The sequence below is a fragment of the Rosistilla carotiformis genome (assembly GCF_007753095.1).
Taxonomy (GTDB): Bacteria; Planctomycetota; Planctomycetia; order Pirellulales; family Pirellulaceae; genus Rosistilla; species Rosistilla carotiformis.
Genome location: NZ_CP036348.1, coordinates 7,395,636 through 7,437,004, shown reverse-complemented (window position 1 = coordinate 7,437,004; position 41,369 = coordinate 7,395,636). Strand labels below are relative to the sequence as shown.

34 protein-coding genes (1 of these 34 only partly in view) are annotated in these 41,369 nt (G+C 57.4%); 22 read left to right on the top strand and 12 right to left on the bottom strand.

Annotated features, from left to right (window positions below):
• Nucleotides 1-109: 109 nt before the first annotated feature.
• The 3 genes from Poly24_RS26790 to Poly24_RS26780 form a co-directional block, all read right to left on the bottom strand.
• The gene (locus tag Poly24_RS26790; RefSeq protein WP_145102522.1) at nucleotides 110-1,255 is read right to left on the bottom strand and encodes a cysteine desulfurase family protein; all 1,146 of its coding nucleotides are present in this window, start codon (nucleotides 1,253-1,255) and stop codon (nucleotides 110-112) included.
• 22 nt (nucleotides 1,256-1,277) lie between these two features.
• Entirely contained in the window at nucleotides 1,278-1,997 is a 720-nt protein-coding gene (locus Poly24_RS26785) for a hypothetical protein (RefSeq protein WP_145102521.1), read from the bottom strand.
• Nucleotides 1,998-2,074: 77 nt separating this feature from the next.
• The gene (locus Poly24_RS26780) at nucleotides 2,075-2,797 is read right to left on the bottom strand and encodes a thioesterase II family protein (RefSeq protein ID WP_197452200.1); all 723 of its coding nucleotides are present in this window, start codon (nucleotides 2,795-2,797) and stop codon (nucleotides 2,075-2,077) included.
• A gap of 215 nt (nucleotides 2,798-3,012) precedes the next feature.
• Here Poly24_RS26780 and Poly24_RS26775 point away from each other — a divergent pair, with 215 nt between their 5' ends.
• Entirely contained in the window at nucleotides 3,013-5,121 is a 2,109-nt protein-coding gene (locus tag Poly24_RS26775; RefSeq protein ID WP_145102519.1) for an AMP-binding protein, read from the top strand.
• A 59-nt stretch (nucleotides 5,122-5,180) separates the two neighbouring features.
• Here the strand turns inward: Poly24_RS26775 and scpB are convergent, their stop codons facing one another.
• Nucleotides 5,181-6,338, bottom strand: coding sequence for an SMC-Scp complex subunit ScpB (gene scpB, locus Poly24_RS27250; RefSeq protein ID WP_197452199.1), 1,158 nt, complete (start codon nucleotides 6,336-6,338; stop codon nucleotides 5,181-5,183).
• Between the two features lie 522 nt (nucleotides 6,339-6,860).
• Here scpB and Poly24_RS26765 point away from each other — a divergent pair.
• Nucleotides 6,861-7,610 carry a hypothetical protein gene (locus Poly24_RS26765; RefSeq protein ID WP_145102518.1) on the top strand — a complete coding sequence of 250 codons (750 nt, stop codon included), beginning with the start codon at nucleotides 6,861-6,863 and terminating at the stop codon, nucleotides 7,608-7,610.
• On the opposite strand, the gene Poly24_RS26760 is transcribed toward Poly24_RS26765, so the two are convergent.
• Nucleotides 7,565-7,978, bottom strand: a complete 414-nt coding sequence (locus Poly24_RS26760) for a DNA polymerase ligase N-terminal domain-containing protein (protein WP_145102517.1) — start codon at nucleotides 7,976-7,978, stop codon at nucleotides 7,565-7,567. The two genes, Poly24_RS26765 and Poly24_RS26760, sit on opposite strands and share 46 nt — an antisense overlap.
• 203 nt (nucleotides 7,979-8,181) lie before the next feature.
• On the opposite strand from Poly24_RS26760, the gene Poly24_RS26755 reads away from it, so the two are divergent.
• From Poly24_RS26755 to Poly24_RS26740, 4 genes are all read left to right on the top strand, one after another.
• Complete coding sequence (locus Poly24_RS26755; RefSeq protein ID WP_145103594.1) at nucleotides 8,182-8,682, top strand: 3-hydroxyacyl-ACP dehydratase FabZ family protein; 501 nt, start codon at nucleotides 8,182-8,184, stop codon at nucleotides 8,680-8,682.
• A gap of 85 nt (nucleotides 8,683-8,767) precedes the next feature.
• On the top strand, nucleotides 8,768-9,154 hold the full coding sequence (locus Poly24_RS26750; protein WP_145102516.1) for an acyl carrier protein: 387 nt from the start codon (nucleotides 8,768-8,770) through the stop codon (nucleotides 9,152-9,154).
• A gap of 466 nt (nucleotides 9,155-9,620) precedes the next feature.
• Nucleotides 9,621-10,154, top strand: coding sequence for a 3-hydroxyacyl-ACP dehydratase FabZ family protein (locus Poly24_RS26745; RefSeq protein ID WP_145102515.1), 534 nt, complete (start codon nucleotides 9,621-9,623; stop codon nucleotides 10,152-10,154).
• 347 nt (nucleotides 10,155-10,501) lie between these two features.
• Nucleotides 10,502-11,785: a beta-ketoacyl-[acyl-carrier-protein] synthase family protein gene (locus tag Poly24_RS26740; RefSeq protein WP_145102514.1), complete on the top strand. Its 1,284-nt coding sequence runs from the start codon at nucleotides 10,502-10,504 to the stop codon at nucleotides 11,783-11,785.
• 60 nt (nucleotides 11,786-11,845) lie between these two features.
• Here Poly24_RS26740 and Poly24_RS26735 read toward each other — a convergent pair whose 3' ends face one another.
• Nucleotides 11,846-12,055, bottom strand: coding sequence for a hypothetical protein (locus Poly24_RS26735; RefSeq protein ID WP_145102513.1), 210 nt, complete (start codon nucleotides 12,053-12,055; stop codon nucleotides 11,846-11,848).
• A gap of 518 nt (nucleotides 12,056-12,573) precedes the next feature.
• On the opposite strand from Poly24_RS26735, the gene Poly24_RS26730 reads away from it, so the two are divergent.
• The 13 genes from Poly24_RS26730 to Poly24_RS26670 all read left to right on the top strand — a co-directional run bounded on the left by Poly24_RS26730 (nucleotide 12,574) and on the right by Poly24_RS26670 (nucleotide 25,624).
• Entirely contained in the window at nucleotides 12,574-13,383 is an 810-nt protein-coding gene (locus Poly24_RS26730; protein ID WP_145102512.1) for a hypothetical protein, read from the top strand.
• Between the two features lie 6 nt (nucleotides 13,384-13,389).
• A complete protein-coding gene (locus Poly24_RS26725) occupies nucleotides 13,390-14,130 on the top strand; it encodes an FHA domain-containing protein (RefSeq protein ID WP_145102511.1) in 741 nt (246 codons plus the stop codon).
• Nucleotides 14,131-14,270: 140 nt separating this feature from the next.
• Nucleotides 14,271-16,286: a serine/threonine-protein kinase gene (locus Poly24_RS26720; RefSeq protein ID WP_145102510.1), complete on the top strand. Its 2,016-nt coding sequence runs from the start codon at nucleotides 14,271-14,273 to the stop codon at nucleotides 16,284-16,286.
• 82 nt (nucleotides 16,287-16,368) lie between these two features.
• Nucleotides 16,369-17,109 carry a hypothetical protein gene (locus Poly24_RS26715; protein ID WP_145102509.1) on the top strand — a complete coding sequence of 247 codons (741 nt, stop codon included), beginning with the start codon at nucleotides 16,369-16,371 and terminating at the stop codon, nucleotides 17,107-17,109.
• 82 nt (nucleotides 17,110-17,191) lie between these two features.
• Nucleotides 17,192-17,830, top strand: coding sequence for an RNA polymerase sigma factor (locus tag Poly24_RS26710; RefSeq protein WP_197452197.1), 639 nt, complete (start codon nucleotides 17,192-17,194; stop codon nucleotides 17,828-17,830).
• 230 nt (nucleotides 17,831-18,060) lie between these two features.
• Entirely contained in the window at nucleotides 18,061-19,029 is a 969-nt protein-coding gene (locus tag Poly24_RS26705; RefSeq protein ID WP_145102508.1) for a metallophosphoesterase, read from the top strand.
• 369 nt (nucleotides 19,030-19,398) lie between these two features.
• Nucleotides 19,399-20,358, top strand: coding sequence for an AAA family ATPase (locus tag Poly24_RS26700; RefSeq protein WP_145102507.1), 960 nt, complete (start codon nucleotides 19,399-19,401; stop codon nucleotides 20,356-20,358).
• A gap of 20 nt (nucleotides 20,359-20,378) precedes the next feature.
• Entirely contained in the window at nucleotides 20,379-21,302 is a 924-nt protein-coding gene (locus Poly24_RS26695; protein ID WP_231753376.1) for a DUF58 domain-containing protein, read from the top strand.
• Nucleotides 21,303-21,304: 2 nt separating this feature from the next.
• Nucleotides 21,305-21,790, top strand: coding sequence for a DUF4381 domain-containing protein (locus Poly24_RS26690; protein WP_145102505.1), 486 nt, complete (start codon nucleotides 21,305-21,307; stop codon nucleotides 21,788-21,790).
• On the top strand, nucleotides 21,784-22,821 hold the full coding sequence (locus tag Poly24_RS26685; protein WP_145102504.1) for a VWA domain-containing protein: 1,038 nt from the start codon (nucleotides 21,784-21,786) through the stop codon (nucleotides 22,819-22,821). The genes Poly24_RS26690 and Poly24_RS26685 overlap by 7 nt, the downstream gene beginning before the upstream one ends.
• Complete coding sequence (locus Poly24_RS26680; protein ID WP_145102503.1) at nucleotides 22,818-23,750, top strand: vWA domain-containing protein; 933 nt, start codon at nucleotides 22,818-22,820, stop codon at nucleotides 23,748-23,750. The genes Poly24_RS26685 and Poly24_RS26680 overlap by 4 nt, the downstream gene beginning before the upstream one ends.
• Before the next feature lie 6 nt (nucleotides 23,751-23,756).
• Nucleotides 23,757-24,347 carry a tetratricopeptide repeat protein gene (locus tag Poly24_RS26675; RefSeq protein ID WP_145102502.1) on the top strand — a complete coding sequence of 197 codons (591 nt, stop codon included), beginning with the start codon at nucleotides 23,757-23,759 and terminating at the stop codon, nucleotides 24,345-24,347.
• Nucleotides 24,344-25,624: a BatD family protein gene (locus Poly24_RS26670; protein ID WP_145102501.1), complete on the top strand. Its 1,281-nt coding sequence runs from the start codon at nucleotides 24,344-24,346 to the stop codon at nucleotides 25,622-25,624. Before Poly24_RS26675 ends, Poly24_RS26670 begins: the two co-directional genes overlap by 4 nt.
• A 41-nt stretch (nucleotides 25,625-25,665) precedes the next feature.
• Here Poly24_RS26670 and Poly24_RS26665 read toward each other — a convergent pair whose 3' ends face one another.
• The 6 genes from Poly24_RS26665 to Poly24_RS26640 form a co-directional block, all read right to left on the bottom strand.
• Nucleotides 25,666-31,647, bottom strand: a complete 5,982-nt coding sequence (locus Poly24_RS26665) for an amino acid adenylation domain-containing protein (RefSeq protein WP_197452196.1) — start codon at nucleotides 31,645-31,647, stop codon at nucleotides 25,666-25,668.
• A gap of 51 nt (nucleotides 31,648-31,698) precedes the next feature.
• Nucleotides 31,699-33,237, bottom strand: a complete 1,539-nt coding sequence (locus Poly24_RS26660) for a GumC family protein (protein WP_145102499.1) — start codon at nucleotides 33,235-33,237, stop codon at nucleotides 31,699-31,701.
• Complete coding sequence (locus tag Poly24_RS26655; protein WP_145102498.1) at nucleotides 33,234-34,460, bottom strand: glycosyltransferase; 1,227 nt, start codon at nucleotides 34,458-34,460, stop codon at nucleotides 33,234-33,236. Before Poly24_RS26655 ends, Poly24_RS26660 begins: the two co-directional genes overlap by 4 nt.
• A 3-nt stretch (nucleotides 34,461-34,463) precedes the next feature.
• Nucleotides 34,464-35,525 (bottom strand): glycosyltransferase family 4 protein, encoded by a 1,062-nt coding sequence (locus tag Poly24_RS26650; protein WP_145102497.1) that lies wholly within the window; start codon nucleotides 35,523-35,525, stop codon nucleotides 34,464-34,466.
• Nucleotides 35,522-36,796 (bottom strand): hypothetical protein, encoded by a 1,275-nt coding sequence (locus Poly24_RS26645; RefSeq protein ID WP_231753375.1) that lies wholly within the window; start codon nucleotides 36,794-36,796, stop codon nucleotides 35,522-35,524. Before Poly24_RS26645 ends, Poly24_RS26650 begins: the two co-directional genes overlap by 4 nt.
• Nucleotides 36,797-36,952: 156 nt before the next feature.
• Nucleotides 36,953-38,512, bottom strand: coding sequence for a lipopolysaccharide biosynthesis protein (locus Poly24_RS26640; protein ID WP_231753374.1), 1,560 nt, complete (start codon nucleotides 38,510-38,512; stop codon nucleotides 36,953-36,955).
• A 723-nt stretch (nucleotides 38,513-39,235) separates the two neighbouring features.
• Between Poly24_RS26640 and Poly24_RS26635 the strand changes: the two genes are divergently transcribed.
• The 3 genes from Poly24_RS26635 to Poly24_RS26625 form a co-directional block, all read left to right on the top strand.
• The gene (locus Poly24_RS26635; protein ID WP_231753373.1) at nucleotides 39,236-39,745 is read left to right on the top strand and encodes a hypothetical protein; all 510 of its coding nucleotides are present in this window, start codon (nucleotides 39,236-39,238) and stop codon (nucleotides 39,743-39,745) included.
• A gap of 97 nt (nucleotides 39,746-39,842) precedes the next feature.
• Nucleotides 39,843-40,919: a glycoside hydrolase family 130 protein gene (locus Poly24_RS26630; protein ID WP_145102495.1), complete on the top strand. Its 1,077-nt coding sequence runs from the start codon at nucleotides 39,843-39,845 to the stop codon at nucleotides 40,917-40,919.
• Nucleotides 40,916-41,369 carry the beginning of a glycosyltransferase family 4 protein gene (locus tag Poly24_RS26625; RefSeq protein WP_145102494.1) on the top strand. Its footprint extends 1,793 nt past the window's final position, so 454 of the gene's 2,247 nt are visible here — the first part of the coding sequence; its start codon is at nucleotides 40,916-40,918; its stop codon lies off the right edge, out of view. The genes Poly24_RS26630 and Poly24_RS26625 overlap by 4 nt, the downstream gene beginning before the upstream one ends.

Below are 41,369 nucleotides of genomic sequence, written 5' to 3'. Positions count from 1 at the left end.
AATAGAACGCTCGCAAATTATGCGTGTCACTGGTCCGGAATTCCACAGGTTACGTAACCGCTGGAATCGGTTATATCAAGGAATCGAAAAGTTATCCACAAACAATACGTTATTTTTCCACATCTTGATGATTCCTTAACTTGTTGCAACAGCGGACGATACGCGAGATAGCTGTGTCGATCTCTGAATTGGTAGTAAAAATCGAGCCGCTCAGGCGAATCGAACTGCTGAGGAGCGACGAATCGACTCCCATCGCTTGCAAAACGTGGCTCGGTTCGCTGCTGCCACTGGCACACGCGCTGCCGGTGCTGCAGGCGATCGATTCGAAGTCAAACCGCATCAGAAGCGCTTGGCGGTCGATGTGGGGGATCGAAAAGCAGGTCGTCTGCGGCAGTCGATCGACCGCCGCGCTGTGGACCACCAGATCGGGAATCTGTTGCCGCAGCCCCGTTTCCAACGCGTCGCGGCGTTGTCGCATCGCGGTTTGCTTTGTGGATAAGTCGTTCAAACATTGTTGGATAGCGGTCATCATGCCGACGACTAGCGCGGTCGGTTCGGTGCCGGCGCGGTGTTCCAGTTGCTGCGCTCCGCCGACCAGCAGCGGCGAGATCGGCGCGTGGCGGCGGAGGATCAGCCCTCCGACCCCAACGGGTCCGTGGAATTTGTGGGCGGCGATGGTCGCGGCGGTGATCCCCATTTGATCGATGGCGACGGGCAGCTTGCCCAGCATTTGCGAAAGATCCGAATGGAAGGGGACTCCAGCATCATTGCAGCAGGCGGCCAGCGGCGCGATTGTTTGGATCACGCCGGTTTCGTTGTTGGCGGCCATGATCGAGACCAGCCGCGGCTTGGGGGTCTCGGCGAGCCAAGCTTGCAACAGTGGGAGATCGACGATTCCGTTGGCGTCGACTGGAAGATAGCGGACGGGGATGCCGCGAGCCTCGGCGGCGCGGGCGGCCGCGAGAATGCTGGGGTGTTCGATCTGGCTGACGACGATCGGGCCATTCCCCTGCCCCAGGTTGCCGATCACCCAGTTATTCGCTTCGGTTCCGCCGCTGGTCAGCAGAAAGCGATGGTCGCTGGCGGACAAGCAATCCAACATCCCGTCGCAGGCATCCTCCAAACGCAGCTTGGCCGAACGGCCGATGCGATGCTGCGCCGAGGGATTGGCGGGGCCCAGCAGCCAATCGGCTCGCATCGCGTCGAGCACTTCGGGGGTGATCGGCGTCGTGGCGTTGTTGTCGAGATAGATCATGGCTTGGTGAAAACGGGGGCGTTCAGTTTGGGGACTGCAGTTCGTCCAAGGCGGCTGAAAAGGAGGCCTGTTGGGGATAGCGACCGATCGCCGATTCGAGGGCCGCGATCGCTTCGGCCGATCGACCGGCGTGGGCGAGGTCGGCGGCAAAAGCAGGAAATTCTGCGACGAAGTAATCGTCGAGCGCTTGTTGCAGTTCGACCGGATTGGTCTGTTGGCGAGCCAGATCGAAAGCGTCCGGCAGCATGAGATAGAGTTGGTCGATCGCCAGTTGTTGCACAAACGGCCAAAAAACAGCGGCGGCGGCCGGATGATCCTTGCTCCATTTTTCCCAATCGACCCCGTGGCTTCCTTGTCCGGTCAGATAGGCGGTCAAAACGCTGGTATCGGCCTCCTGAGGCAGGCCGATGTTATGGTGGATTTCAACCAGATCCCAGCGTACCGGTGGTGTGGTAGGAACGCGGATCAATTTCTGAGCGATAAGGTATTGGCTGGTCGAATCGTTGCTGGAGGAATGTTGCAAGCCGCCGATTTGGAACCCGAGCCAAGGGATTTGTGCCACTTCAAAGTTGCGGGTATGGAAGTGGGATGGTGCGAATTCGCGACCCGAAACGCCACTGGAGATCCACACGAGACCGGCGGCGACAAGAAAGGAGATCAACAAGGCTACCGCTACAAGGATCCATGTGATCGTGTAGCGAGTCCTCGATGGTGGCGAAAGCGTTTCCGTCATAGCAGTCATTTTGTAAACGTCCCATCGTCCGACGCGGCCCACGTCGCGATCGGTTTGGTTCCGCGATTCGCCTTAACCGCCATACCCTATTGTAAACGTTCGATTGTCCGCTGGATGATCGGTTGGACATTCTCCGTGGGAAAGAAGTGACCGCCGGCGATGGTTTCCAAAGCAAACGAATCGCTCGTAAATCGCTGCCACTGTTGCATCTGTTCGGCATTGACGGCGCGGTCTCGGCTGCCCGCCAAGGCGAGCAGCGGGATTGGCAGCGGCTGGACGGGTTGGTGAACGTACGATTCGAGCAATCGCAAGTCGTAGCGAACGATTGGCAGGAACAGCGCGATCGCTTCGGGATTGGTTCGCAGCGACTTGGGGACACTGCCGAAGCGGTTGTCCAAATAGTCGAGGAATTCTTCGTCGCTAAGGTGGGCGGTGCGGGGGTTGAATTGAACGCGGTCGGGGGCGGCGAGGGTCATCACCGTGAGGGATACCGGTGGCGTTCCGGCAGCTGTCAATTTCTGAGCCAATAGATAACTCATCAGGCTGCCAAAACTGTGACCGATCAGAACAAAGGGGGCTCCGACTCGCGGTTGCAGGTCTTCGAAAAATTGATCGACCAGTTCGTCCAACGACATGGTAAGGCCATCGCGGAACCGATGTTCGCGGCCAGGTAGCGACGCCACGTTAAGAGTCACAGGAGCGGAAACGTGGCGAGCGGATCGGACCAGCGAAGCCGATCCAGCGCCGGCGTGGCAAAACCAGAAAACTTGGAGCTTGGAGTCGGCGGCCTCGTATATCGTGCGGAACATGAACTCTAAGATAGCTATGGGGCGGGCGAAACGATCCATCGGCAAGCAATTTCGTCAGGCCCGGCGTTTGGCTCGCACGCTCGGCCCGTTACAATCGCAACTTCCATGACGCGGCTCCATCGTAACAGGGCAGGCAAATTTCAACGAGTCGACGAGCGAAGGAGGCCGGGTTGTGGCTTTCTTCGATCGGGGATTTGATTTTTAAACGATAGAATATGTCGCTACACACTGAATCATCGCAGCGACAGATCGATTGGCGGTCGTTGACGGAACTGATGGTCGATCGTTCCCAACGTCATCCCAACCGGGCGGTGGCCACGTTTCTCCACGAGTCGGGGGAAACGCAGACGATCACCTACGGCGAACTGAATCGAAGGTCGCGGGCGGTCGCGGCTGGCTTGGTTCCATGCACATCGCCGGGGGACCGGGCGCTGTTGTTGTTCCCGCCGGGGTTGGAGTTTTTGGTAGGGTTTTTTGCTGCCAGCTATGCCGGTTTAGTCCCGGTCCCGACCTGTTATCCCAAGCCGGGGCGGGCGATGCCTCGATTGGACGCGGCCGCGGCGGATTGCCAACCGACGGTCTTGATCGCCGATCGGGAGACACTGGACGGTTTGGATTTCAAGCGGTTGCATGCCGCGGTGGCAAAGACGCATTTGATTGCCACCGATGACGCCACCGCCGACCAATTTGATCCAATGACCATCGATCATTCGGCAGAGGCATTAGGGCTTCTGCAATACACCAGCGGTTCGACCAGCGATCCCAAGGGAGTCATGGTTCGCAACACGAACCTGTTGAGTAATCTCGAATCGATCCGCAGCAGCTACGCCCTGGAGTTTGTCGCGGACAACGCCAGCGAGCATGTCCGGGGTGTCTTTTGGTTGCCCGCCTACCACGACATGGGTTTGATCGGCGGAATCTTGGAACCAATCTATGTCGGCGGCGAAGCGATTTTGATGTCGCCGAGAAGCTTTCTTCAGCGGCCGCTGCGGTGGTTGCAGGCGATCAGCTCGCATCGGGCTTCGATCAGCGGAGCGCCCAATTTCGCTTACCAGTTGTGTGTTGATCGGATCGATCCAGAACACACTCGCGGGTTGGATCTGAGTTGTTGGACGACGGCGTTTTGTGGGGCCGAACCGGTCCGGGCGGCCACGCTTGACGCGTTTATCCAACGGTTCGAACCGACAGGGTATCGCGGCAGCAGCTTCTGCCCCTGCTACGGTTTGGCCGAAGCGACGCTGTTGGCCGCCGGCGGTGGCGATCGCAACGAACCGAAATATCTGGAGGTCGATCGCGATTCGCTTGCGATGGGACAATATCAACCGGCAGCTCAAGGGGCGGCAGAGGCGACGGTTCGCCGATTGGTCAGCAACGGCCCCGCGGCCGATGGAATGCGGATGGTGATCGTCGACCCGGTAACTTGCCAACCACAGTCCGATGGGCAGGTCGGGGAGATCTGGTTGCAAGGCCCCAGCGTCGCTCAAGGTTATTGGAATAGCCCCGACGTCAATCGGGAGCAGTTCCAAGGGATCGTCGCTGGAGATGCCGGTGCGGGGCATTTTCTTCGAACCGGTGACCTCGGGTTCATGCACGCGGGTCGGTTATACGTGACCGGGCGAGTGAAAGATGTGATCATCTTGCGAGGCCGGAATGTTTATCCGCAAGATGTCGAAGCGACGGTCCAAGAGTGTCTCGGGAACGAGCGCGGCGGGCAGGCGGTCGCCTTTGCGACGCAAGGAGATGGGCAGGAGTCCTTAGTGGTGGTTGCCGAGGTGGCCCGGCACACGCCAACGGAATCTTTCGCTGGCTTGGTTCGCAAGCTGCGTCGTCGATTGATCGAACAACACGAAGTTGATGCCCGGTCGATCGCCTTGACGCGACGTGGCGGAGTGCCGCTGACGACCAGCGGCAAGGTGCAGCGACAAGCGTGTCGGAGTCAGTTTTTCAGCGGCGAGCTGAAAACCATGCATCGTTGGGATCGTTCGATCCTGTTGGGTGGAAATGTCGAAGTTCCCGAACTGCCCACGACCATCACCCGAGACGATCTACCAGCGGTCAGCGCCGCGATCGAAGGCTGGTTGTTAGAGTGGTTGGCCGCGCGAGGCAACCCCGAGAACGGGACGCCGGACCGGGACAAGCCGTTGGCCGATTATGGGCTCGATTCGCTGGCCACGATGGAATTGGCCGGGGACATCGAAGATTGGCTGGGGCTGGAACTGACCCCCACGCTCGCCTGGGACTACCCAACTCCCGCGGTCCTGGCACCTCACCTGGCTGAAAACTTGCTCGAAACGGGGCCGGATGAATCGGCCCGCGAGCATTAGAGTGGAACGGCCAACTCGATAGAAGGTTGACGCAGCGGCTTTAGAAACCGCGATGACGCTTAGAATTCTTCTTCGTCGTCATCGTCCCAGTCGTCGTCGTCTTCATCGTCGACCCATTCGTCGGCGTCGTCCTCGGCGTCGTCTAGGTCGTCGTCCTCGTCATCGACTTCTTCCCAGTCGTCGTCCTTTTTGACCTCGTCTGAATCGTCTTCATCTTCCTCTTCTTCCCAATCATCGTCGTCGTCGTCGCTCTCGTCGTCGTCTTCATCGGAGTCCGAGTCGTCGTCCCAGTCGTCGTCTTCATCTTCCCAGTCGTCGTCTTCATCGTCATCGTCGTTCCACTGATCCTCTTCTTCATCTTCGATGATGGCGTTGGGCGCAGCAGGAACATTCGACCCCGCGTTGGGAGCTAAGACGATCGCGTCGGTGTGCTCGGGTGAAGCATCAAGTTGGGGTAAAGCGATAGCGATACTCACGTCGGACTCCTTATCGGGACTGTCAAGAACTGGGGCTAGGTTATCGGGGGTGCCGGTTGTTGTGACGGAAACCGGTTGTTCTTTGAACCACTGGCTGCATGGTAAGGCATCGGTGTTACGAAGGCCAAAGACCTGCAAAAATCTCTTCGTTGTGGAATACAAATAGGGACGGCCCAGTTCGTCGCTGCGACCACTGATCCGCACTAAATCCTTTTCCATCAATTGCCGTAGCAATTCACCGCTTTGAACGCCGCGGACCGCTTCGATATCGGCTCGCAGTACCGGTTGGCGGTAAGCCACGATGGCCAATGTTTCGAGCATCGGGGAGGACAACCGAACCGCTTGCGGCAGGTGCCCCAAACGCCGCAGGTACGGTGCGAACTGTGGACGGGTTAACAACTGGTAACCGCCGGCAACCTCTTCGGCACGAAACGCGCGACCTTGTCGATCGTAAAGCTGGTTAAGTTGGCGGATCAGTGTACGCGCTTCGGTGGCATCCGCCAAGCCAGCCAAAGCGGCCAATTTTCGCGTCGTAAGTGATCCCCGTGACAGGACTAAGATCGCTTCGGTTCGCTGAAGTTTGTGCTTTGGATCGTCATCCTCCACTGCCGAACTTGAGTGCGTCTGCGAAGCTTCGTGATCGCGCACGGCCGCACAGCGTCGCCGCGTTGTCGATCCCTCCAGCGGTCGAAATGAATTTCGATCCTGCCAGCCGCCGCGGCGTGGTCCCCAAGGTCGCATTGATCGTCTCCGACGGATGTACGTAGCTTCGAATATTTCCAGCGTAAAATGCGGATCGGCGGTCCGCGAGCGGGTGACGGGCGGGTGCTTCCCCGTTTCCCTTGCCCCCAATCGTCCACAACCCCCAAAGCGGAAACCTCAGGATTGCGCAACCGTCCCAACTCGCTAGCACCTGGCCGCGCCGACGGCTCCTTTTAGGTTGCCGTGTCACAACGAATCGGCCGCCGAATTCGACACCCCGAAGGCAAACGTTGTGCCGTTTGACGTCGGTTTTATCGAACGCTGAATTCCATCAAAAGCGCAACGCCGAGTCAGACACTTGGATCATGGTAACGGATCACGACAAAACCGATAGCTCGAATTCGGGCCACTCGACTCGCAAAACCTAGTCGTCGAAGCGGGGGGAGATCCCCAGATTCGCCGCTGGAATCGTGGTATTTGGAAGTTGACCCGGCTTTGCTCGCTTCCGTAAGATGCTTTGGCGTGCTTCTTCTCGCATCCAGTGGCTTCAGGGACTTTGCCATGCGACGGCTATTGAAAACACTCGGTCTATCTCTTGTTCTGCTCGCAACCGGACTGGGTGGATTCACCTGGTGGGCGGCTCGGGCATCGCAGCAAGCTCCCGATTTTTACCAGACCGCTGTCGAATCGGCCCCGCTGGCGATTCAACACAAGGAAGAACTGCAGGCTCAGTTCAAACAGTTGTCTCAACAAGTCCGCGTCGTGGGCAATTGGCACGCGCACTTTACGACCGATCAAATCAATGCCTGGCTGGCATCGGAACTGGCCAGTCAATTTCCCAATGTGTTGCCCCGAGGGACCGAAGATCCACGGGTGTCGGTGCAAGACGGAAAAGTGATCGTGGCGGCCCGTTACAAACATGGACGGATCGATTCGGTAATCTCTTTTGAATTGCACGCCCGGCTGACCGACGAACCCAACGTGATCGCGCTGCAAGTGCATCGATTGCGGGCCGGTGCCCTGCCAATTCCTCTGCAACACTTCTCCGACAAGATCAGCATCGCCGCATCGCGGGGGGATCTCGAAGTTCGCTGGGAGAATGAAGAGGATGACTTGATAGCATTGGTGACCGTCCCCAGCGAACACGACCGCTACGTCGAAACCCCGGTCGTCATCGAGACGTTGGAATTGTTGGATGGCGAGATCGTGTTAGCCGGTCGGACCGGGGCCAAAGCACACACTGTTTGGATTCCTGATGGCCCGATCTACAAATTGGCCAAGGCATCGACTCGCGAGATCACCCACAACTGAGGGGATTTCGCACGCTGAAAGCGAAGGTTTTTGGTTGCTTCGAGGCCGTGCATCTCGACCGTAAACCAAGCTCGCGACGATTCGAGTGTTCTGTAGTCCCCCTGATCGATCCGTCGCACCGTTCCTCGGCCCCCCGAGATCTCACCCTCGAAGTCGAGATAGGCCAACCGATGTGGTGGCAATTCAATCCCCTCAACACATTCATCTCGATGGGGGATCTGTTCAATCGCCCAAGTTCTCAATTGCCCCTCGTGTTCCAACATCAGGTCAAAATGGGACGGGCGCTTGGAATTGGCTGGAACATCGTGCCAAAGCAGAACAAATCGACCAGCGATAGGGGAACAATTGAGGGGCACAGGGGCTTCCATCCAGCAATAGCAGCAAATCGGAACGCGGGGCCATCGAACGAGCCAACAGTGATTGCCCCGGAAACGTCGATAACTTGGCGGTATCTGGGGTGAATGTAACGATTCTACGCTTGAGGCGATAAAGCCTGGCTACTATTCTATTTGCGTTAAGGCACGCGAATCCCCTGCCCCAGCGATCGTGAAGGAATTTGACATTGTCCAAGATGCGTTACAGCCAGCTCGACGAAATCGTTGCGCTTCAACCCGGGATTCAACTTGTCGCCCGTCGCACACTGCACGCGTCGGAAGACTATCTTTCCGACCATTTCCCACGTTTTCCGGTGATGCCGGGGGTGATGATGCTCGAAGCATTGTACCAAGCGGCGATGTGGATGGTACGAACTGGCGAAGATTTCGCCTCGCCTCACGTTTTTTTGGTCGAAGCCAAATCGGTCAAGTTCGGTGATTTTTTAACGCCTGGGGAGACGTTGGAGATCAAAGCCGACAAGTTTAAGGAAGATGGACCGCTAGTGACGGTCAAGGCACAGGCGACAAAGGGCGATAAAGTAACGGTATCGGCCCGTTTGATTTTGCAGCGTTCCAGCAGCGATGCGAGCCCGCATAACAATGACGACGATACGCGACGGTTTGTTCGAGAGCAGTTCTTTAATATGTTTGGGGATCAGCCTGCTGTGATCCAGGCGATGACACAGTCGACATTGTAATTGCAATACAGCAAATCACTTTGATACACGTGCCGAAGAAACAGTCAAACGGCACATATTCGGAAAAACGAAAGGTTAAATAACGATGCCTACGCAAGACGAAGTCTACGAAAAGGTTCAAGCTGCTCTGGTCGACGCACTGGGTGTTGACGACGACGAAGTCACTCCCGAAGCGACGATGGTTGGCGATCTTGGTGCCGAATCGATCGACTTTCTGGACATCGTATTCAAGCTGGAAAAAGCTTTCGATATCCAAATCCCTCGCGAAGAATTGTTCCCTGAGGACATTTTGACCAACAGCGAATACGTCAAAGACGGCAAAGTCACCGACGAAGGCTTGGTCGAATTGAAAAAGCGGATGTCGTGGGCCGATCTGTCGAAGTTCGAACAAAACCCTCGCGTTCAAGACTTCGGCGATCTGTTGACCGTCAACGATCTGTGCAGCTACGTCAACTCGAAGGTCGGCGCCTAATTTAGGCCCGCCCCGGCGGGAGCCTCCGCTGGGAGTTGTTCGTTTGACCTGGTGAGCCGCCTGTGGGGCATGATGCTTTGTTTTGATAGCGTCATCGCCTCGCTCCGTCGCTCGTCCGGAAGCAGAGGGGCGAACGCAGTCGACCTCTGCAGCATCTCGCCAAACCGCGTCCCCCCTGGGGCGCGTTGGGACAGGAAATCGCGGGGCATTGCTGCCCCCGGTTGGAACAAAAATCGGTTTCTACCCGATTGCAAACGCTCGTTTTCTGCGACGCATCCTCGACGTGAGGTGCCAATCGATAGCGGTTGGGTCCCAGCGATTGGGTGTGTCGCCTGGACAGGCGAACGATGGGGCACCGCAGCGGCGGTGTTAGCGGGATTCGCCCGTCAAATGGCATCGAGGCCATTCGCGGAACAGCTGGCTGCCAGCGTGGAAGCTTTCATTTATTGACAAAGTGGCATAAGACATGCGTTGGTTTTGGATCGATCGCTTCACCTATTTCAAGAGCCGTGAGCGCGCCGAAGCGATCAAAAATATCTCGTTGACCGAGGAACCGGTCGACGAATATCTACCGGCGCACCCCGTCTTTCCCAACACGCTGATCATCGAAGGTCTCGCCCAGACCGGCGGGATCTTGGTTGCTGAATGCTTTGATTTTCAGCAGCGGATCGTGCTGGCCAAAGTCGGGCAAGCCAAGTTCCACAAACCGGCTCGCCCCGGCGATACGCTGCACTACACCGCCACGATCGACGATCTGCAAAACGATGGGGCGATGATCACCGGAACCAGTCACTGCGAAGGTGAACTGCAGGCGGAGGTGCAGATGTTGTTTGCCTTCCTGGACGAGGAACGCTTTGGCACCGGCCAGCTGTTCAATCCGGCCAATCTGCTGACGATGTTGCGGCTGATGCGATTGTGGGAAGTCGCTCAGGATGCCGACGGAAATCCGCTGCCCGTCTCCAAGAACCTCCTGGACGACGAATCGACTCCGGCGACCTAAAGCCGCCAGCGAATCTAACCCGGCTGGCGGAAGAGGTCCGATCACTGGTAGTCCCTGCGGCCACGCGGAGCCCCGAAACGATCGGGCTCCAGCGGGCGAGATCGCTCGAATCCGAGGGGAAACCCGAATACCAATCGACGGCAAGTTCGGCTACGCTTAAGTTTCGCACTTCGGTCTCGCGATTTTCCCAACCGGTAAACTCACGTTTTCAGCTTTGGATCAAAAGCTTCCAGAACAGCCGTCACGACGATCCCCGTCGCTTCGACCTATCGAAGATCGGCACGCTGTCTGAATCGCAAATCAAAAATCCAATCCGTCCAAATATTTGCATCTTCAAAGGTAACACCATGCGTCCACGCGTTGTCGTCACTGGCATCGGTATGATCAACCCCATGGGACATGATCCAACCACCGTATGGAAGGGCTTGCAGGAGGGTCAAAGCGGCGTCGGGTACACGACGTTGTTTAACGCCAAAGGTTTTCCGACCCAAATCTCGGCGGAGGTGAAGGGTTGGGATATCACCGAGACCGGCGAGGATCCCGAATTGTGGAAGCACCGCGGCCGGCACACCAAGTTTGCCGCCGGTGCCGCCAAGCAAGCGATCAGCGAAAGCGGAATCATGGATGCCGGCGTCGCGCCTCACCGCTTCGGTGTCTATTTGGGCAGCGGCGAAGGAAATCAAGACTTTGTCACCTTCACCGACATGATGTCGGTCGCGATGGAGGGGGGCGAATACGATATCGCCAAGTTCCTACAGAAGGGGTTGGAAGTCCTCAATCCGCTGGTCGAACTGGAACAGGAACCGAACATGCCGGCGGCCCATCTGGCGGCGATGTTCAACGCGCAAGGCCCCAACTACAACTGCCTGACAGCTTGTGCAGCCAGCAGCCAAGCGATCGGCGAAGCGACCGAAATCATCCGTCGCGGCGATGCCGACGTGATGCTTTCGGGTGGCACGCACAGCATGATCCATCCCTTTGGCGTCACCGGTTTTAACCTGCTGACGGCACTCAGCGAAAACAACGCCAACCCAACCGCAGCCAGCCGTCCGTTTGACGCCCGTCGCGATGGGTTTGTGCTAGGCGAAGGGGCGGGAATGGTAGTGCTCGAAGAACTCGAACACGCCCGTCGCCGTGGAGCCCCGATCTACGGTGAGATCCTCGGTTACGGAACGACCGCCGATGCGTTCCGGATCACCGACATTCCACCCGATGGCCACGGTGGAATTGCCAGCATGCGGATGGCGATCAGCGATGCGGGGTTGAATCCCGAGGAGATCGATTACGTCAATGCTCACGGAACGAGCACGACCGTCAACGACAAGGTCGAAACGCTAGCATGCAAGCAGGTCTTTGGCGACAACGCCTACAAGACGCCGGTCAGCAGTACCAAGAGCATGATGGGGCACTTGATTGCCGCAGCGGGCGTGACCGAGATGATCGTCTGTTTGCTAGCGATTCGCGACAGCGTGCTGCCACCGACGATCAATTATGAAAATCCCGATCCGCTTTGCGATCTGGATTATGTGCCCAACGAAGCGCGGCAGGCCAAAGTGAAATATGCGTTGAACAACAGCTTCGGTTTCGGCGGTCAGAACGTGACCCTCTGCTTGGGCAAGTTCGAAGCTTAAGCCCAAAGAACGATCGATCGCGGTGGGCGGTGTCGCCCGCCGCAAGTGCTTCAATCGTCGTTAGCGGCCGCTGCGCAAGGACTTCTTCAGCGTGTTGGGCGTAATGAAATCGCTCAACTGATTTTCGATACGCTCGAGATCTGCCTCGATCCATTGAGCCAAAGCGCTGGTATCGGCTTTGTCTGTCCGCTCGGAAAGCTCCGCCCAAGTCGCTTCGATGGGGAGCGAGGTGGCGGTTCCGTTTTTCGGATTGGAATAGATTGGCGACATAATTCGTCTCCCGGTTCGACAGTCCCTAGTATCGTTTATCGGCATAGCCGCGGTTGCGGTCGATGCCAATTAAGACCGATTCTTCTGAATAAAGGTTCGGAGCAATCAACGTGCCACGGCGACATGGCCATTCTTGCTGAGAACGCTTAACTCCTTTTGCTCTGCCAAGTTAAGTCAACTTGCCTATTTTCTGACGCGTTTCGCCGCGCTGCTTTTTTAGGACGCAAACGTCTCAAAAAGGCAGCATTGTCTCTTTAATACGGCTTCCGGCGTGCCAGGGTTCCCTCTCCTTTCCCGAACTTAATCGAGTTCGCTCAGCAAACCAAAAGAACTCTGCGTCAAATCAGGCTTTTCCCTTGGAAGGACGGGCAATTGTTCCGACCTGGAAAAATTTTCGGTTCCCTTCACCAAGATCCCCGCCGCGGCGGCGAACTACTGGATGAATGGAACATGGATCCTTGGTGGGGTCGCAAGAATTCAGGGAATGCAAAGTCAAATTTAGATAGAGAGTAAGTGTGATGATTAAGAAAACCCTAGTTGGCGGTAGCCTGGCCCTGTTGCTTTCTGGGCTCGTTTTTGGGACCGGAATGTCGAGCTATATTAAGACCGGGTTCGGTTACGCTCGCGATGCGGTCAAAGATGTCGTCCCGGTAAACGTGGAAATCGATCGTGCCCGTCAGATGATCGACGACCTGCAGCCGGAGATCGCCAAGAACATGAAGTTGATCGCGTCGGAAAAAATCCACGTCGCAAAACTTCAAAAGCAGATCGATTCGAAGGCCGACATGTTGGCTTCGGCCGAACGCGACATCATGCGTTTGACCGCCGACCTGCAAAGTGGCGACACGCGGTTCGTTTACGCCAAGCGAACTTATAGTGCCGACCAAGTGAAAGACGATCTGGCCGGTCGCTTCAACCGATTCAAGACTCAGAAGGCAACCGTGGACAAGCTGCAACAGATGCTCACCGCCCGTGAGAAGACGCTGCAAGCGGCCAAGGACCGGATGGATGAGATGTTGTCGGCCAAGCGTCAGTTGGAAGTCGAAGTCGAAAACTTGCAGGCTCAATACGCAGCCAACCAAGTTGCACACGCTGCCAGCTCGCTGAACCTGGACGATAGCCATCTGTCGCGAACCCGCGATCTGATCGATAGCATCCGCACGCGGATCGAAGTCGACGAAGAGCTGTTGGCTGTCGACAATCAGTATTACGGTACGATCGAGTTGACCGAGGAATCGGACGAAGACATCTTGAATCAGGTCTCGACCTACTTCAACGGCGACCAACCGACCGCGGAAGACTCGGTTGCGATGATTCAGATCGACTGATCGACGGTGGGTGAAAGTCAATCGATGACCTGTGGCCCGGTTGTTAATCCAACCGGGCTGCCGTCGTGGAACAACGAATATTTAGCTGGTTCGACAATCGAGGTGAACAGCGTGGTGGAAGATCGACCGCACGACCGATCGCAAAGCGACCGCGGCAGCGATAGCAAGAACGCGCGGATGCTGTGGATCGATGGTGTGGGTGGCTTCTTGATCGTCGCCGGCGACGAGTGGTTGATCGGTGGTCCGGGAGCGGGTTCGTCGGTCGAGATCAATGTCCAAGGCGACCTCTCGCGGCGGGCAGCGGCCGTTCGCCGACAGGGGAGCGATTACGTGTTGCAACCGCTGGCCTCAACGCGTCTGCAAGGCGAACCGCTTGACCGCCCTACCCTGCTGCGAACCGGCGATCGGTTTCAACTGGGGAGCGTCGTCCAGTTCGAGTTTCAAAAAACGCATCCGCTGAGTTCTTCGGCGCGATTGAATTTGGTCAGCCGTCATCGCACGCAGCCCCGTGCCGACGGAGTGATTCTGCTGGCCGACACTTGCGTGATCGGGCCCTCTCAAGGGGCTCATATCCAATGTTCGCATTGGACCAGCGACGTGATCCTGTTTGTCTCGGGAGACGATTGGCGGATCCGCAGCGAGGAACCGCTGGTCGTCGATGGGACGCAGATCGGGCAGACGGCGGTATTGAGTCCGGACTGTCGGATCGTTGGAGAAACGTTGGCGATGTCGATGGAGCGGTTATGAAAAGCACGAAAAACGAGACGATTTGAATGTTTTGGCGCCCTAAACGCGAATCGATCCGGCCTGTTAACTCGGACCCAACTTCCGATGGCTCGGCGCACATCGGTGCTGCAACGACGCTGTCCGATAAGGAACTTAACGCGATGCCCGCATTAGCAGATAAAATAGAATCGACGCGATATGCTCCCAATCCGCTGGCCGACGAGGATTTGCGGAAAACAGGTTCAACGATGAAATTCACCTACGCCACCGGCGACCAACCCTTAAAGGGATACACGATCAAGCGTGGGATCGGTGTAGGCGGATTTGGTGAGGTCTATTTCGCTGTCAGCGGTGCGGGCAAAGAAGTCGCTTTGAAGAGGGTCCAACGCAACCTCGATATCGAGCTGCGTGGCGTCGGTCACTGCATGAATCTGAAGCATCCCAATCTGGTCGCGCTGTACGACGTGAAGTACGACGACAACGATCAGGCTTGGATCTTGATGGAGTACGTCGCCGGTGCGACCCTTCGCGACGAACTCGATCGCCACCGCCAAGGGCTCCCTCGCGAACAAGCCCTGCGTTGGTTCGGCGATCTCGCCGCCGGCGTCGCTTACCTGCACGACCATGGGATCGTGCACCGCGATCTGAAACCGGGGAACATCTTCGACGACGAAGGGATTTTCAAGATCGGCGACTATGGACTCAGCAAGTTCATCTCCTGTTCGCGCCGCGGTGGCAACACCGAAAGCGTCGGCACGTTCCACTACATGGCACCGGAGATCGGCCGCGGAGAGTATGGCAAAGAGATCGACATCTACGCCCTTGGGATCATCTTGTTCGAACTGTTGACCGGAGACGTTCCCTTCAATGGCGAATCGTCTCACGAGATCATCATGAAGCACCTGACCAGCGATCCCGATCTGTCGCAGGTCGAACCGCCCTTCCGCGGCGTGATCGCCAAAGCGTTGCAAAAGAATCCCGATGCGCGGCAGAAGAGCGTCGCCGAGCTGTTGGAACCGCTGGGGATGTTGCTCGATAAACATGGGCTCGCCCAACTCGATCCCGATGCCCACGCGCGGCCGATCCTCGCCGAATTGGTTTCCGATCCGGCGACGCCTCACTACGCACAACAAAACAATCCATGGAACCACGCTGCCGGACCGGCGATGAACTCTGGGCCGGTCCATAACGCGAAGAAGGCGCCGAGTGAACCGCTTGCCTTTGCCGTGCACAAGAGTGCTCACGATCTGAATCATTGGTGGCACGATCGCAGTGCCAACCCGTTGGGACGCTTGATCGTTGTCGTCGTTGCGGTGGTGATCCTGTTGATGAACTCCGCCTGGTTGCTGCCAATGCTGTCGCTGTTGGCGATGCTCTACATTCCGTATTACGTGATTCGCACGATGGTCTTAACTAATCAACGACAGCCCAGTTATGCCGCGGCGCATGCGGCAGCTGTCAACGCCCAGCGGCGACAGCAGATGACGCCGACGCGGCAGCAGTGGCGGATGATGGCCCGCCGCGAATTGGCTGACAAATCACTTCGCACCCGCGCCGCGGAACTGACCGAATCCTGGGCAACCGCCTTGATCGTGCTGGGTGTTTTGGGCTGGGTGGCGACGATGTTTGGCATCGCCGAAGGAGATGGCGGAGCCCGTGCGATCGCTCCTTTTGCTTGGGGTTCCGCGACGGCGCTTGCCGGCGCTTGGTTGATGCTGGGCTTGGGCAAAGCCTGGGAGAGCGACGAAGCCGAAGGGCTGCCGCGACGCATCGTTCAATTGGGCGTGGGAGCTGTGGTTGGCGCGATCGCGTATGGCTTGGGACGCGGGTTGATGATCCCGATGGATTCGGGATTCGATCTGGATCGCGTCGCGCTGGATCTGCCTCGTCACATGTATTCCGGGTCGGGTGAGATCCTGTTGCCAGCGATGATGGCTCACTTCGCAGCGATCTTTTTCCTGGCTCGCTGGTGGCGAGCGGCCGATCCGCTGCGAGTTCGCCGGATGAGTATCTGGTCGATCGCGGTCGTTGTCGTTGTCGCCTGGTTGGTCAACCAAGTGATCCCTGTGCCACAACCTTGGGGCATGCTGACCGCCGCCGCGATGGTGATCGCCATCCAGATGGCAGCGGTTTGGAAAAACCCCGCCCACCGAATCGCGCGGGTTCACGGTGCGTGATGGCAACCGCTTCACGTCCCTTCGTGAATCGTCGTCTTCGATCGGTGTTGTGATTGAAAAAACGTCAGGAGCTCAAAGAGCCATGTGGATATCAAAAACGAAATCGCCCTACCTCGCCCTGCTGTTGGCAACGATGTTTGGCTTTGTCATGGGCGTCGCGTCGAGCGGCATCGCCGACGAAGTGGACGAGCCGAAGGAGCTGTCGAAAGTCGAAGTGGCGGCCGATGAGAAATCGGATTCAAAGCAAGAGGCAAAGTCAGAATCGAAGCCGGAGCCGAGCGAAGACGATTCGCAGCCTCACGAACTCTCCACCGCTCCGCTCGATTACCCGATCTATCCCGAAGACCGACCGATGTGGGTCGATCAACCCGATAAGATCGGCGACGACTGGGCTGAACTGGTCGTCCAATCGGTTCCTAGTTTGTCGGCCGATTCGAGTCGCGAGAGCCTGCTGCAACAGCAGAAGATCGCGTTGATCGCTTACATCGATCAAGCCCTCGGTTTTCCCGGAGCGGGCGAAAAGATCGCCGTGCCGGCCGAACAGATCGCGTCGGGGCTGGTCGATCCCGATCGGACCTACAACGGCAAACTGACGACCAGCACCGGCGAGATGTTCCAACACGCGAGCGTCCTGGTTTTGGACGACGACTTCCATTCCGAGATCACGCAACAATGGCAGGCTTTGGAAGTTGGCCAACGTTTGAAAGGGCTCGGCGTGTTGGCTGCCTTGGCTTTGGTGGGGCTGTCGGGACTGACGGTGCTGCTAAAATCGATCTCGCCGCGGTCCAAAGTAGGACACGACGACAAAACCGCGTTGGCATAAAACCGTCGCCGCACGGCATCGCGATTGTCGAACGATTCGCCGCAACGCCCTACTCTTCCTTCGATCCTAAAACCTAAGTTTGATGATGTCCGAAACCCAAGCCAATTCGCTGCTCGTGAGTCGCATTCGCGAGGGAGACCAGCGGGCGTGGGAGGATCTGATCGATCGCTACGAAGGCCGGTTGTTGGCGTTTGCGGAGAGTCGGATCCGGAACCGGGCGGCCAGCGAAGACATCGTGCAGGAAGCCTTTATCGGCTTCCTGACCAGCCTGCCGAACTACGACGGGGCGCGGCCGTTGGAGAGTTATCTGTTTTCGATCTGCGCCTACAAATTGACCGACCACTTGCGTCGCGAGGGGCGTCGACCGGCGATCTCCTTCTCCGCCACCGGATCGCAGGGATCGTGGGATCTCGCCGGGACCGCTCGCCCGGCCAGCTCGATCGCCCGCAGCGGCGAGCGGCGGAATCTGGAGGAGACAGCGGTTCGGGAGGCTCTCGAATCGCAAATCAAACATTGGAAACAACGCGGCGATTGGAAGAAGCTGCGATGTCTGGAACTACTGTTTGTCCGCGGCGTCGGCAACAAACAAGTCGCCGAGGAATTGAATCTCAACGAACAACAAGTCGCTAATTACAAGAGCGACTTTCTGGTGCGGGTTCGTACTCTGGTCAAACGCATGAACCTCGACGAAGAGGTTTTTCCAGAGCTGGTTGGGGATTGATCGGTCGGGTATGGAAGAGGATCCGGGAACGGTTTGCCCATGTGGGAACGTTGCCGTAGAATCGGCAACCCGTTGGCGTAAAACGCCAGCCGGCAAAGCGTTGCGGGTGCGGTCGCAAGCCACTTCACTTGGCTAGGTCGCCGAATTTGGGTTGGGCGTTTGTAGCTCGGCGGCGAATGGACGCGACGCTTGGCCTGCTTCCGAGCCTCCCATTCACCCGATGAAATGCAATGCAATCCAAGTTTCCTATCTTGATCCTGTGGCTAGTTTCATCGTTGACGAGTCTCTGCTCGGCACAGGAACCAGCCGGTGTCCCCAATGCCCGCTTCCAACAGGCGGCCGATCGAACGTTTAAGGCCTTCGACCGCCAGCACGAACAGACGTGGCAGCGGCCCTTCTTCTTCATGCAAATGGCCGATACGCAGTACGGCTTCTTCAGTGGCAACAAGGGGTTCGATCAAGAAGTCGATCTGGTGCGCCGGGCGGTCGAGCATATCAACCGCCTGCGGCCGCGGTTTGTGATCGTCTGTGGCGATCTGACAAATGCGACGCCAGAGCATCCGCGTTATCGCGAACAAGTCGCGCAGTACCATCGCGACTTTTCCGAAGTCGATGCGGAGATCCCGTTGGTCTGTGTGTGTGGGAATCACGACGTCGGCAACCGACCTACTGCTGAATCGATCGCCCGTTACAAGGAAAACTTTGGTGACGACTATTTTTCGTTTTGGGTCGGCGGCGTCTGCAACATCGTCCTCAACTCCAGCGTCCTCAAAGATCCCGAAGGGGCCCCCGAGGTCTTGGCCGCTCAGCAAACGTGGCTCCAGCAACAACTGCAAGAAGCGAACGCGGCAGAGGCGAAACACATCCTGATGTTTCAACATCATCCGCTGTTTCTGGCGGAAGAGGATGAGCCCGATCAATACTTCAACATTCCGCTGCAGCGGCGAACGCCTTTGCTGGCCCAGCTGAAGCAGGCCGATGTCCGCGCGGTCTTTGCCGGACACTACCACCGCAACGCCTACGGCACCGCCGGATCGATGGAAATGATCACCACCGGTCCCGTCGGCCGTCCGCTAGGGAAGGACCCGTCGGGCTTTCGCATCGTGACGGTGCATGAGACCGGAATCGAGCATCGATACTGGGGAATGGACGATGTTCCGGAGAAGATTGAACTCGAGACATCCGGCAACGCGCGATAGGTAGGCCACACTACGTGGTCGATCCCACATGGAACACGACTCGTCATCGATGGAAAATCCATATCGATAAATTGTTCTGTCGTTGTAGCCACCAGGCGGTGGGGCGTTAAACTCAATACGGTTCAACGAAGGATCCTCGGACCGTCGAAAGAACTAGCGACGGGATGTAGTGGACGAGGTTACGAGTCCTTTTGCATCCGACCAAATCGCTGGGACTCGTAACCTCGTCCACTACGCTTCGTTGAACGTTGGGGCGTTAAACTGACAACCTCGAAGACCCAAAAATCGAGGCGCAAACACGCCGCTCCAATGAAGTACGTCTCTTCGGGGCGCTGGCGGTGAATTCTCTGGAAAAGCATGGAGTGAGTGATGGAGCCGCGCGAGGCAATCTTGAAAATTTCCGCCGCCATGAATGCGGCGGTGATCGGCCAGCAAGAGGTGGTGGAGCGGATCCTGATCGCGCTGTTGGCCGACGGGCATGTGCTGATGGAAGGTTTTCCCGGCACGGCAAAGACGCGGTCGGTCAAGACGTTGTCGAAGCTTGTCGAAAGCGATTTCGGCCGCGTCCAATTCACTCCCGACCTGCTGCCGTCGGACGTCACCGGATCGGAGATCTACCGCGAGCAGGATGGATCGTTTGAGTTCCAACCTGGGCCGATCTTCGGCAATCTGATCCTCGCCGATGAGATCAACCGGGCTCCGGCAAAGGTTCAATCGGCGCTGCTCGAAGCGATGGAAGAACGCCAGGTGACGGTCGCTGCCAAGACGCACGCGTTGCCCGAGTTGTTCCTCGTCCTGGCGACGCAAAACCCGATCGAGCAAGAGGGAACGTACCCGTTGCCCGAAGCTCAGATGGACCGCTTCCTGTTATACGTTCGCGTCGATTACCCGGTCGGCGAAAACGAAACCGCGATTCTGCGGCTGGTCCGTGGCGAGAAGTCGGGTGCAGCGGCTGAGCCGATCGCACCGCTGTCGCAAGAGGTGATCTTCGCCGCCAGAAAAGAGGTCTATGCGGTGCACGTCGCCGAGCCGGCGGAGAAGTATATCGTCGACCTGATCCTCGCCACGCGGAATCCGAAACAGTACGGCGATCAACTGGCGCGATGGATTCGATTGGGAGCGAGCCCGCGGGGAACGTTGGCACTGGACGCCGCAGCGCGAGCCCACGCTTGGTTGCAGGGGCAGGATTTCGTCTCGCCCGACAACATCCGCGCCGTCGCCGCCGCCTGCTTGGCGCATCGCATCCACTTGACCTACGAAGCCGAAGCGGCGGGGGTCACGCGGGGCGAAGTGATCGAAGAACTGTTGAAGAACGTCGTCCCTGTGTGAGCCAGCCGATGAAAGCCCAGGTGACGATTACGCTCGAAGACTTGATGATGCTCAAAGCCGATGCGCGCGGCTTTTCGCTGACGCCTCGCCAGCCAGTCGGTTCGCTGCTGGCCGGTCGGCACGCTTCGCGGCTGCGCGGACGGGGGCTGATGTTCGAAGAACTGCGTCATTATCACCAAGGGGACGACATCCGGTTGATGGACTGGAAAGCGACAGCACGGCTGCGATCGCCCCACGTCCGCGTCTATTCCGAAGAACGCGAGCGCCCCGTTTTGATGGTCGTCGATCAACGGTCGCCGATGTTTTTTGGCAGCCGCCGGGCGATGAAGTCGGTCGCGGCTGCAGAGGTCGCGGCGCTGGGATCTTGGCGGGCCTTGGACAGTGGCGATCGCGTCGGCGGTCTGGTATTCAACGACCACGAGATCGCCGAGGTGCGTCCGCATCGCAGCCAAAATCGCGTGCTGCAATTGTTCCACCAAGTCGTCCGATTGAACGGTCAGCTCGCCGATCCGAGCGCCAAGCAAAACGAAACCGCTGCGGTCGATCAATCGATCCAACTGAACGCCGTTCTGGAACATGCGCTGCAGGTTGTGAAGCACGATCATTTGGTCGTCGTGATCAGCGATCTGGACGGTGCCGACGACCAGACGCAACAACTGACCAGCCGGTTGGCGGCACACAACGATGTCTTAATCGTGGCGGTCTACGATCCGCTGGGGATCTCGATCAACGGGGCTCCAGGAATGCTGGCCCATGATCGCGGTCGAGTTTGGGAAATATCGAAAAGCCCCGGTTTTCGGGACGAGTTCCAAGCCACGTTTCAACGGCTGCTGGATCATTGGAAAGAGATCTTTCACGGCTTGCGAGTCCCGGTGTTGCCGATCTCCACCGCCTTGCCCGTCGCTCCGCAAATTAGGTCCCTCTTTGGCAATCAATCACGGTAACGATGGACGACGCAACTAGCCTAGACCGTTTGCACGATATCGTCGTTCCGCCAGAGGTCCCTTGGTGGCCGCCGGCTCCGGGCTGGTACGCCGTGATGATCCTGGTCGCCGCAGGCGTGTTGGCGATCGCTTATCGTTCGTGGCGTCATTGGCAAGCGAATCGCTATCGGCGGGCGGCATTGCAGGAGTTGCAGTCGGCCGATTCGGCGGCTGCCGTATCGGAGGTCTTGCGACGAACCGCGCTGGCGATCCAACCGCGTGGCGAGATCGCCGATCTCGTCGGTGATCGTTGGGCGACTTGGTTATCCGAAGCCGCTCCACTGCCGATGCCGCCCCAGGTCCGCGAGCAATTGGCATCGGCGATCTATCGCAAATCGGAAACGACCGACGAACTGAATTCGCTGCGGGAATACGCCAGCGGCTGGATTCAAACGCATGAGATTCCGGCCGCCACGAACTCATTGCCGGAGGACCGCCACGGATGCTGACCTTCGACTACCTCTGGGTTTTCCTGCTGTTTCCCCTGCCGTGGTTGTTGCGCGCGTTGCTGCCGCCACGCCAGTCACAACAGGTATCGGTACGTGTTCCCTTTGGCAATCGCCTTGCCGAAGCGATAGGCCGCAGTCCCGTTGCCGTGATCGCTGCTGCAGCGCCGACGCGTTGGATTCTGCCAGCGATTCTCTGGACGCTGGTCCTCGCCGCCGCGGCGCGGCCGCAGTGGATCGAGCCGCCGATCACCAAGGAACTGCCAACGCGCGATCTACTGCTGTTAGTCGATCTGTCGGGATCGATGGACCAAAAAGATTTTACGAATAAGAGCGGTCAGAAAGTCGATCGGCTGGCGGCGGTCAAAGAGGTGCTGGGAGAGTTTCTCGACCGGCGTCAGGGAGATCGCGTCGGGTTAGTCGTCTTCGGCGACGCGGCTTATTTGCAAGCTCCGTTTTCGACCGACCTCGAGTTATCGCGTCGCTTGTTGGACGAATGCCAAGTCGGCATGGCGGGGCCGCGGACTGCGTTGGGAGACGCCATCGGCTTGGGAGTTGGTTTGTTTGACGAGAGCGATGCGCAGGCGAAGACGATCATCGCGCTGACCGATGGAAACGACACCAAGCGCAAGATTCCGCCGATCGAAGCGGCACGCGTCGCGGCGCAACGCGACATCCACATCCATACCGTCGCGATCGGCGATCCGACGACGGTCGGCGAGGATGTACTGGACGAACAAGCGCTCCGCGACGTCGCATCGGCCACCGGCGGGTCTTACTTTTTTGCCGCCGATCGGAAGAGCTTGGTGGGGATCTACGACGAATTGGACAAAATCGAAACTCGGAAAGTCAAAACGGTCAGCCATCGCCCACGCACCGATATTTACTACGTGCCGCTAGCGGCCTGGTTGCTGCTGTCGATGGCCAGCAAATTTGCCGCCGCACTCTCCCGCCGGACTCCGCCGGAACTGGCCGCCCAAACGACAAGGGTCCACGTCAATCCGATCACTGGCAGTTTGGAGGTCGACGGATGATGGGACTCTTGCACAACTTTCATTTCGTCCGCCCACTTGGCCTGGCGCTGATTCCAATCGCGTTTGCGGTCTGGTGGTACTGGCAGCGACAGCTCGATCCGCTGCGCGGTTGGCGGCAACAGATCGATCCCGACCTATTGGAAGCGTTGGTTGACGATCGCGATGCGAAGCGCGATCCCATGCGTTACGCGATGGTGGCCGCTTGGATCGTCGCCGCGATCGCGATCGCGGGCCCCACTTGGAAACTGGAACCCAATCCCTTCGCCGAAGACGCTCCGCCATTGATGATCGTCTTAAAAGCGGGCGAGAGCATGTTGAAGACCAACCCTTCGCCATCGCGGATGGAGCGTGCTCAACTGAAAATCGCCGATCTAGCGAAGGCTCGCAAGGGAGACCCGTTGGGCCTGCTCGCTTATTCCGGTTCGGCCCACCTGGTCCTTCCGCCAACGCAAGACACCGCCGTGATCGGCGAGATGGCGGCGGAGATCAGCCCCGACGTGATGCCGGTTCCCGGGGATCGATTGGATTTGGCGATCGCCGCCGCGGGCGAGTTGCTGCGCGAACAGGGATCGGGGGGATCGCTGTTGGTCGTCGCCGATTCCGCAGAGATCGATCCGTCGGAAGTGGTCAAAGCTCATCAATCGGTCGGATCGCCACCGACGGAGTTCCTTGCTTTGACCGATCCCGATTCGGCGGAGACGCAATCGCTTCGCGACGTCGCTGCGGCGATCGGTGGTTCGGTCGAATCGCTTTCGATCGAAGATGACGACATCCAACAGATCTTCCGCTTCGCTCAACGCCGCGCCGCCGCAGGCGTCTCGGGCGAGAGCAATCGTTGGCAGGAGGCCGGTTATTGGTTGACGCCGCTGTTGGCTTTGCTTGTCGCCGTATCGTTTCGACGCCAAAAATCTTCGCAGCCCAAGGAGTAGAGCGTGATGATTTGGAAAAGCGGAGCTGCCGTGGTCGCCATCTCTTGGATCGGTCTTTGGATGACCGGCGATCAGCATGGCGATCGCTTGATGCGAGCGGAAAAGTTTGCCGACGCAGCGGTCGTTTACAACGATCCGATGCGACAGGGAGTCGCTTGGTATCGCGCGGGGGAATTCGAAAAAGCGACTCAATCGTTTGCTCGCGTCGCAACGCCCGAAGCGCAATTCAACCAAGGGAACTGCTGGGTGATGCTGGGCAAATACGACAAAGCGGTCGCCAGTTATGATCAAGCGATCAAGCAACGCCCCGATTGGACGCAGGCGCTAGAGAATCGCGACCTCGCCGCCGCGCGGGCCAAGATGCTCGAATTGAAAGGGGGCGATCTGGGCGATCAGCAGGTTGGAGCCGACGAGATCGTCTTCGACAAAAAGAAGGACGATCAGGGACAGGAGACCGAAATCGCCGGGGACCAAGCGGCGTCCGATGCCACGGTTCAAGCGGTCTGGTTGCGCCAAGTGCAAACCAAACCGGCCGATTTCCTGAGGTCAAAGTTTGCGTTCCAACAAGCGGAGCAGGACGCAGGAGGGACGCAATGAGAGTGCCGCGTGGAATGCTGTTTGGGCTGGTCGTGATCGCACTCTGGGCGATGACCTTTGCCGCCGCGGCGCCGGCGGCGGATGGCGATCCCGTTTCGATCGACGTGCCGAACAAAGAGGCTTGGATGGGACAGCGGTTGCCCATTTATGTGCAGCTGCGCGGCAACGGTCCGTTTGTTGGAGCCGCTAGTTTTTCGATCCCTGAGATTCCCCGAGCCCTGTTGGTGAAGGTCGGCAGCCCGGTCGTCTCGTCGGAGGAAAAGGGGGACACGTCGTGGTTCATGCAAACGCACGAGTTCGCGTTGTTCTCGCAGGCAGCCGGAAAAGTCACGGTTCCCGCCTTTGAAGTCCGCTTCACCCACCGCGACGGCTTCACCGGTCCGAACCAGGAACATGTGGAACAGGTGCCAGCGACCGATTTGCAGATCAAGCGGCCGCCGGGATTGCCGGAGTCGGTCTTTCTGGTGACGACCGAAAAATTGGAGATCACCGAATCGTGGACTCCCGAACCGGGATCGGCGGAACAGGGAGATGTTTTCCGTCGCACGATCGCTCAGAGTGCCCAACAGACATCGGGCATGGCGCTCGCTCCGCCACCCACCACGGCTCCCGAAGGAATCAGCGTCTACGTCGGCAAACCGACCGTCGACGACAAAACACAGCGAGGGGAGTTTAGCGGCACGCGCAGCGACACGATCACCTACATGCTCAAAGGGTCGGGGACGCTCACGATCCCGGGAATCAAATACATCTGGTGGAATCCGAAATCAGAGGAGTTTGGAACCAAGACGCTTCCCCCGGTGACGTTCGAAGTGGCTGCCGCACCCAAGCCAGCTCCCCCGCCTCCTCCGCCACCAAGTCGGATGCGAATCGCTTTAACTGCGTTTCTATCCATTGCACTGTTAGGACTCGCGATCTGGCAGTTCGATCGGATCCGATCTTGGACTAAGAGCGTATGGCGGCGGTTGAATCCCGCCGATCGTGTCGCCGCGCGACGTCTGATCCGAGCCTGTCATCGCAACGATGCCGCGGCTGCCGAAGCGGCATGGGCCGACTGGCAAAATACTCAGCCTGCAAGTTACCAACCCTCCGCCGAACTGTTCGTCGCCGCGGCGGAACTGCATCGCATGCGCTACGGTCAGCGCGGCGAAGGGTCAACTGCGTGGCAGGGGCAATCGCTAGCTCAAGCGTTCCGCAAAGCGATCGATTCCCAGTCGGCTCGACGCTGCGATCGTCAACGATCCCTTCCGGCGTTAAATCCTCGCGCCGTCGAATGAAGGTCTGGCGACCTCGCACGCTGTTGGGAAACACGTCGGTATCAAACGTCGTCGCGCGACATGGTGCGGCGGAGATGTTCGACTAGGCCGGCCAGTTTGGCTTCGGAAAGCATGTTGGCGTGCGCTCCTTCGACTTCGATCACGTCCAAGTCATCGGTGTCGAAGACGTTGCCCCATCCCATGTTGGGATCGGTAGCGTCCTGGCCAGGCCAATCGGCGCGGAACTTGGCACGGTAGAGTGTCGCCGGCCCTTGGGCGGCCGTAGGGCGATACTCATCCAACGCCGTCATATTCATGGCGGCAACTTTTGCGTAGTTTCCTTTGGCGTTGATGATTCGTTCCAACCGCTGTTCCATCGTGATCCAACCGAAACGATGCTGGATCGCGGCGACCAAACCGGTCACGCGTTCGGCAAGGTATTTCCAACGTTGACACCCGTCGCATTGCCGCGCAAAACGCAGATGGAATGCGAAGCGTTGATACAACGGCGCCAGTTTGGGCAGTCCGGTATAAGCATCGAGAATCGCAAGGGTCACCTGTTCGCCGGCACGACGCAATTGTTGAGAGATCTCATACGCGACGACTCCGCCAAACGAAAATCCCGCCAGATGATACGGTCCGTTTGGCATCACACGACGGATCTCTTGAACGTGTCGGCTGGCGATCTCTTCGATACTTGTGCAGGGGGAACTATTGCCATCGAGGCCGTAGGGCTGCAGCCCATATACGGGACGATCCTGCCCGATGGCGGCCGCCAAATCGCGGAAGTTGAGTAGATGGCCGTCGATTCCGGGCAGACAGAAGAGCGGAGCCGCCGTCGACGCGGATTGCTGCGGATCGATCCGCATGACTTCGTTCCAGCAGCCCTCGACCCGATCGTCGTCCTGACGATACAGTTCCGCCAGCTTTGTGACGGTAGGACATTCCACGAGTTTCGTGATCGACAACGCCTGACCAAATTCGCTTTCCATCCGCGCGAACAGAAGGGCCGCCGCGAGGGAGTCTCCACCGCAATCGAAGAAGTTGCTGTGGGCGTCGATCTGGTCGGTGTCCAATACCGATCGCCAGATCTCCAACAGACGAGCGATCAGAGGATCGTTGGGTGTCGAAGCTTCCGTCGCTTGCCTTTCCGAAGCCTCAACCGATGGCGAGACCTTGGGCAAACGTTTGCGGTCGATCTTTCCACTGGCGGTTTTGGGAAAATCATCGACGATGCAAAACACATTGGGCAGCATGTACGCTGGCAACCGCGACTGTAAAAATTGCTTCAGGTCATCGACGCGGATCTCTTCCGAATCGGACAACACATACGCGATCAAATGACCGCCCAGGCTGCTGGGGTCGAAACAAACAACGGCTTGCTTCACGTCGGCGTGCTGGTTGAGCACCGTCTCGATCTCGCTCAGTTCAACGCGGTGGCCGCGCAGTTTGATCTGATCGTCATTGCGGCGGACGAATTCAAGTTCGCCATCCCAGTTGAGTCGACAGATGTCTCCGGTTCGATACATCCGATCGCACGCGGGGGTTGCCAACGGACCGCTCACAAAACGCTGCTGTGTCAGCGAGGGATTCTGATAGTAGCCGCGTGCGACGCAGGCGCCGCCGAGATACAGTTCGCCTTCGATTCCCTGAGGTAGCGGTTGCATGTGTTCGTCGAGAACCAGGGCAACGCAACGATCGATCGGTTTGCCGATCGGCGGAATCGCAGGCCACGTGCTCGGATCCGCCGCCAAACGATAACCGGTCGCGACGTGGGTTTCGGTCGGCCCGTAGTGATTCCAAAGTCGGCAGCCGGGTTGCTGTTGGAAGAACTTGCGCACCGCCGGCGTGATTTGCAACTGTTCTCCCGCTGTGATCACCTCGCGAAGCGACGCCTCTCGCGCCGAATCCCCCGCGATTTCACAAAGCGTTCGCAGCACAACAAATGGAACGAAGATTCGACCAATCTTCGCGTCGACGATGAACTTCCACAATCGGTGCAGGTCTTGTTGCCGATCTTCGCTTACCAGTTCCAACTGACCACCGCTGCACAGCGTCGCAAAGATCTCTTGAAAGGAGACATCAAATCCCAACGACGCAAACTGCAGCGTCTTGGTCGTTGGATCGGCCTGCGAGTTTTCCAACTGCCATGCGATCAGATTGGCGACCGCACCGTGAGGCATCGCTACGCCTTTGGGCTTGCCCGTCGATCCGGAGGTATACAGGATGTACGCCAAATTATCAGCCGACAGAGCGGGCAATTCGATGGTGCTGGCCGGATGGTTGGAAAAATCGAAGGTATCCAGCCGCAGAGTTGGCGTCGCCGATTCGTTAAGTTCCAAATCGTTGGTCAATCCCGTCAGCGTCAGCAAGACCTGCGGTTGGCAATCGTCGAGGATCTGTTTGCGGCGGTGCCGTGGCAGCGCGGGATCGACCGGAACGTAACACCCGCCGGCCTTCAGGACCGCCAAAACCGCGACCACCATCTCTGGCGACCGCGTGATACTGAGCGCGACCGGTAGATCGGGAAGCACTCCCAGTTCGATCAACCGCGATGCCAAGATCGTCGCGCGGCGATCGAGTTCCGCATAGGAGAACGTTTGCTCTTCAAAACAGACAGCCGTGCTGTCGGGGCTTCGTTCGACTTGGGCATCGAACAACGTCAGCACCGAAGGCGAAAGCCGACGATCCGAATCATCGCATTGTTCGGTCGCGTTTGGATCGCCCGTCGAAGCGCTGCTGCCGATCGGGCCTTGCAGCAGGGAAGCACGTTGCGATGCCGGAAGCATCTGCAATCGATCGACTGGCGTTGCGGGTGCTTCGACCGCGGCGGAGAGCAACGTCGTCAGATGTTCTCCGAAATGAACGATCCGTTCGCGGCAGAAGTTTTGGCAGCGGTACTGCAGATCGATTCGCAGGCTCGCGTCCGATTCGCTGGCAGCGATCAACAGATCGAACTTCGCGGTCTGCGTCTCCATCGGAACCCGACGCGCTTCGACACCCGTCAGCTCCAGAGAACAGGGTTCATTTTCGAGGACAAACAAGACGCGGAATGGCGACGTGCCGGTTCCCTGCGACGCGAAGATCTCTCGCTTCATCAACTCCAACGGATAGTTCTGATGCGCCATCGCCGAGAGGGTCGTTTCACGGACCTTCGTTTGCAACGCATCAAACGATTCGCTGGCGGCAAACTGAGTTCGCAACGGAAGCACGTTGATGAAATATCCGATCAGATCCTCCATCTCCGCCTCGGGTCGCGCCGCGACTGCCGATCCGACGATCAGATCCTGTTGCCCCGTATACCGAAACAGCGTCGCCTTGATCGCAGCCAACAGCGTCACGAAGAGGGTCGATTGGCGATTGGAAGAATACCTTCTCGCCGCGTCCAGCAAATCGCGATCGATCTGCAACGAGATCGTATCCCCCTCGGACTCCGCGGCGTCGGAAGGGTCGCGGGGCAGATCCAGTTGTGGCAATTCTCCCGACAATTGACGTTGCCAGTACGCGCGGTCGGCATCCAACAGATCGGAACCGTCCGCTGTCTGCTGCGCCAACGCGTAGTTGGCGTATTGGTAGGGCAACGCGGCGAGCGTTGGGCCTTTTCGATCGACGATCGCTCGATAGAAGCTGGCCAGATCGCGATGCAACAGATCGATCGAATGGCCATCGAACGCGATGTGATGTACCGACACGACCATCCGCGATTGGTTGGGGCTCAATTTAAAATGAGCCGCACGGATCGGGATTTGATGGTCGAGGTCAAAGCCTTCCGAAACAAAGGCCAGCGTTTGCGCATCGATCGTTTGTTGCCGCGTCGCCGAATCGATCTGTCCCAGATCGACCGACTCCACCGTAAACTGCGTCGGCTCGATCGGCCGCTGCGTTAAACCGGAGCTGGTTGGTGTATAGAGCGTTCGCAGGATCGCGTGGCGATCGATCAACAAGGTGAACGCTTGTTGAAGCGCCGACAGATCGACCTCTCCCACAAGGTCGTACACGAGGGGGATGTTGTATCGAGCGCGGTTCGATTTCAGGAAATGTTCGACCCAGATCTGCTGCTGTTGGTACGACAACGGAGCTTCATCGAGAGGCGTGCTGCCGATTTCGACGAGCGTGCTGGCCACTGGCTGCGGCGATTGGCGATGCGTCTCGATCCGCGATGCCAGTCGGATCGCGTTGGGAGAATTGGCCAGGATATCCCAGTACGGGATCTGGATTCCGAAAACGGTTTTGAGCCGACTGGCCAACGCCACGGCGACCAAAGAATTTCCACCCAGCGCGATGAAGCCATCGCGCGGATCGATCGGATCGCGATGCAACAGTTCGGATAAGATCTCGCAGACGGCCGCTTCGGTGGGATTGCTGGGCTGCTGCTTCGGGCTCGCTTCTCGCGTCGCCGTCGGGGAGGGCAAACCCTTGCGATCGATCTTGCCATTGGCGGTCAGCGGCAATCGATCTAGCGGGACCATGGCGGCGGGCAGCATATATTTTGGAAGACTTGCCGCCAGCTGGGTCTGCAATTCCTCGAGCGTCAGCTGTTGTCCCGATTCAAAGACCACATACGCGATCAATCGCGCACCGGCCTCTTCTTCGCTGGCGACGACGACCGCATCGCGAACGGCGGGCAGCTTTTGCGTTTCGGCATCGATCTCGCCGAGGCCGATTCGGTAGCCGCGGATCTTGACTTGATGATCTTGCCGCCCCAGAAATTCAAGGTTTCCATCTTCACCGTAACGACACAGGTCGCCGGTTAAATAAAGAGTGTCTCCGGGAGAGAAGGGATCCGGAATGAAGCGTTCTTGTGTCAATTCGGGTCGATTCACGTAGCCTAGAGCGACACCAACGCCTGCCAGACACAATTCACCCACCTCGCCGATCTTGCACAACTTTCGTTCGGCATCGACGACATAGCAGCGTTGGTTGCGGAGCGGTTTGCCATAGGGAATGCTCCGCCAATCGGGATCGACGCGATCGATCGGGTATAGAACCGTCCAGATCGATGCCTCGGTGCTGCCGCCCAACGAATACAGATGCGCTTTGGGGGCTGCGTGGCGTATGCGGTCGGGCAGCGAGACGGGAATCCAGTCGCCGCTGAGCATCACGCGGCGCAGGCTGGGCAAAGTGGTCGACGCGTCTAAGCTCGTGACGAACATATCCATCAAAGCCGGGACCGTGTTCCAGATCGTGACCTGATGTTGTTCGATCAACCTGCGCCAGCTGTGGGGATCACGCGATTGTTCGGGGGTCGGTAGAACAATCGCCGCGCCGGCGGCAAACATTCCAAACAGATCATAGACCGACAGATCGAAGCCAAGGGCCGACAACGCCAAGACGCGATCGGTTGCTTGCACATCGAAGCTCAAGTTGATGTCGCGAACAGTATTCACCGGTCCCTGGTGATTGAGCATGACTCCCTTCGGCTTGCCTGTAGAACCGGAGGTAAACAGAACATAGGCGAGGTTGGTTGGCGCGACGCTGGGCAAACAATCGATATTGCCGGTGGGCAGTTCATCGCACTGGACGAACGTCAGCCCGGGATGGTCTTCGAATCTTGCAGGATCGATATTTCCCACGACGAACCGGACCGCGGCGTCTTCGAAAAAGAAGCGGATGCGGTCGGCGGGAAACGTGGGATCGATCGGAAGGTAGGCTGCGCCAGCACGTAGGATGCCAAGCAAACCGATGTAGGCGTTGGGTGTCCCGTCGGCGACCACCGCGACCCGATCACCTGGAGAGACTCCCAATTCGATCAACCGACAGGCGACCCGTCGCGAGCGTTCTTCCAATTCGGCATAGGTCAATCGAAGATCGCCATGGATCACTGCGATGGCATCGGGGGTGTGCTTGCTTTGGGTCGTGAACAGCTCGTGCAGGCAAGGCGCATCGTCCCAGCGGTGTTCGGTCCGATTCCACAAGTCGACCAGTTGGTCATATTCGACTGGCGACAAACGCGCACAACACGACGACAAGGTACCCAGAGCTGGCGTTGGAACAACCGCATTGCCAAGCGACTCGGAATCCCTCAGGGTTCGAGTTGGGTGCATTGGCAGTCCTCTTTGGATCATTGTCATCGTGCCCTTCCGAATCGCAAAAAGTTAGAGCCATCGAAAGGAAAAGAAGCGGTTTGCGGCTTCGGCAAATGGAAGCCCTCGCAAGGGTAGCACAGAATTTGTGCCATTGGTCGTCGCCATGTGGTGGGATGGAGCGCCGCACCATTGCGAGACGACGCCAACAAACAGACTCAAGAAGATCGCGATCGTCGTGCCCATGACCAGGGTCAAGGCAACTTTGGGGCTGGAGGGGATCTTGGAATCGCTAGGCTGTTGTAAAACGCTGAGATTTGACAGATTTCCCAAACTCAACGCCACGTCCAACCGAGCGAGTTCGGAGCGTTTGGCGTAGTCTTGATAACTGGCGCGGGCCAAATCGAGTTTGCGTGAGATCTGCGCTAACGTAATTTCACTTTGATTGATCTCTTTGAGTTCTTCTCCCAGTTCGGCAATCTGTTGCGTCAAGATCGTCTTGCGCGCCGCCAACGAGTCCGCAATGGCTTGTTGATTGAGCAATGCCGATTCCATTTCACGTCGCGATTCATTCACGCCCATCGTGACCTGTGTCAGGACATGTTCGGATTCCAGTGTTTCTTGCGCGGCGGCAATTTGAGCGCGTGTTTGCCGGACTTTGGGGTGATCGGGTTGGTATCGTGAAACGAGTTCGTTTTCTACCATTTGTAACGAATACAGTTGCTCTCGCATTCCTTGGGCGGCACTGCTGGGCAACCCGGTGGTTTCGGACAACCGGACTCGGGCGGGCAGTTCATATATCATTTGCGTACGTGATTCGATTTCCCGAGTTACCGCTTCGCTCTTCGCGATCGTGTCCATCAAGGCATCTTGCAGCGATGCGATCTGTGCAATCTTGAGTTGCCGATGTTGTGTTAATTCGGAGACGCCCGTTTCGTTTTTGAACCGCAACAGTTCATCTTCCAGTTTGGCGACCTCTTCGGCTTGCTGTCGGGTTTGTGAGAGGAAGAAGTCGTTGGATCCGGCGGATTGGTGAACGCGAACCTGTGCGTCGATCGAGGACTCGATCACTTCTTGAAGCACCTCGGCAGCCAATTCGGGACTGATCGTTTCATACCGCAAACCAATGATTGCAGTGGAGCGCGGGTTGAACGTCACCAGTTGCTTTTCGAGCTTGGCGATCGCCGTGTCGCGTGGACTATCGACGTAGACGGGGCTGAGCGATTTGATGTAATCGAGATCGATCGGCAACCAATTTTTTTCCTTCCCATCGGTTTTCTCCAAGATGCGATCGATGCCCACGTTGTCGACCACGCGTTCCAAAACGTTCCGACTGTGGACCAGCGATTGCACCGAATGAATCTCTTTCTCACGTGCCTCTTGAACCGACACCGTTTGACCGACGGTCGCGGTAGGATCCAGACCGATGGTTTCTTTACCCAGCCGAATGAATAACTTAGCCTCCGAAGTGTATTTCAGCTTCAACTGGCCCAGAATGCCCACGGTGGCAACCATCACCAAAGCAAAGACGATCAGCATCTTGCCCTTGTTTTGCCAACAGGCTTGGACAAGATTTAGGGGGTTTGCTGCGTTGGGGGATTCAGTATTCATTGGGCTGACACTCCTGCGAGATTAACCAAGTTCGACGCGTTGTCGACTGGCAGATTCAACGAACCGGGGGTCGTTTTAGAAAAGGTTTGTTGAGGACGCCGACGACGGTTGACGACAAATTGCGCCCACTGGGAGTCGACAAAATTTGCGAGTTCTTCGCGGAACCGTTCGGGTCGGAAGCCTTCGGCATGTTGTCGCGTGGCCTTCAAATCAAAGTGATCTTGGTGATTCTCAAAGGTAGCGACGGCGTCCGCCACGCTTTGTGGAATCTGCTCCTCAAAGAAGCATCCAGTGACTCCTTCGACCACGGTTTCCAAGCTGCCCCCGCGACCATAAGCGATCACCGGCGTCGCACAAGCTTGGGCTTCGACCGATGTGATTCCAAAGTCCTCTTCGGCGGCAAACACAAATGCCTTGGCCCCCTGCATCAATTGGCTCATCCGTTCATGCGGCAGATAGCCCATCAATTCCACATTGGCCGGACAGTTTGCCTTGAGCGTCTTGTACATCGGTCCATCGCCCACCACCAACAGTTTGCGTTCTGGCATTAACCGGAAAGCTTCGACGATCAGATCGACCCGTTTATAGGGAACCAAACGCGAGGCGGCGATGTAGTAGTCTTCTTTCTTGTAGCTGGGCGCGAACGCATCGACATCGACCGGCGGATAGATGACTTCCGCCTGGCGGCCATAGCACTTCTGAATCCGGTTCGCGATGAATTGACTGTTGGCCACAAATGCGTCCACGCGGGTCGACGAGACATTGTCCCACAGTCGCATGTAATGCAAGATCATTCGGGTCAACAGACTCCGCACGCCCCAGGTCAGCTTCGACTCACGCAGGTACTGCGCCTGAAACTCCCAGGCATAACGGATCGGTGTGTGAACGTAACTGATATGCAGTTGATCGGGACCACAGATCACGCCTTTGGCAACGGCATGATTCGATGACAGGATGACGTCGTATGCGCTCAGATCCCACTGCTCCACCGCCATCGGCATCAAGGGCAGATAGTGGCGGAGGAACTTCTTTAGAAACGGCAACTTTTGAATGAAGCTGGTTGTCGGTTCTTTTCCGCGAAGGAACTTCTGATCTTCGGCGGACAAGATGTTGGCGACGGCAAACAGATCCGATTCGGGGTACTGCAGCAGCATCTGTTCCACCACGCGCTCGGAGCCTGCGTAGGTGGTTAGCCATTCATGAATCAGTGCAATTTTTTTCATGGGTTACTTCACAGAAGCTTCCAGAGGTTGAATAAGCGTTGGGACGGATTGCGTCGCGGCAACGGTGAGTGGTTGAAGGACCTGGAGCACTTTGGCCGCCGTCGCTTCCCAGCTGAAATCGGCGGCGCGGTTCAGTCCCGCCGCGATCAATGTTTGCTGCAATGTGGGGTCTTCGAGAACGCGGCGGATCCCAGCGGCGATGCTGTCCGGGTGGGTTTCAACCAGCACGGCGGCGTCTCCCGCCACTTCGGGTAACGATGTGACGTTGCTGCAGACCACCGGCGTACCACACGCCATCGATTCGATCACGGGTAAACCAAAGCCTTCATATTCTGAGGCCAAGACGGTCGCTTGAGCGCCGCGGTAGGCAGCGGCCAGTTGGTCGTCGGACAATTTTCCGAGAAAGTGAACGCGTCCGGCGATCGCTAATTTTTCCATCGTCGCGACGGTTTCCGCCGTCGCTTGACCGGTGATCGCCAGATCGACATCTCGGGTGCCGCAAATTTGTGCGAAGGCATGCAGCAGCCCACCCACGTTTTTGTGCGGGCGTTGGTTTCCCACGTACAGAAGATAGGGACGATGGAGATCGTGTTTCGGACCCGCGTGTGTGAATGCGCTGCCAACGCCGTTGTAGACCACTTCAATTTGTGAGGGATCGATTCTCGCCCAGTCGACGATTTCGCGTTTTGAGAATTCGGAGACGGTGAGAACTTTGTATGCACGCCGCGCCGCGGGGCGGATCACATGTTGACAATACAGTCGTTTGGCGAGGGATGCTTCGGCGGGATGATTCACATAGATCAAATCATGAATCGTGAACACAAACGATCGCTTCGCCAGCATCGGGGATGTCAGTGGCACATTGAAGCCGGGCGAAAAAAAGGCGCGGTCGGTATTCCACAGCATCCAACCCAACCGCAGACAGTCCAAGGGACTGGTCGGGCTACCGCCGATCGCCTGGTGATGCAGGCATGGCAGTCGATCGCCTAATTCACTGGCGAACCGTCCGATCCCGGTCGGGCTGATCCAGCGTGAATCGTAAATGAGATTGCGACTTGCGCTCATGATGCCGTCCTCGGTACGGGTTTGATCAACGTGGCTGCGGTGGCGGCGACAAGCACCGCAAGAATCATGAAGGTGAACGAACCGGCGGTGAAGTAGAACGTTCGCCACAGTTCAAAGAAGCCGTACAGTACGACGCAGCCGATCAGACACAGCAGGTTATCGGCGCGCCAAAAGTAGCTGCCAACAGCGGCCATCAAAAAGCTGGCCCATGCGACGACGGGAAACGCCCAAAAACCTAGATCGCCGTACATCTCCACAAATGCGGAGTTGGTTGTAAGTGTTTCATCGATATCCACATCGTGAAGGTACCACTGGGCGGCGACGCCGCCGGAATTGTCTTCAACCTTTAAAGCATCGGGATGTAGGAAGGTGGGTGTTGTGTATTTGATGAGGTTCCCCAGTGAACCACGCGAAGGTTGTTCGGCTGCCATCCGCGCCACGCCCATGCTCGCTTGAACCGGTGCGCCAACATAACGCTGAATCTCCAAGAAGGTCATTGCCAGGGGATTCTCGACTCCAAAGTAATCGCGGTAGCTGCCAGCGCTGCGGACCCAGGTGAAGGCGACAATACAGATCGCCAACCCGAGCGCCGCGATCGTGATCGTTCGCGTTTTCACGCGGCGAAGGTCATCGAATCGAATTGCCAAGCCACCGGAAAAGATGACCGCTTGGATAATCAAAATCCGCGCAGAGATCGCTGTTGCGGCGAGCATCAAGCACAGGTTCAAGATGTCCAAACGATTGACTTGGCGAAGGAAAACCAGCCGGTACAGCGCGTATCCACCCACCAGCGACGTCGTGTAACGCAAGGTGTACAGGTGGTTGTAGTTCGCGTACAGAGAATCCTTCAGCAGGTTGAACTGTTGCGTCTTGATCAATTCCACTACGGAGACGCCGTTACGAAGCGCCGCCATCCACGCACCCGCCACGCCAATAAAGGCCAGACAGGTGAGTGCCTTGTAGAAGACGGTTGAATCAAACGCGTCGCGTGCCATCACATTGAGACGAGGGAGCGACAAGGCAAGTCGTTGCCCCATCGCGGCACATGCAAAGATACATCCGTACCATCCGACAAGCACCATCAGGTTTCCCATCGACAATTCTTCGCGAATCCGATAGCCGGCAGCCCCTTCCATCGAAGGGCACAACCACAACAGACCGCCCATTGCCAGAAACGGCATGAATACCAAACACGGTTGCCAAACAATGGACGCCAAGGTGGCAACTCCATTGGTTTGTGTCGGTTCGGTTGGCAACGTGACAGTGGACATGAGGATGAAGCGGAGACGCGAGAGTGTACTGAAGTTGTGGATAGATTGGGAAACGATTATCGAGATTTGTGTGATCGGTGAACCATCGGTGGCTTAGGCGAATCACCCCATTGGAGTTCTGCCGAAGCTCTTACGATGCATCGTAATAGGACTTGTTTATTCCAATGAACCAATGTTGTTTGCTTTCTTGAACTTCGCTCGAACCGCGGCCAGAATTTCCCGCCCCGTCCGCAAAACCCGCACGTCCATGACGGTCCAGACTCCCACGGACCAACGGGCGGATAGACAAAAGCCGATGCATTGCAACGATACGATGGAGGTCCAAGCGATCGCCAAGCCCACGATGCCCCATTGCTGAGTCATCAAAACGCCGCTGATGAAGAGGCTGATCGAAGTGAAGATATTGATCGACAACGCTTTCATATGTTGCCCCGACATCATCAAGGTGAGTTCAGCCGCGCCGACACAAACGAAGACGAGTTGTCCGATACAGAGGATACGCAACACCATCGCCCCGTCCGCATAGAACGGCCCAAAGATGAACGCTGCAATCTGTGCGGGGAAGATCATGATCGGAATGCAAACAGCGATTGCGACCACCGCTGCGAAGGTTGCCGCCGAGCGTAGAATGCGTTGTAGATCTTGCAGGCGTCCCTGAGCGCGCAGTTCGGCGATCGATGCGATTACGGTCAGGTTCACCAGTTGCATCGGCATCCCGATCAACAACATCAATCGCCGCGCCGCCGCGTAAAGTGCCAATTGTTCGTGATCGACGATCGCCCCGCCAATCCAGATATCCGCTTGGCCGGTGATATAGGAAAGCCCCTGCGTGAGCATCAATGGCAAGCAGACGATCAACAACGTGGACATCGGCAACAGGCTGGAGGGCGTGCTACTTGGTTCGATCTCTGCCAACCGTGATCGCGCGATTTTTTGAACGCTGATGATCGCCACGGGGATCAGTAAGCAAAGTGAGATCGTGCAGAACACCATCACTTGTTCCAACGATGGAACGATCCATCGACTGACGGCAACGGTTGATCCTATAAATAGTAAATTGCACAACGGGCCGCCGAATTGGCCCGTTAAAAGGATCGACAATCGTGAGTCGTGGAAGCTGCGAAGCAGACTAGCGGCCAGCTGGATCGTCGCTGATCCGAGTACGCTCAGAGCGACCAAGGGGGCAAGCACCGCGAGGTTGGTGACACCAAACACCTGTTCGCCGGCGAAATGCAGGAAACCCCAACAGATCAGACTGCCCGTCAGGATCGACGCGACGGCTACCTTGGTTCCTTGGCGCAGTACCGCTTGAGCTCCCGCAACATCGTTCAAACCGATCCGTTCGGAAACGAATCGAACCATGCCCGCGTTGAGGCCAAACATGGCCATGAAACCAGCAAAAGTTAAGATGCTGGCCAGCAGAAAGAAGACACCTACGTCGGCTGGAGGCAACACGCGGGCAAGCACCACGTTGATTGCAATCGCGGTTCCAATCCCCAACAACCGACCACCAACGACCCAGACGCTCTCACGGAACAGACGCTTTTGAGTTCCTTGAAGTCTCGACCCAAGATGGCGCTCGTTAGACGACGCGTCGGACCCTGTCTCAGCAGACCTACCGTCGGGGTGTCGCTGCGGTGGTTGCGCATGCGATGGACCAGCGGTCGCCGAATCCGGCGGCATCAGCATCGTCGCGTTTTGCAGTTTGTCACTCATCAAGTTAAATCGGTTCCCGCGTCACTCCACCACCGGATATCGTGGACATCCAAACACCGGGGCTCTATCTTGCATGGAACCACGGCATTTCGAACGCGGCTGCCGCAGATTCAAAACGATTGACGGTTGTGCCGACTGCGCAACTGAGAGAATCCGTGTATCCGAACCCGCTTTTTGGTTCGCGAAACGTACGCCACCCCCAAAGTGATGAGGGATGCGATTACCACATATTGGGGTGAGCCTGCCGCAATCGATGCATGGCTTCGCATCTGCTGGATGTTTGGCATTTAAGAACGAGGCGCCGAAATGCCGGTATTGAGCGGACCCGAGTGTCGCCCCGAACGGGGCCGTTTGGCGTGGCGGCCTCCAAGCGGCCCATTTGCAGCTCTTGCAGGCAATGGTTGTTCACGGCTGAGACAAGGGAAGCGAATCGGACTAGGCAGTCACTCTCGAAGGCTGGCTCTGTAGCCAACGGTCCCCCAGGTTGTTTCAGCGCGGCGACATCGATCTATCAGAATACGCCGATTGGGGACGAAACATGTTTTACGAAGTTGCGTAAAGGAATCAAAGTGTTGGAGGGTTCGTCTTGTTAGGCCTTGTGTCGAATCAAAACCACTGTATGGTGAAGTGATAGCCTGCGCGAACAGATGCATCAATGAATGACGCGTTGTAGGTCGATGCTCGCGGCAACCGCATCTTGGTGTCCGCCCATTCTTCTGACCGTTGCCAATCGCAACGCATGAGTTGGCAGGAGCGTCGAAGACTCTCTTTTTCAGATCGTTCGCGGTGGTTTGCTCTTTCGCCAAGGAGGCGACGATGATGGATTGTGCTGCTGCGATGCCTCGTTATGTGTTGAGGAAGGGCCTTCACCCGCTTGGTCCAGTGGTGAAGCAGATGCCAGGTGAGCCCGCGGTTTCCGCCATTTTCGCGTTTTCCAGCAAGCCGCAATACGACGCATTCCTGCGGGCGGGCACAATTCCTTTGACACCTTATCCACTGGTAAAAGGTTTTCTGCAAAATCAAGACGATCTTGAAGTGCTGCATTTGATGGTGCTCGATGCAAATTCACCCAATCAGTCGGTCATTTATGCAGCCACGTTCCAGGCCGCTTTAGAAGCATTGGAACAGAAGCACGTGACGGTCCTACCGACGTATCATTTGATTCGCGATGAGAAATCGGACGCCTACCGCGTGCAATCGCCTGAGATAGTTATTCGTCAATCGGTCCCCTAGAGCCACAAGCCCTTAAACCGACGTTTCTTTGCAATTTCCGATCGAGAAGAGGACTTTCAAAAACATCGAACTTAATGCCATTGTGGAGGGCTAGTCTATGACCCAAAGACTGCGAGCGACGTTGTTGCTGCAACCGTCGGACATCAACCCGTCACAATCCGGATGGGAGGTTGTGGGGGTGATGAATCCCGCAGTCACCATTCAGGGAAACGACGCCGTCATGTTGGCACGTGTCGCGGAGACGACTCTCGAACAGCGACACGGATGGACCCCGCTGCCACGTTGGGGCTGCGACAGCACGGCGACGGTGGATTGGGTTTGCGACGAGGATTTGCAAAAAATAGATGCTCGGGTTGTTATGGTCAGCAAGACCGGCAATCTGCGTTTGACTTCGGTTTCGCACTTCCAAGCGTGGCGCCGTTCGCTTGAACCCGAGGGCCGGTGGAAAGCTGTCGCATTGGTTTTGCCATCGGGCGCGACGGAAGACTATGGAATCGAAGATCCTCGAATCACAAAGATCGACGACACTTATTGGATCACCTACGTCTCGGTATCCAAATTCGGTGCCTGCACGGCCCTCATGTCGTCGCGGGATCTGATCGCGTTCGAGCGTCACGGCATCATTTTTCCTAGCGAAAACAAAGATGTTGTTTTGTTTCCGGAAAAGATCGACGGCGAGTTAGTGGCACTCCATCGTCCGAATCCGCGGTCGCAATTCAGTCGACCACAGATCTGGATCGCCCGTTCCTCCAACATGATCGATTGGGGACGCCATGAACCACTCTTTTGTGGATCCGAATCGTGGGAAGGGGATCGTGTGGGGAGTGGACCGCCACCAATCTTGATCGACGAGGGCTGGTTGCTTCTTTACCACGGTAGCGAGTCATCGACCGTAGCGGGAAAGGTCGGCCGATATACCGCTGGGGCGATCTTGTTGGACCGATACGATCCGTCGCGTGTAATTGCTCGATCGCAACGGCCGATCATGGTGCCCACCGCCGATTTTGAAACCTGCGGATTTGTACCGAATGTTGTTTTTCCGACTGCGATGTTCCTTCAAGGCGACGTGTTGCAAGTCTACTACGGAGCCGCCGATCGGTGCGTCGGGATGGCTGAGTTTTCCAAACAAGCTGTACTCGAATCGATGGCCCCTCGAACTCAATCTCTCATATGACGAACCACGACCTACACAAAATAGCTTTCATCGGCGACTACCTGCCTCGCAAATGCGGGATCGCGACGTTCACTCACGACTTGCGATCCGCGATCGCCAAAGCCTCTGACGCGAATTGCATTGTCGTGCCGATGGACGATATCGTGGGCGGCTACGACTACGAGGACGAAGTTCAATTTCAGGTGGTGGAACAAGAACTCGACGACTATCGCGCGGCGGCTGATTTTTTGAACTTCAGCAACGTCGATATCGTTTCCCTACAACACGAGTTTGGAATTTATGGCGGGGCCAGTGGAAGCCATGTGTTAGCTTTGCTACGCGACTTGCGGATGCCTGTCGTTACGACACTGCACACGGTTTTGTCGGATCCGAATCAGAGCCAACGCGCGGTGATGAAACAGTTGGTTCGGCTTTCGAGTCGGCTGGTCGTGATGACCGAGCGAAGTCGCC

Excerpts from the sequence above, each read along its gene's own strand:
- Poly24_RS26715 (WP_145102509.1), top strand. The coding sequence starts at position 16,369 with ATGTGGATATCAAAAACGAAATCGCCCTACCTCGCCCTGCTGTTGGCA.
- Poly24_RS26655 (WP_145102498.1), bottom strand. The coding sequence starts at position 34,460 with ATGAAAAAAATTGCACTGATTCATGAATGGCTAACCACCTACGCAGGC.
- Poly24_RS26735 (WP_145102513.1), bottom strand. The coding sequence starts at position 12,055 with ATGTCGCCAATCTATTCCAATCCGAAAAACGGAACCGCCACCTCGCTC.
- Poly24_RS26745 (WP_145102515.1), top strand. The coding sequence starts at position 9,621 with ATGCGTTGGTTTTGGATCGATCGCTTCACCTATTTCAAGAGCCGTGAG.
- Poly24_RS26660 (WP_145102499.1), bottom strand. The coding sequence starts at position 33,237 with ATGAATACTGAATCCCCCAACGCAGCAAACCCCCTAAATCTTGTCCAA.
- Poly24_RS26785 (WP_145102521.1), bottom strand. The coding sequence starts at position 1,997 with ATGACTGCTATGACGGAAACGCTTTCGCCACCATCGAGGACTCGCTAC.
- Poly24_RS26630 (WP_145102495.1), top strand. The coding sequence starts at position 39,843 with ATGACCCAAAGACTGCGAGCGACGTTGTTGCTGCAACCGTCGGACATC.
- Poly24_RS26700 (WP_145102507.1), top strand. The coding sequence starts at position 19,399 with ATGGAGCCGCGCGAGGCAATCTTGAAAATTTCCGCCGCCATGAATGCG.
- Poly24_RS26780 (WP_197452200.1), bottom strand. The coding sequence starts at position 2,797 with ATGTTCCGCACGATATACGAGGCCGCCGACTCCAAGCTCCAAGTTTTC.
- Poly24_RS26690 (WP_145102505.1), top strand. The coding sequence starts at position 21,305 with ATGGACGACGCAACTAGCCTAGACCGTTTGCACGATATCGTCGTTCCG.
- Poly24_RS26705 (WP_145102508.1), top strand. The coding sequence starts at position 18,061 with ATGCAATCCAAGTTTCCTATCTTGATCCTGTGGCTAGTTTCATCGTTG.
- Poly24_RS26685 (WP_145102504.1), top strand. The coding sequence starts at position 21,784 with ATGCTGACCTTCGACTACCTCTGGGTTTTCCTGCTGTTTCCCCTGCCG.
- Poly24_RS26775 (WP_145102519.1), top strand. The coding sequence starts at position 3,013 with ATGTCGCTACACACTGAATCATCGCAGCGACAGATCGATTGGCGGTCG.
- Poly24_RS26675 (WP_145102502.1), top strand. The coding sequence starts at position 23,757 with ATGATTTGGAAAAGCGGAGCTGCCGTGGTCGCCATCTCTTGGATCGGT.
- Poly24_RS26755 (WP_145103594.1), top strand. The coding sequence starts at position 8,182 with ATGCGTTACAGCCAGCTCGACGAAATCGTTGCGCTTCAACCCGGGATT.
- Poly24_RS26640 (WP_231753374.1), bottom strand. The coding sequence starts at position 38,512 with ATGAGTGACAAACTGCAAAACGCGACGATGCTGATGCCGCCGGATTCG.
- Poly24_RS26750 (WP_145102516.1), top strand. The coding sequence starts at position 8,768 with ATGCCTACGCAAGACGAAGTCTACGAAAAGGTTCAAGCTGCTCTGGTC.
- Poly24_RS26650 (WP_145102497.1), bottom strand. The coding sequence starts at position 35,525 with ATGAGCGCAAGTCGCAATCTCATTTACGATTCACGCTGGATCAGCCCG.
- Poly24_RS26730 (WP_145102512.1), top strand. The coding sequence starts at position 12,574 with ATGATTAAGAAAACCCTAGTTGGCGGTAGCCTGGCCCTGTTGCTTTCT.
- Poly24_RS26790 (WP_145102522.1), bottom strand. The coding sequence starts at position 1,255 with ATGATCTATCTCGACAACAACGCCACGACGCCGATCACCCCCGAAGTG.
- Poly24_RS26720 (WP_145102510.1), top strand. The coding sequence starts at position 14,271 with ATGCCCGCATTAGCAGATAAAATAGAATCGACGCGATATGCTCCCAAT.
- Poly24_RS26670 (WP_145102501.1), top strand. The coding sequence starts at position 24,344 with ATGAGAGTGCCGCGTGGAATGCTGTTTGGGCTGGTCGTGATCGCACTC.
- scpB (WP_197452199.1), bottom strand. The coding sequence starts at position 6,338 with ATGCGACCTTGGGGACCACGCCGCGGCGGCTGGCAGGATCGAAATTCA.
- Poly24_RS26645 (WP_231753375.1), bottom strand. The coding sequence starts at position 36,796 with ATGTCCACTGTCACGTTGCCAACCGAACCGACACAAACCAATGGAGTT.
- Poly24_RS26740 (WP_145102514.1), top strand. The coding sequence starts at position 10,502 with ATGCGTCCACGCGTTGTCGTCACTGGCATCGGTATGATCAACCCCATG.
- Poly24_RS26760 (WP_145102517.1), bottom strand. The coding sequence starts at position 7,978 with ATGGAAGCCCCTGTGCCCCTCAATTGTTCCCCTATCGCTGGTCGATTT.
- Poly24_RS26665 (WP_197452196.1), bottom strand. The coding sequence starts at position 31,647 with ATGCACCCAACTCGAACCCTGAGGGATTCCGAGTCGCTTGGCAATGCG.
- Poly24_RS26680 (WP_145102503.1), top strand. The coding sequence starts at position 22,818 with ATGATGGGACTCTTGCACAACTTTCATTTCGTCCGCCCACTTGGCCTG.
- Poly24_RS26765 (WP_145102518.1), top strand. The coding sequence starts at position 6,861 with ATGCGACGGCTATTGAAAACACTCGGTCTATCTCTTGTTCTGCTCGCA.
- Poly24_RS26710 (WP_197452197.1), top strand. The coding sequence starts at position 17,192 with ATGATGTCCGAAACCCAAGCCAATTCGCTGCTCGTGAGTCGCATTCGC.